This is a genomic window from Microbacterium resistens (assembly GCF_021172025.1).
Classification (GTDB): domain Bacteria; phylum Actinomycetota; class Actinomycetes; order Actinomycetales; family Microbacteriaceae; genus Microbacterium; species Microbacterium resistens.
Genome location: NZ_CP082781.1, coordinates 2,316,526 through 2,373,013 on the forward strand (window position 1 = coordinate 2,316,526; position 56,488 = coordinate 2,373,013).

At 72.6% G+C, this 56,488-nt stretch carries 50 protein-coding genes (1 of these 50 cut by a window edge); 17 read left to right on the forward strand and 33 right to left on the reverse strand.

All coding sequences use genetic code 11. The features are described 5' to 3' along the window. Nucleotides 1-120: 120 nt before the first annotated feature. The 19 genes from K8F61_RS11060 to K8F61_RS11150 form a co-directional block, all read right to left on the reverse strand. The gene (locus K8F61_RS11060) at nt 121-1,542 is read right to left on the reverse strand and encodes a serine hydrolase domain-containing protein (RefSeq protein WP_231819146.1); all 1,422 of its coding nucleotides are present in this window, start codon (nt 1,540-1,542) and stop codon (nt 121-123) included. A gap of 116 nt (nt 1,543-1,658) precedes the next feature. Continuing rightward, entirely contained in the window at nt 1,659-2,036 is a 378-nt protein-coding gene (locus K8F61_RS11065) for a RidA family protein (RefSeq protein WP_231819147.1), read from the reverse strand. Nucleotides 2,037-2,121: 85 nt separating this feature from the next. Further along, on the reverse strand, nt 2,122-3,225 hold the full coding sequence (locus K8F61_RS11070) for an alanine racemase (protein WP_231819148.1): 1,104 nt from the start codon (nt 3,223-3,225) through the stop codon (nt 2,122-2,124). Then, on the reverse strand, nt 3,222-4,232 hold the full coding sequence (locus K8F61_RS11075) for an ABC transporter ATP-binding protein (RefSeq protein ID WP_231819149.1): 1,011 nt from the start codon (nt 4,230-4,232) through the stop codon (nt 3,222-3,224). Before K8F61_RS11075 ends, K8F61_RS11070 begins: the two co-directional genes overlap by 4 nt. Next, nucleotides 4,229-5,233 (reverse strand): ABC transporter ATP-binding protein, encoded by a 1,005-nt coding sequence (locus tag K8F61_RS11080; protein ID WP_231819150.1) that lies wholly within the window; start codon nt 5,231-5,233, stop codon nt 4,229-4,231. Before K8F61_RS11080 ends, K8F61_RS11075 begins: the two co-directional genes overlap by 4 nt. Then, a complete protein-coding gene (locus K8F61_RS11085) occupies nt 5,230-6,114 on the reverse strand; it encodes an ABC transporter permease (protein ID WP_231819151.1) in 885 nt (294 codons plus the stop codon). The genes K8F61_RS11080 and K8F61_RS11085 overlap by 4 nt, the downstream gene beginning before the upstream one ends. After that, nucleotides 6,111-7,070, reverse strand: coding sequence for an ABC transporter permease (locus K8F61_RS11090; RefSeq protein WP_231819152.1), 960 nt, complete (start codon nt 7,068-7,070; stop codon nt 6,111-6,113). The genes K8F61_RS11085 and K8F61_RS11090 overlap by 4 nt, the downstream gene beginning before the upstream one ends. Nucleotides 7,071-7,088: 18 nt before the next feature. Further along, the gene (locus tag K8F61_RS11095; RefSeq protein WP_231819153.1) at nt 7,089-8,705 is read right to left on the reverse strand and encodes an ABC transporter substrate-binding protein; all 1,617 of its coding nucleotides are present in this window, start codon (nt 8,703-8,705) and stop codon (nt 7,089-7,091) included. Between the two features lie 73 nt (nt 8,706-8,778). Beyond that, the gene (locus K8F61_RS11100) at nt 8,779-9,639 is read right to left on the reverse strand and encodes a fumarylacetoacetate hydrolase family protein (RefSeq protein ID WP_231819154.1); all 861 of its coding nucleotides are present in this window, start codon (nt 9,637-9,639) and stop codon (nt 8,779-8,781) included. Beyond that, complete coding sequence (locus K8F61_RS11105) at nt 9,636-10,607, reverse strand: Gfo/Idh/MocA family oxidoreductase (protein ID WP_231819155.1); 972 nt, start codon at nt 10,605-10,607, stop codon at nt 9,636-9,638. The genes K8F61_RS11100 and K8F61_RS11105 overlap by 4 nt, the downstream gene beginning before the upstream one ends. Further along, nucleotides 10,604-11,620, reverse strand: coding sequence for a Gfo/Idh/MocA family protein (locus K8F61_RS11110; protein ID WP_231819156.1), 1,017 nt, complete (start codon nt 11,618-11,620; stop codon nt 10,604-10,606). Before K8F61_RS11110 ends, K8F61_RS11105 begins: the two co-directional genes overlap by 4 nt. Beyond that, a complete protein-coding gene (locus tag K8F61_RS11115) occupies nt 11,617-13,161 on the reverse strand; it encodes an N-acyl-D-amino-acid deacylase family protein (RefSeq protein ID WP_231819157.1) in 1,545 nt (514 codons plus the stop codon). The genes K8F61_RS11110 and K8F61_RS11115 overlap by 4 nt, the downstream gene beginning before the upstream one ends. After that, nucleotides 13,162-14,490, reverse strand: coding sequence for an aspartate aminotransferase family protein (locus tag K8F61_RS11120; protein WP_231819158.1), 1,329 nt, complete (start codon nt 14,488-14,490; stop codon nt 13,162-13,164). 5 nt (nt 14,491-14,495) lie between these two features. Then, nucleotides 14,496-15,338 (reverse strand): amidohydrolase family protein, encoded by an 843-nt coding sequence (locus tag K8F61_RS11125; protein ID WP_231819159.1) that lies wholly within the window; start codon nt 15,336-15,338, stop codon nt 14,496-14,498. Then, a complete protein-coding gene (locus tag K8F61_RS11130) occupies nt 15,335-16,141 on the reverse strand; it encodes an IclR family transcriptional regulator (protein ID WP_231819160.1) in 807 nt (268 codons plus the stop codon). The genes K8F61_RS11125 and K8F61_RS11130 overlap by 4 nt, the downstream gene beginning before the upstream one ends. Nucleotides 16,142-16,256: 115 nt before the next feature. Next, nucleotides 16,257-17,960 (reverse strand): sialidase family protein, encoded by a 1,704-nt coding sequence (locus K8F61_RS11135; RefSeq protein WP_231819161.1) that lies wholly within the window; start codon nt 17,958-17,960, stop codon nt 16,257-16,259. 200 nt (nt 17,961-18,160) lie between these two features. Further along, complete coding sequence (locus tag K8F61_RS11140; RefSeq protein WP_067244043.1) at nt 18,161-19,144, reverse strand: diacylglycerol/lipid kinase family protein; 984 nt, start codon at nt 19,142-19,144, stop codon at nt 18,161-18,163. Nucleotides 19,145-19,309: 165 nt separating this feature from the next. Beyond that, on the reverse strand, nt 19,310-20,143 hold the full coding sequence (locus K8F61_RS11145) for an aldo/keto reductase (protein ID WP_231819162.1): 834 nt from the start codon (nt 20,141-20,143) through the stop codon (nt 19,310-19,312). A gap of 37 nt (nt 20,144-20,180) precedes the next feature. Next, on the reverse strand, nt 20,181-21,371 hold the full coding sequence (locus K8F61_RS11150) for an MFS transporter (RefSeq protein ID WP_231819163.1): 1,191 nt from the start codon (nt 21,369-21,371) through the stop codon (nt 20,181-20,183). 161 nt (nt 21,372-21,532) lie between these two features. Between K8F61_RS11150 and K8F61_RS11155 the strand changes: the two genes are divergently transcribed. Beyond that, entirely contained in the window at nt 21,533-21,979 is a 447-nt protein-coding gene (locus tag K8F61_RS11155; RefSeq protein WP_231819164.1) for a MarR family winged helix-turn-helix transcriptional regulator, read from the forward strand. A gap of 33 nt (nt 21,980-22,012) precedes the next feature. Here the strand turns inward: K8F61_RS11155 and K8F61_RS11160 are convergent, their stop codons facing one another. The 3 genes from K8F61_RS11160 to K8F61_RS11170 form a co-directional block, all read right to left on the reverse strand. Beyond that, entirely contained in the window at nt 22,013-22,453 is a 441-nt protein-coding gene (locus K8F61_RS11160) for an SRPBCC family protein (protein ID WP_231819165.1), read from the reverse strand. Between the two features lie 47 nt (nt 22,454-22,500). Then, nucleotides 22,501-22,782 (reverse strand): hypothetical protein, encoded by a 282-nt coding sequence (locus K8F61_RS11165; protein WP_231819166.1) that lies wholly within the window; start codon nt 22,780-22,782, stop codon nt 22,501-22,503. 203 nt (nt 22,783-22,985) lie between these two features. Beyond that, nucleotides 22,986-23,972: a LacI family DNA-binding transcriptional regulator gene (locus K8F61_RS11170; RefSeq protein ID WP_067249834.1), complete on the reverse strand. Its 987-nt coding sequence runs from the start codon at nt 23,970-23,972 to the stop codon at nt 22,986-22,988. 74 nt (nt 23,973-24,046) lie between these two features. Here K8F61_RS11170 and K8F61_RS11175 point away from each other — a divergent pair, with 74 nt between their 5' ends. The 3 genes from K8F61_RS11175 to K8F61_RS11185 all read left to right on the forward strand — a co-directional run bounded on the left by K8F61_RS11175 (nt 24,047) and on the right by K8F61_RS11185 (nt 27,536). Continuing rightward, a complete protein-coding gene (locus K8F61_RS11175) occupies nt 24,047-25,090 on the forward strand; it encodes an alpha/beta hydrolase (RefSeq protein ID WP_231819167.1) in 1,044 nt (347 codons plus the stop codon). Next, nucleotides 25,087-26,106, forward strand: a complete 1,020-nt coding sequence (locus K8F61_RS11180; RefSeq protein ID WP_231819168.1) for an alpha/beta hydrolase fold domain-containing protein — start codon at nt 25,087-25,089, stop codon at nt 26,104-26,106. Before K8F61_RS11175 ends, K8F61_RS11180 begins: the two co-directional genes overlap by 4 nt. A 137-nt stretch (nt 26,107-26,243) precedes the next feature. After that, nucleotides 26,244-27,536, forward strand: coding sequence for an MFS transporter (locus tag K8F61_RS11185; protein WP_231819169.1), 1,293 nt, complete (start codon nt 26,244-26,246; stop codon nt 27,534-27,536). A gap of 38 nt (nt 27,537-27,574) precedes the next feature. Here K8F61_RS11185 and K8F61_RS11190 read toward each other — a convergent pair whose 3' ends face one another. Beyond that, nucleotides 27,575-27,763: a hypothetical protein gene (locus K8F61_RS11190; protein ID WP_067249848.1), complete on the reverse strand. Its 189-nt coding sequence runs from the start codon at nt 27,761-27,763 to the stop codon at nt 27,575-27,577. A 78-nt stretch (nt 27,764-27,841) separates the two neighbouring features. Beyond that, a complete protein-coding gene (locus tag K8F61_RS11195; protein ID WP_067249851.1) occupies nt 27,842-28,270 on the reverse strand; it encodes a cupin domain-containing protein in 429 nt (142 codons plus the stop codon). 349 nt (nt 28,271-28,619) lie between these two features. On the opposite strand from K8F61_RS11195, the gene K8F61_RS11200 reads away from it, so the two are divergent. From K8F61_RS11200 to K8F61_RS11220, 5 genes are all read left to right on the forward strand, one after another. After that, on the forward strand, nt 28,620-29,783 hold the full coding sequence (locus K8F61_RS11200) for a polysaccharide deacetylase family protein (protein WP_231819170.1): 1,164 nt from the start codon (nt 28,620-28,622) through the stop codon (nt 29,781-29,783). Nucleotides 29,784-30,075: 292 nt separating this feature from the next. After that, complete coding sequence (locus K8F61_RS11205) at nt 30,076-31,629, forward strand: sugar transferase (protein WP_231819171.1); 1,554 nt, start codon at nt 30,076-30,078, stop codon at nt 31,627-31,629. Between the two features lie 39 nt (nt 31,630-31,668). Further along, a complete protein-coding gene (locus K8F61_RS11210) occupies nt 31,669-32,901 on the forward strand; it encodes a DUF1972 domain-containing protein (RefSeq protein ID WP_231819172.1) in 1,233 nt (410 codons plus the stop codon). Next, on the forward strand, nt 32,898-34,094 hold the full coding sequence (locus tag K8F61_RS11215; RefSeq protein ID WP_231819173.1) for a glycosyltransferase: 1,197 nt from the start codon (nt 32,898-32,900) through the stop codon (nt 34,092-34,094). Before K8F61_RS11210 ends, K8F61_RS11215 begins: the two co-directional genes overlap by 4 nt. Continuing rightward, nucleotides 34,091-34,945, forward strand: coding sequence for an O-fucosyltransferase family protein (locus K8F61_RS11220; RefSeq protein ID WP_231819174.1), 855 nt, complete (start codon nt 34,091-34,093; stop codon nt 34,943-34,945). Before K8F61_RS11215 ends, K8F61_RS11220 begins: the two co-directional genes overlap by 4 nt. Before the next feature lie 59 nt (nt 34,946-35,004). On the opposite strand, the gene K8F61_RS11225 is transcribed toward K8F61_RS11220, so the two are convergent. Then, nucleotides 35,005-36,360, reverse strand: a complete 1,356-nt coding sequence (locus K8F61_RS11225; RefSeq protein WP_067249435.1) for a tyrosine-protein kinase domain-containing protein — start codon at nt 36,358-36,360, stop codon at nt 35,005-35,007. A gap of 170 nt (nt 36,361-36,530) precedes the next feature. Between K8F61_RS11225 and K8F61_RS11230 the strand changes: the two genes are divergently transcribed. Continuing rightward, on the forward strand, nt 36,531-37,838 hold the full coding sequence (locus K8F61_RS11230) for a lipopolysaccharide biosynthesis protein (RefSeq protein ID WP_231819175.1): 1,308 nt from the start codon (nt 36,531-36,533) through the stop codon (nt 37,836-37,838). A gap of 30 nt (nt 37,839-37,868) precedes the next feature. Here the strand turns inward: K8F61_RS11230 and K8F61_RS11235 are convergent, their stop codons facing one another. The 7 genes from K8F61_RS11235 to K8F61_RS11265 form a co-directional block, all read right to left on the reverse strand. Further along, nucleotides 37,869-39,152 carry a hypothetical protein gene (locus K8F61_RS11235; RefSeq protein WP_231819176.1) on the reverse strand — a complete coding sequence of 428 codons (1,284 nt, stop codon included), beginning with the start codon at nt 39,150-39,152 and terminating at the stop codon, nt 37,869-37,871. A gap of 116 nt (nt 39,153-39,268) precedes the next feature. Further along, nucleotides 39,269-44,203: a PKD domain-containing protein gene (locus K8F61_RS11240; RefSeq protein ID WP_231819177.1), complete on the reverse strand. Its 4,935-nt coding sequence runs from the start codon at nt 44,201-44,203 to the stop codon at nt 39,269-39,271. Between the two features lies 1 nt (nt 44,204). After that, nucleotides 44,205-44,798 carry a hypothetical protein gene (locus tag K8F61_RS11245; RefSeq protein ID WP_231819178.1) on the reverse strand — a complete coding sequence of 198 codons (594 nt, stop codon included), beginning with the start codon at nt 44,796-44,798 and terminating at the stop codon, nt 44,205-44,207. Between the two features lie 104 nt (nt 44,799-44,902). Beyond that, nucleotides 44,903-45,520, reverse strand: coding sequence for an arsenate reductase/protein-tyrosine-phosphatase family protein (locus tag K8F61_RS11250; RefSeq protein ID WP_231819179.1), 618 nt, complete (start codon nt 45,518-45,520; stop codon nt 44,903-44,905). Further along, a complete protein-coding gene (locus K8F61_RS11255) occupies nt 45,517-46,437 on the reverse strand; it encodes a glycosyltransferase family 2 protein (RefSeq protein ID WP_219085361.1) in 921 nt (306 codons plus the stop codon). Before K8F61_RS11255 ends, K8F61_RS11250 begins: the two co-directional genes overlap by 4 nt. Then, a complete protein-coding gene (locus K8F61_RS11260; protein WP_231819180.1) occupies nt 46,434-47,609 on the reverse strand; it encodes a glycosyltransferase in 1,176 nt (391 codons plus the stop codon). The genes K8F61_RS11255 and K8F61_RS11260 overlap by 4 nt, the downstream gene beginning before the upstream one ends. 1 nt (nt 47,610) lies before the next feature. Next, nucleotides 47,611-48,345 (reverse strand): CDP-alcohol phosphatidyltransferase family protein, encoded by a 735-nt coding sequence (locus tag K8F61_RS11265; protein ID WP_067250655.1) that lies wholly within the window; start codon nt 48,343-48,345, stop codon nt 47,611-47,613. 185 nt (nt 48,346-48,530) lie between these two features. Here K8F61_RS11265 and K8F61_RS11270 point away from each other — a divergent pair, with 185 nt between their 5' ends. The 4 genes from K8F61_RS11270 (at nt 48,531) to K8F61_RS11285 (ending at nt 52,499) form a co-directional block, all read left to right on the forward strand. Next, entirely contained in the window at nt 48,531-49,553 is a 1,023-nt protein-coding gene (locus K8F61_RS11270) for a glycosyltransferase (RefSeq protein ID WP_231819181.1), read from the forward strand. Then, nucleotides 49,550-50,497 (forward strand): glycosyltransferase, encoded by a 948-nt coding sequence (locus K8F61_RS11275; RefSeq protein WP_231819182.1) that lies wholly within the window; start codon nt 49,550-49,552, stop codon nt 50,495-50,497. The genes K8F61_RS11270 and K8F61_RS11275 overlap by 4 nt, the downstream gene beginning before the upstream one ends. A 2-nt stretch (nt 50,498-50,499) precedes the next feature. Beyond that, the gene (locus K8F61_RS11280) at nt 50,500-51,828 is read left to right on the forward strand and encodes a phenylacetate--CoA ligase family protein (protein WP_231819183.1); all 1,329 of its coding nucleotides are present in this window, start codon (nt 50,500-50,502) and stop codon (nt 51,826-51,828) included. Nucleotides 51,829-51,899: 71 nt separating this feature from the next. Next, nucleotides 51,900-52,499 (forward strand): putative glycolipid-binding domain-containing protein, encoded by a 600-nt coding sequence (locus tag K8F61_RS11285; protein ID WP_231819184.1) that lies wholly within the window; start codon nt 51,900-51,902, stop codon nt 52,497-52,499. Nucleotides 52,500-52,520: 21 nt separating this feature from the next. Here the strand turns inward: K8F61_RS11285 and K8F61_RS11290 are convergent, their stop codons facing one another. Further along, on the reverse strand, nt 52,521-53,717 hold the full coding sequence (locus K8F61_RS11290; protein WP_231819185.1) for a glycosyltransferase: 1,197 nt from the start codon (nt 53,715-53,717) through the stop codon (nt 52,521-52,523). A gap of 199 nt (nt 53,718-53,916) precedes the next feature. Here K8F61_RS11290 and K8F61_RS11295 point away from each other — a divergent pair, with 199 nt between their 5' ends. From K8F61_RS11295 to K8F61_RS11305, 3 genes are all read left to right on the forward strand, one after another. Further along, on the forward strand, nt 53,917-54,360 hold the full coding sequence (locus K8F61_RS11295; RefSeq protein ID WP_067250608.1) for an FAD synthase family protein: 444 nt from the start codon (nt 53,917-53,919) through the stop codon (nt 54,358-54,360). Between the two features lie 49 nt (nt 54,361-54,409). Then, nucleotides 54,410-54,673 carry a glutaredoxin family protein gene (locus tag K8F61_RS11300; RefSeq protein ID WP_067250605.1) on the forward strand — a complete coding sequence of 88 codons (264 nt, stop codon included), beginning with the start codon at nt 54,410-54,412 and terminating at the stop codon, nt 54,671-54,673. 122 nt (nt 54,674-54,795) lie between these two features. After that, on the forward strand, nt 54,796-56,488 hold the 5' portion of the coding sequence (locus K8F61_RS11305) for an aldehyde dehydrogenase family protein (protein WP_231819186.1). Its footprint extends 53 nt past the window's final position; the window shows 1,693 of its 1,746 coding nt (coding positions 1-1,693); its start codon is at nt 54,796-54,798; its stop codon lies off the right edge, out of view.

Here is a 56,488-nt window from a genome sequence, read left to right on the forward strand (position 1 = left end):
CCCCCATTGCCGACGTCGGATTCCGCGAATATCCCCATACTGCACAATTAGCGCAAAGGTGTCACCAGTACTGCGTAAATCGCTCACTTCTCTGAGTGTTTCAACCGTCGCGAGGCGAGGTCAGCGAGCGAGCATCGTCGCGACGGCGTCGCCGAAGGCCGGCGGCCGCCGCAGCCGGTTCCCCGTGACCGTGATCGCCTCGACCACGCCGGCGGCGTCCCGGTGCAGCAGGACCGGCTCTCCCGCACCGCCGAACCCGTCCTCGGCCTCGGCCCGGAGCACGCCGTCCCGCTCCCGGAGGACGACGGCCTGGCCCGCAGGATCCGCCGCGGCATCGTCGAGCTGCAGCACGACGCCGGGAAGGCAGACGAGGTTCGTGTCGCCCCAGAGCGACAGGTAACGCCCCGCGGCGTCCGGGAACGGGACGGCCGCGTCCGCGTCCGCGACCTCGGCGGCGGCTTTGTCGAGCAGCGCGATGATCCCCGCGGCGATGCCGGACGCGGGCCCGTCGATGCGGTTCGTGAGCACGCTCACGGTGAGGCCGGTCTTCGGATCCGTCCACGTCTGCGTGATGTGGCCGGGAAAGCCGCCCGAGTGGCCGATGACACGGCGCGTCCCGATCTTCCGGATCATGACGCCCAGCCCGTACCACCGCGTGGACCCGCCGGTCGCGATGCACGACTCCTCCCGCTGCATGAGCCGCTTCGCGTCGTCGTCGAGGAAGCGCCCGGAGCCGAGCGCGTGTCCCGCCATCCACGCGGAGATCGTCTCCGCGTTGGACCAGAACCCGGTGGCCGCCGCCTCCGCCCGGGCGGAGGCGGGCGGGATCACGGGCACGACGGCGGATCCCGGCAGTCCGCGCTCGGTCATCGGGATCCCGTGCCCGGACGCGATCGGCGCCTCCTCGCCGTTCCCGAGGTCCGGACCGATCCGCACCGGCTCGGCCATGGCGTCGCCCAGCTCCGCGATCAGCGTGCGCATCGCCTCCGCGTACGGACGTTCCTCGACCGCCTCGATGACGAGCCCCAGCAGCGAATAGCCGAGGTTCGAGTAGTGGAAGTGCACGTTCGCCGGGAAGACGCCATCCCTGCCCAGCTCGGCGAGGAGCTCGTCGCGGTCGGGGAACTCCCGCTCGCGCTGCCAGAACCCCGCCTCCCTCCCGTCCCTGGCGGCGCCGGCCTGGTGGCCGAGCAGACTCCGCAGCGTCGTCGCGCCGATCGGCGCCTCGGCGAGCTCCGGGACGTGCTGCGCCACCGGATCGTCCAGGCGGAGCCGCCCGTCCCGGAGCAGCCGCAGGACGGCCGTGGCCGTGAAGGTCTTCGAATGCGAGGCGATCCGGAAGGCGTGCGCCGTCGTCAGCGGCTCCTCCGTCTCCGCGTCGGCGAGCCCGACGGCGCGCGAGAACAGCAGCTCCTCCCCCTGCCGGACCGCCACCTGGATTCCGGGGACGCCGTGCGAGCGACGCTGCTGGTCGATCCAGTCGACGAGGAACCCCTCCAGGTACGGGACGAGCGCGGGGACGTCGGAGGGCGCGAGCGGCATTCCCCCATTCTGCCGCCCGTCACACCGAGACCCCCTCTCCCCGCCGAAACCCCCTCGGAAACACGTATCTGAGAGGGGGTTTCGGCGGGGAAGGGGGGTTTCAAGCGCCGCAGGGGTCAGGACTCACCGGTGACCTCGACCACGGCGTCGATCTCGATGTCGAACCCGCGCAGCGCCGCCTCGATCGTCGTGCGCGCCGGGTAGGGCTCGGACAGGTACTCCGCGGCGATGACGTTGAACTCCGCGAAGTCGTCGAGACTCCGCAGGTACACACCGATCCGCACCGCTCGGTGCAGCGACGATCCGGCGGCTCGAGCGACCGTCTCGAGGTTCTCGAACGTCTGTCGCACCTGATCCGCGAACGTCTCCCCGGTCCGGCGCCCCTGATCGTCGAACGGGCCCTGTCCCGCGAGGAACGCCAGGCCTCCGGCGATCGTTCCCTGCGAGTACGGGCCCGCGGGCGGCGGGGCCTGGTCGGTGCTGACCTTCTGCATGATGCTCTCTCCTGTCGTTCTCTTCTGTTGCTGCCGTTCTCCTGCACGGCGGCAGCGCTCCTGCGTGCCCTCGGTGCGCCCGGGATCAGTGCCGCGCGCGGATCCGCCAGACCTCTTCGACGACGCCGTCGGCGACCACCGCCGCCTCGGCGTGCATGTTCATCAGACCGCACGCATGATTCGGGCGGATGTGGACGACATCACCGACACGGGGGTTCGCCGCGCCCCGGAGGAAGCCGTGCTCCTCGTGGCCGGTGACGACGACGCCCCCTCCCTCGGAGACCACGGTGCCGATACGCCCGTCGCCGTGCGTGCTGCCGTCGCTGCTCATCGCCTTGATGCCCGCGTCGATGATCGCCCACTCCGACGGCTGGGTGCTGAGGACGCGGCTGCGCACCGACACGGCCACGTCTGCGGGATCGACGGTGCCGATCCGGACCTGGTTCTCGTCCCCGAGGACGTAGGTGCCGGGACGCGCCTCGGTGACGCCGGGAACAGTCGGCGCCGATCGTGCGCCCGGCGTCGAACCCACCGAGACGCTGCGGACCTCGATCCCGTCGGCCCGGATCGCCTCGGCCGTCTCGACGAGCAGTCGTCCCGCGGCGAGCCCGGTCAACCGGCGCCGCTGCGCATCCGCGCCGACGCCCTGGACATGGCCCTCGTGCGTCCACACCCCCTCGACATCGACCCCCGGGAGCGCCGCCAGCGCGCGGGCGGCGTCCACGGCGCCCTCGGGGGCGACGCCGGTGCGGTGCAGCCCGGTATCCACGTCCAGACGCACCGGGATGCGGAACCCGGCTCGGTGCGCACGGTCTGCGAGCTCACGGACGGCCTCCACGGAGTCCGTCCCGACGATGACCTCCGTGCTCCGGCAGGCCGACAGCACGGCGTCGACCCGTTCCCGTCCGACCGGCGGATAGGCCCAGAACACGGAGGGGCTCACGCCGTCCGCGAGGGCGAGCATCTCGGCTGCCGTGGCTGTCGTGAGGCCGACGGCTCCCGCGTCGAGCTGGCGCCGAGCGGCCTCGACCGCCTTCGTCGTCTTCCAGTGCGGCCGGAGGGAGACCCCGCACGCGCGCGCATGCGCGGCCATGGCCGCGATGTTCCGGTCCAGGATCGACCGATCGATCACGACGACGGGCGTGGGCAGGTCGGCGACATCCATCCCCACCGCGATCCGCCCGGTCATGCGGGGGCCTCGATGCGCGCGGCCGGCCCTGCCAGCACGTCGAGCGGATGGAAGCATGCGACGGACCGAGAGCCGTCACCGACCGGTGTCAGCTCCGGGCGGCGTTCGGCGCACAGCGCATCAGCCCGCCAGCAGCGGGTCCGGAAGCGACAGCCCGACGGCGGGCTCAGAGGCGAGGGGACGTCGCCGCTGAGCACGATGCGCTCACGGCGCTCGTCCGGCCCGGCGGGCGGGGTCGCCGACGCCAGGGCAGCGGTGTACGGATGCGCGGGCGCGGTCAGGACCTCCGAGGTCACGCCCTCCTCCACGACGACGCCGAGGTACATGACGGCCACCCGGTCCGTCACATGCCGGATCACCTCCAGGTCGTGGGAGATCATCATGAAGCCCAGCGACCGCTCCGCGCGCAGATCCATCAGCAGGTTCAGGATCTGCGCCTGGATCGAGACGTCCAACGCGGAGACCGGCTCGTCCAGGATCAGCAGGTCCGGATCGAGCGCCAGACCGCGGGCGATCCCGACGCGCTGACGTTGACCTCCCGAGAACTCGTGCGGGTAGCGGTGCAGTGCCCCGGCACCGAGGCCGACCTGCTCGAGGAGCGCCACGACACGGTCGCGCGAACGCGACCCCCGCCACTCGCCGAAGGCGCGCAGGGGCTCGGCCACGATCTCCTGGATCGTCATACGCGGGTTGAGCGATGACTGCGGATCCTGGAAGACGAACTGGATGCGCCGCCGAAGCTGCCTGCGCCGGGACCGCGAGGCGGTGACCAGGTCCTCACCCCGGAACAGCACGCGTCCGGACGTCGGTCTGCCCAGCTGCGCGATGGTCTTCCCCGTGGTGGTCTTCCCGCATCCGGACTCCCCGATCACCCCCAATGCCTCGTCCTCACCCACACGGAGGGAGACGCCGTCCACGGCCCGGACGACCCGCCCTCGCCCGACGGGGAAGCGGACGACGAGATCCTGCACGTCGAGGATCGAAGAAACGCCGATCGGATCGCTCATCGTCCCTCCTCCTTCCGGTCGCGGTAGTGACAGGCGCTGAGACGTCCGTCGGCGCTGGGCGCCAGCGCGGTGGGCTCGTCCCGACAGCGGTCCGATTTGAAGGGCGCGGTGCACCGCGGAGCGAACGGGCACCCGGTCGGCAGGGCGTCGAGAGAGGGCGGCTGCCCCGGGATCGCCGCCAGCCGACGCCCGGGCTCCACCAGGCCGGGTCTGCTCCGGATGAGAGCACGGGCGTAGGGGTGTCGGCTGTCGTGGAACAGCTCCGCGGTCGTGGCCGACTCCATCATCTGGCCGGCGTACATCACGAGCACCCGATCGGCGTACTGCGCGATGACGCCGAGATCGTGGGTGATGAGCATGATCGCGACCCCGAGCTCGGAGCGCGCCCGGGCCAGGACCTCGAGCACCTGCGCCTGGATCGTCGCATCCAGGGCGGTCGTCGGCTCGTCCGCGATCAGCAGCTCGGGATCGTTCACGAGGGCCATCGCGATGACGGCCCGCTGTCGCATGCCGCCGGACCACTGGTGCGGGTACTGGTCCATCCTGCGACGCACGTCGGGCACGCCCACCAGGTCGAGCACCTCGGCGGCGCGCGTCCGTGCCTCGGAACGGCGCGCCCGCGGATGGTGGATCCGGTACGCCTCCTCGATCTGCCGCCCCACCCGCACCACGGGGTCGAGGGTCGTCATCGGGTCCTGGAAGACCATCCCGATCCTCCGGCCCCGCACGCGGCGCAGGACCCGGTCGGGGGCCGAGGCGAGATCCTCGCCGCCGAAGGACACGGTTCCCGCCGTGATCCGCACAGACGGCGGCAGAAGCCCGAGAATCGACAGCGCGGTCATGCTCTTGCCGGATCCGCTCTCGCCCACCACCCCGACCATCTCGCCGGGGCGGATGGAGAGGGCGACGTCACGCAGGATGCTCTGCACCTCGCCGCGGCGCGGGATCCCCGCGTACAGGCCATCGATCTCGAGGAGCGGTGCCGTGGTCTTCTGGGTCATCGGTTCCTCCGCGGGTCGATGGCGTCACGGATGCCGTCGCCGACTGCCATGGCGGACAGGACGGTGAGCGCGATCATGATGCCCGGCGGCAGCCACAGCCAGGGCATCCCGGCGAGCACCGCGAGGGACTGCGCCTCGGTGAGCATGTTTCCCCAGCTCGCCTGGGGCGGGCGGACCCCGGCCCCGAGGAAGGACAGGGCCGACTCGAGCAGCACCGCCTCCGACACGAGCAGGGTCGCCGCGACGGTGACCGGCGGCAACACCGCGGGGAGCAGATGGCGGAGCATGATGAAGCCGTTGCCCGAACCGGACACTCGCGCCGCCTGGACGAACTCCTGCTCCTTCACGCTCAGGACGACGCCGCGCGCGATGCGCGCCGACGACGGCCACGAGAGCCCGGCGATCACGGCGACGAGCATCGGCACGCTCGGCCCGATGATCCCGGCGACCACGATGACCACCAGGACCGGGGGGACCGACAGCATGATGTCCACGACGCGGCTGATGACGGCGTCGGCCACGCCGCCGAACCATCCCGCCACGACCCCGGCGAGCGCCCCGACGCACACCGCGATCGCGGCCGAGAGGAAGCCGACCATCAGCGAGACCTGACCGCCGGCGAGGAGACGGGCGAGAACGTCGCGCCCGGTCGAATCCGTGCCGAGCGGGTGCGCGCCGCCCGGTGCGGAGCGCACCCCGGCGAGGTCGATGGCATCCGGGTCCACGGGATACAGCAATGGCGCGGCGAGGGTGCCGACCACGATCACCGCCAGCACGGCGGCACCGGTGAGGGCCACGGGGTTCCGGAGGTAGCGTCGGAGGGCGAGGCGCCCGGGCGAGCGCTCCGGCTTGGGCAGGAGCACGGCGACGGTGTCGGTCATCGCGACGTCCTCACTCTCGGGTCGACGACCGAGTACAGCAGGTCGGCGACGAAGTTGCACAGCAGCACCAGCACGGCGACGTAGAGGCCGAAGCCGATCACGACCGGATAGTCGCGGGTGGTGAGGGCGGTCACCGCGAGCTGCCCCATCCCCGGCCAGGAGAAGACCTGTTCCAGCACGACGGCGCCGGCGAGGAACACGGGGATGTACAGCGCGAGGACCGTGACGAGCGAGACGAGGCTGTTGCGGAACGCGTGCACCAGGGTGCGCGCGGGACCGGCGCCCTTGGCGACGACGGCGCGGACGTAGTCCTTGCCGAGCTCCTCGAGCATCCCGCTTCGCACATAGCGGATGAACGGCGCTGCGACGGCCAGGGACAGCAGCCCGACGGGGAGGACCATGTGCAACAGGAGGTCCGGCAGATCCGTCCTCCCCGAGGCGTGCATGCCCGACGACGGCAGGACCCGCAACTGCACCGAGAACACGTAGATCGCCAGCATCGCGAGGAAGAAGCTCGGGATCGCGATCGCGAGAACGCTCACGCCGGTGATGCCGTAGTCGGCGACGGTGTCGCGGCGGACCGCGGCCAGGATGCCGAGGGGGACGGCGATGAGCAGACCCACGACCAGCGCCGTCCCGGTCAGCAGGAGCGTCGGGCCGAGCCGGCCGAGCAGCAGCTGCCCGACCGGCTGGCCGTTCGCGTAGGAGTACCCGAGGTCGCCCCGCAACAGGGCGCCGAACCAGGCGACGAACTGCACCGGCAGCGGCTGGTCCAGGCCGAGGCGCTCGCGCATGGCCTCGATGAACGCCTCCCGATCGGCGCCGCCCGCGTCCGGCGGGATCATCATGTCGACCGGATCGCCCGGGGCCAGCCTCACCAGGAGGAAGAGCCCGATCGCGATCAGGATGAAGACCAGAACGCTGGACGAGAGCCGGACCAGGAGGGTCCTCAGCATCGTGCACTCCTCATATCGCTATCCCGAGACGGTCCAGTCGGCGGCGTTCCAGAACCCGTTGGTGAAGTCGCCGTGGGGCTCGAAGCCCTTCAGCCGCTCGCTGGTGGCCCAGATCGTGTTGGGCACGTTGATCCACACGTACGGGACGAGCTCGTTGTCGCGCCGCGCGGCGTCCCGGTAGATGTCGGCACGCGCGTCCTGATCCGCCACACGCTGACCGGCGGCCATCTGCGCGTCCAGCTCCGCATCGCAGAACAAGGCCGTGTTGGCCCCGACCGGGAAACGCTGTTCGCACGCGACGATCGGGAAGCTGCTGGCCGGGTCGGGGGTGTAGACGCCACCGCCGAACAGCGCCAGGTCGTAGCTGCCGTCCGTGTAGCTGGCGGTGAGCGCGCCCGCGTCCACCTGGTTGGCGACCGCCTTGATCCCGACCGCCTTGAGGTTCTCGATGATGACGTTCACCATCTGATCCCGATCGCGCTGTCCGGGCACCCACGAGATCTTCACCTCCTGGGACAGGTCGAAGCCCGCCTCCGCCAGGAGCCGCTTCGCCGTGTCGGGCTCGTAGGCGTATTCCTCCAGGTCGTCCGGCAGGGCCCACGGCGTCATGATGTCGCTGTTGATCAGCGTCGCCTCGCCGCCCAGGACGCCGTCGACGATGCCCTGCCGGTCGATCGCGTGCACGAGCGCCTGTCGCACCCGGGCGTCGGCGAACTGCGGCTTGCTGAAGTTCACCGCCATCCGCGTGAACCCGGCCGAGGGCTTGGACGTCACGGTGACGCCGGGGAGGGCCTTGACCGCGTCCAGGTCGAGCGCGGACACCTGGACGAGATCGATCTCCCCGGTGCCCAGCTGCGCCGTGGCCACGTCGCTGGTCAGCATCTTGAGGTAGAGATGGTCGATCCCGACCTCGCTGCGATAGTTCTCGTTCGCGTCCAGCTCGATGTCCTGGTCGACGTTGAACGCCTTCATGACGTAGGGCCCCATGCCGACGGTCGGCTGCGTGAACCAGGGATCCTCCAGGAGCGTGGCCGGGTCCTTCTCTCCGAGGACGTGCTCGGGGAGGATGAACATCACCGACCCGTACCCGATCAGGGAGAGGAACCCCGCATTGGGCTCCGTCAGCTGGAACACGACGGTGTTCTCATCGGGCGCGGTCAGCCCGGACAGCGTCTGCGCCGAGCCGTCCTGCATCGCGCCGTAGCCCTCGACCCCGGACAGCCGTGCACCCCAGGCGCCTCCGGCCTTCGGGTTCGCGGCGAGGTTGTAGGTGAACAGGACGTCCTCCGCGGTGAATGGCTCGCCGTCGCTCCAGGTCAGGCCGGTACGCAGATGGAACGTGAAGGTCTTCGCGTCCTCGGACACGTCCCAGCTCTCGGCCAGGCGAGGCTCGAACGAGAAGTCGGGATCGGTGGTGAAGAGGTTGTCGAAGATGAGGGACATCGTCAGCTGCTCGGCGCCCTGGGCGGGCTTGAGCGGGTTGAAGCTGACGGGCTTCTGGTAGAGGTAGACGTTCGCGGAGGTCTCGGCGTCGCCTCCCCCTCCCCCCTCCTCGGGCGCGGTCGCCGTGCAGCCGGCGAGCATCGCCCCGGCCAGGCAGAGCGCCGCCAGGCCGGAGAGCAACTTCTTGCGCATGAGAACTCCCTTGTTCGCTTGTTGGTTCGTTCGGGTGTGTCGTGATGTCGTGGCGGCCTCGGGTCGCCGTGCGTCAGCGATCCTCGCTGCTCGGGGCGACGATGCGTGTCGTCAGCGCCCCGAGGCCCTGGATCTCGGCGACCACGACGTCGCCGGGATGCAGGAACGTCCCGGTGGTGGCCCCGACACCGGCAGGCGTCCCGGTGAGGATGACGTCTCCGGGGCGGAGCGTCATCAGCCGCGACGAGAACGCGACGAGCTCCGCCACGGAATGGATCATGTCGGCGGTGGTTCCCGACTGCCGGACCTGGCCGTTGACCGTCAGTCCGACCGTCAGCCGCTGCGGGTCCGGGACCTCGTCGGCGGTGACGAGATAGGGTCCGAGCGGGGCCGAGCCGTCCAGCCACTTGCCCTCGAGCCAGTCGAAGAACCCGGTCCACGCCTCGCCGTCACGCGGGCCCTCCAGCGCGAGACTCCGGGCCGAGAGGTCGTTGCTCGTCGCGTACCCGAAGACGTGGCCGAGCGCGTCCTCCTCGCGGACCTCTCGAGCCGTGCGGCCGATCACGACGGCGAGCTCCGCCTCCCAGTCGAGCTCCGTCGTGATCGAGGGCAGGACCACCTCGGCCCCGTCTCCCACGACGCTGGTGTCCGGTTTCAGGAACAGGCGCGGAGACGCCGTGCGGACATCGCGCGGCCGGGCGCCGCTCTCTGTCACGTGCTCCTGGTAGTTCGCCGCCACGGCGATGACCTTGCCGGGCGACCGCAGCGGGGGCAGGATCCTCACGTCCTGCAGCGCGACGCGCCGACCGTTCGGCGTCGTCGGATCCCCCGCGACGATCCCGGCGAGGTCGCCGGTCCCGATCAGGGCGATCTCCTCGCCGTCCACGACGCCGTGCACCACGACGCCCTCGTACTCACAGGTGATCAGTCTCATCGTTCTCTCCTCACGTCCTCGGCGCCGGCGACCACCGCTTCCCGGCGCTCGGCGGAAGCCGCCACGGCATCGAGGGTCTGCGCCAGCGCGAGCCATGACGCCGGGCTCTCTCCCGGTCGCCGTCCCATCGCCATCTCACGGAGCTGGCACAGACGCGCCGTGACGGAGTCCGCGCCGTAGCCGACGGCCCGGGTCCCCTCCGCCGTGCGCAGAGTCAGGGCGGGACCCGTCAGATCCACATCCAGGTGCCCGTGGCTGCCCACGATCCGCGTCCGGGCGAGGAGCGTCCCCGCCCCCGAGGACGTGCGCGAGACGTGGACCGAGACGACGACGTCTCGATCCGTCTGACCGAGGAACGTCACGCGGTCGTCGGCGAGGTCCGCGGTGCCGATCCGGATCGTCGTCGGACCGGTGAGGCGCTGGACGAGGTCCACGGCGTGGACGCCGATGTTTCGCAGGTCGCCCTCCGGGCTCGCCCCGTCGCCGGCGGCGACGACCAGGTCGACCATGACGGCACGAAGCAGCCCCGGCTCACCGTCCCGGACGGCCGCGGCGACACGTGTGAACGACGGATGGGCGGCGAAGTGGTGGCCGGACAGCAGCAGTGCGCCGGTTCCGTCGAGCTGGTGCTCGAGATCCGCGGTCGGATCCAGCGTCGGCTTGTCGACGAGGACAGCGGTGCCGCTCGAGACCTCGGCGAGGAGCTGTGCCCGACGCCGCCCGCGCAGGCAGGCGACGACCGCCTGGGCGGCGCCCACGGGCGCTGACTCCTCTCGGGAAAGCGGAACGTCCAGCGAGCGGGCCAGGCGCTCGGCGGCGTCCGCCGCGGGGGCGCTCTGATCCGGCGGCGACCAGACGGCCGTTGGCACGAGACCCGCAGCGGCCAGGCGCGGCGCCCACATCGCGGACTGATGATCCTGAAGGCCGGCGCCCGTCGTCCCCGCCATCAGTACGGTGGTACCGCTCATCGACGCACCTCCTCTCGGCGGACGAGCCGCCCTGTCTTCAGCGATTCCTCGGCCGCGGCGGCGACGCGCACGGCGTCCACCGCGTCCGCGACCGCCGGCACCGCGGGCGCCTCCCCGCGGATCGCCGCCGCGAAGGCGTCGATCTCAGCGACGAAGACATCCCCCGCGGCACCGTCGGGGGCCCACATCGCCAATCCCTCCTCGAGCCAGGCGCGGATCCCGTCCGCGTCCCAGGTACGGCGCAGGACGCCGTCGGTCCCCACCACGGTGAACTCCAGATAGGCCGCACGACGCGGTCGCTCGGCCCGGCTGACCTCGCACACCGCCGCTGCCCCGCCCGGGAACCCGAGCTCGATCACGAGGTAGTCGGAGATGTCGAGGGCACGGCTGGTGACCGCCTGTCCCGTCGCGAAGACGGTGTCCGGGCGCTCGCCGATCCACCACGACGCGAGATCCGTGAGGTGGACGCCGTTGTGCAGCGAATGCCCGCCGGACACGGCGGGGTCCAGCACCCACGCCTGCCAGCCGGGCCAGATCCAGCCTCCGTTCATCACGATCCGGACGAAGCGGGGCACCCCGACGGCTCCGGAGGCGACCGCCTCGTGCACGGCCCTCCCCTGCGCGGAGAACCGGTGGCTGTGGCCGACGGCGAGCACGAGACCGCGCTCCTCGGCCGTGCGGCCGAGCTCGTCCGCGCCCTCCGCCGTCATCGCCAACGGCTTCTCCATGAGGAGGTGGCGTCCCGCCCGGAGCACGGCGAGGCCGATGTCCTCGTGGGTGAGATTCGGGGTGCACACGATCACGGCCTCGACATCGTCCCGAGCCAGGACGGCGTCCAGCGTGTCCTCGACGGCGCAGTCCTCCTGCAGCGCGACCTGCCGGGCTCGTGCCCGGTCCATGTCCTGGACGCATGCGAGGCGCGCGCGGTCGGTCGCACGCAGCGCCGCCATGTGCGACGCCGCGATCCCGCCGACGCCGACGATCGCGATCCCGAGCACCGGCGTCTCGCTCATGAGGCCGTCTCCCTTCTGCGCACCCGACCGGGTCGCGCGGATGTGATCCCGTCCTCGTCCAGGACCGGGACGCCGTTCACCAGGACGCGACGCACGCCGACGGCCGCGCGCGCGGGCTCGGCGAACGTCGCCGAGGAGTCCAGCCCGTCCTCGGCGAAGACGACGACGTCGGCGGGCAGACCGGGCCTCAGCCCGCTGGGCACGCCCACCCGTTCCGCGGACGCGACGGACATGCGGCGCACCGCGGCGGAGAGCGGGACGCCCAGAGCCCGCATCCGCCGGAACGCCGCGGGGAAGGTGCCCCAGGAGCGCGGGTGCGCCGCCGACGAGGCGTGCGCGGCGGACAGCGCCGTGCCGTCGGAGCCGATCGTGACCCAGTCGGTGGTGAGCGCCAGGTCGACGTCGGGCCACGAGCCGCTCTCCACGGCGACGTCCACGAGTCCGCCGTCGGCGACGAGGAGCTCGGCGAGCCACTCCCACGGACGGGCCTGCTCCGCGGGTGTCCGCCCGACCGCCTCCGGGGTCGCGGCTGCCTTCATGACGAGGATCTGTCCCGGGTCCCATCCGGAGTCCCGGAGTCCCTCGGCGAGCGCCGGCGCACCGAGGGCGAGGACCGCGCGGGGGCCGGCGGCGCGGATGCGCGAGGGAAGGAGCTGCAGCAGCGTCGTGTGACCGGCGATGTAGGGGTAGCAGTCGGCGGACGCGTCCTGCACGTCGCGAAGCCGCTCCACCGCGGCGATCGCCTCTGCGAAGCGCCCGTCCGGGTGGGTCGCGCGCAGGTGCGAGATCTGCAGGCGGGCGCCGTCCGCCACGTCCGCGGCCTCGGCGAGGGACTCGGTGAGGGCCCGGGCGTCGTAGTCGCGGAGGTGGGCCGCCACGAGGCCGTCCGCGTCCGCGACGGCCTGCGCGACGGCCCGGAGCTCGTCACGTCCCGCGGACTCGCCCGGCGCGTACATGAGCCCCAGGCTCGCTCCGACGCACCCCGCCTCCAGCGCCCGGGTCACCTCCGCCGCGACGGCGACGATCTCGGCTTCTGACAGCTCTCCGACGCGCCCGGGGGCGGCGGCATGACGCGCGGATCCGTGACCCACGAGCGCGGCGACGTTCGTCGACGACGGCGCCTCGTCGAGCGCGTCCAGCCATTCCGCGACCGTCGACCAGGGACGCGGCGTCCCCGGTGTCACGTCGATCGTCGCGATGAGCGCAGCCAGACCCGCCGCGTCGCCGCCCGTGGGTGCGGCCGACATCCCGCAGTTGCCGACGACCTCCGTCGTGATGCCCTGGGTGACGCGGCTCTCGCCTCCGGGATAGGCGAGGCGGGTGAGGTCGGAGTGGCAGTGGATGTCGACGAAGCCCGGCGCCACCACAAGCCCCTCGGCATCGATGACGTCCGCGTCATACCCGTCGTGGGGGCGCGCCGCCAGCGGGACGACGGCGTCGATCCTCGTCCCTGCGATCAGCACGTCTCCGAGGAAGGGCTCGTCGCCCGATCCGTCCACGACGAGTCCCGAGAGGATCGCCGTCCTGGCCGAGGGGGTCATCTAGTCGCGACCTCCGCGTCCGAACTCGCCGTCGTGCTTCATCCCGGCCAGCACCTGCTCCGCCGCCTCCAGGGTGCGATCGATGTCGTCTTCCGAGTGGGCGAGGGAGATGTGGTTCCGTTTGAGCGCCATCGGGTACATCAGGAACCCCGCGTCCGTCATCCGGCGGTGGAACGTCGCGTACGCGTGATCGTCGTTGCGCATGAGATCCCGGTATCCGCGGACCTCCCCTTCCAGGAAGTACGTGACGAACACCGAGCCGATGCCGGTCACCACCGCGGGGATCCCGAGATCCGCGGTGATCGTGCGCATCCCGGACCGCATGCGGTCGCCGAGCGCGCGGACGTGATCGTAGAAGCCGACCTCCGGGTCCTTCAGAGTCTCGATCGTGGCGATCGCCGCCGCCATGGACGCGGCGTTGCCGTTGAAGGTGCCGGCGAGCATGACGGATCCGCCCGCCGGGGTGAAGTTGCCCATCGCCTCTCGCGAGCCGGCCATGCCGGCGACCGCGAAGCCGTTGCCCATCGCCTTGCCGAAGGTGGTGAGATCCGGGGTGATCCCGCACAGCTCCTGATACCCGCCCAGTGCATGCCGGAACCCGGTGATGACCTCGTCGAAGATCAGCAGGGCCCCGTTGTCGCGCGTGATCGCGCGCAGGCCCTCCAGGAACGACTGATCGGGGAGCAGGGCGCCGACGTTGTGCGGTACCGGTTCCAGGATCACCGCGGCGATCTGCTCCCCATGGAGGGCGAACAGCTCCCGCACCGAGTCCAGATCGTTGAACTCCGCGACGAGCGTGTGACTCAGTGCGTCGTCGAGGATGCCCGACGAGTTCGGGTCCCATCCGTACGCGCGCGAGGGCGCGGAGATCACGTTCCGCGCCACGGCGTCGAACGAGCCGTGGAAGCAGCCCTGGAACTTCACGATGTACGGGCGCCCGGTCGCGCCGCGCGCGAGACGGACGGCCTGGAGCACGGATTCGGATCCGCTCATCGTGGTGATCGTCATCTCCGCGGAGGGGATCGCGTCCACCACGAGCTCCGCCAGACGCAGTTCCAGCTCCGTGATGCCGAGCCCGACGAGACCGAGCCCCCGAGACGCCTCCGCGACGGCGGAGGCCACACGCTCGTCGCCGTGGCCGAGCAGGATGGCGCCGAACGCGGCGTGGTAGTCGACGTAGTCCTTGCCCTGCGCGTCGGTCACGGTGGCCCCGTGCGCGGAGGTGAAGACCCAGGGCGCGCCGATGGCTCTGGTCGCGGAGTTCACCCCTCCCGGGATGATCTGCTCCGCCCGCGCGGCCAGCGCCCTCGCGTCCGTGATCGTCGTCATCGTCGTCACCGGTCCTTCACCGTCAGTCCGAGCAGCGCGAGCGTGTCGCGATGCAGAATCGAGTCGATCGTGTCCTCATGCACGTGCGGCAGGTCCCCGGCGCGCATCGCGGCGACCGCGTTCAGCCGCTCGATGGCGTCTGCCGGCGTCCAGAGGGGGTAGTCGGAGCCGAAGAGCAGCTTGTCCACGGTCCCCCACTCCTGCGCGTGCACCAGGGCGAGGAACGCGTCCATCGGGCGCGACGGGACTCCCGACACGTCCGCGAACACCCTCTCGTTCTTGCGCAGCACCACGTTCGTGTCCCGCTGCCACGGATGGCCCATGTGCGCCATGACCTGGACGAGGTCCGGATGCCGGCGGGCCACCTCGTCCACGACGAGGGGCTGGCTCACGGCGAGGCTGCCGATCGGGCTCGGGGTGGCGCCCATGTGCCAGAGGACGACCATCCCGTGGCGGGTCATGCGCCGGTAGAAGTCGTCGAACTCGGGCGAGAGCGGGTCGAACAGCGCGAGGACCGGGTAGAGCTTCACGCCCTGGAGGCCGAGTTCGACCGCCTCGTCGAGCTGCTCGCGCCAGTCCGCGTCGGACGGGTCGATCGCCGCGAACCCGATGGTCGGCGTCCGCACCCGTGTGAGGAAGTCCGCGACGAACGAGCTCGGCGTCCGCACGCCTGCGCGACTGGCCGCCATCCCGAAGGTGACCGCCACGTCGACGCCCGTCATCGCCGCGTCGAACGACTCCGGCGTCACCACCGGGTAGGGCTCACCGTACGCCCCCTCCCAGTGGTCCTCGTGCTCGCTTCCCCAGTGCTCGGGGAGGTGGCAATGGGTGTGGATGTCGATGATCATTCGATCGCCAATCTGGTTCGGACGTTCTGCAGCGCCGCGCCGATCCGCGGCAGCCCCGCGATCTCCGCCGCAGCGTCGGTGAGCGCGGCACGGATGTGGTCCTCGTCCCGCTCCGTCAGCTCTCCGGCCGGGCCGGAGACGCTGAGCGAGACGGTGAGGTCATGCTCGGCGGGCACCAGTACGGCCATGCAGCGCACGCCGCGATTGCGCTCCTGGTCGTCGATGCTGACGCCGCGCTCCCGGATCCTGGCCAGCTCCTCGTCGAGCTGCGCGCGCGTCGTGATCGTCTGATCCGTGAAGCTCTCGAACGGCTCGCGGGTGGGGATGTGGTCGGCCACGCGATCGTCCTCGAGGACGGACAGCAGCATCTTCCCGAGGCCGGTGCAGTACGTGTGGTCGAGGAATCCGCCCGCGGCGATGCGGAGGGCGCGCGCGGGCTCCTCCACACCGAGATGGAGCACGGATCGCCCCTGGAGGACGCCGAGGTTCGAGGTGAACCCGAGCCCGTCGGCGAGCGCCTTCATCGTCGGAGCCGTGAGCTCGGACAGCTCGACCGCCGCGAGAGACTCAGTCAGGGCGTACACGCTGGGGCCGAGCGTGTACGCCGGAGGCTGGCCGGTCCGAGCGATGAAGCCCTCGCGCTCCATGACCGTGAGCAGTCTCAGCAGGGTCGGCTTCGGCAGGCCCGCGGCACGGGCGAGCTCGGCCAGCGGCAGAGGCTGCCCCTCCGCCCCGAGCACCCGCAGCACGGTCAGTCCCCGAGCGAGGCCCTGCGAGTGATAGGACGTGGAATTCTGTTCCATGTGGCGAGAATGACGTGGACCACCGTTCCATGTCAAGCACTTTTGTCCGGAGGTCTCCCCGCACGGCGCGACGCGACCCCGGGCTGCACCCGGGGCCGCGTCGTCCGGTGCGCGGTCAGTCCGCGTAGTGGGATCGTTCGGTGAAGACCGCCGAGAGCGTCCGCGCAGCGACGTCGTAGCTCATCGTGAGGAACTCCCCCGGACCGATCTCGACGTTCGACGGGTTGGCCTGGTCCCCGTTACCGGCGTCGTAGACCAGGATCGAGCGCGCCGCGCGCCCGTCCCACGGACCCGACGGGTCATCGATCACGATCCCCTCCGTCGGGCGCCCGGGACGAGCCGGATTGCCGTAGGTCAGCAGCACGCTTCCGTCGGCGAGCACGGTCTGCGAGTGCGACTCCGCCGGGATATCGGTGGCGACCGCCGGTGTCCAGGTGTGGCCGTCGTCGAAGGAACGGGACAGATAGGCCCGTACCGGGCTGGACGTCGTGCGGATCAGCGCCACGATCTCACCGCTCGGGAGGACCGACAGGTTCGGCTCCTGGAACGAGATGGAGCCGACCGCGAGCAGCGCCTCGCTCGCGGCGTCCCAGGTGATGCCGCCGTCCGTGCTCCGGACCACGGTCGCGCGCTGTCGTCCGTCGCCGGGGAGCGTGCCGTAGAGCGGGATCAGGAGATCCCCGTTCGCCGCCTCGACGATGGGGCCGTGGTTCGCCGCCCAGCCGAGCGGGTAGCCTCCGCTCACCGGCCCGCACGCGCAGCTCATCTGCGTCGAGACCTGCGTCGGGGCCGACCAGGTGACGCCGCCGTCGGTGGAACGCATCACGAACGTCCCATGCAGGATGCTCGGCGACGCCCACTGCGTGTAGAAGTAGGTCAGCAGCACGGTGCCGTCACTGAGCACGGCGAGCTTCGGGTCGCGCGGATCGTATGCAGGATCCGTGACGAGGGCCGGCGCCGACCACGTGGCGCCGTCGTCGGTGCTGCGCACGAGCTTGATCACGCCGTTGCTCCCGGCATGCGTCGGCGCCTCGTAGTACGACGCGAGGATGGTGCCGTCGCCGAGCCTCTCGGCCCCGGGGAAACGGATCGCCGTCCCCGCCGCCGCGGTGGCGGCGACGACCTCCCGGAACTCCGGGACGGACGGAGCCATGCCCATGTCGTCCACCAGGAGCGACAGCCCGGACGGCGCCGTGCCCTCCGAGGCGACCTGGAGCGCGCCGATGCTCGCCCCGGCCCCGGCCTTCACGGTCGTGGGGAAGCGGACGCGGTCGACCTCGATCGTGGCCTTGCTCGCCGTGGCGTCCAGTCGTACCTCGATCCACCGGGTCAGGGGGTCCACTCCGGGCGCAGTGCCCAGGGTCACCCAACTCGACCCGTTGTAGGCCTTGACCACGACGTCTCCGCCCGAGCGGGAGAGGAAGAAGCGCCAGACGCCGAGGGCGTCCGCAGACGACGCGCCGAGCGAGACGATCACGCCGGTGTCCATCTGGGTCGCCAGGAGGCGCATCGTCGCCGACTTCTCCGGCGAGGCCGGATCGGTGCAGACGATCCGCGTATGCACGGTCGCGCTCGCATCGACGAGGCGCACCGCGCGGTTCTGCGCCGGCGCGCCCGCGAGGGCGGCGGGTTGCACGCTCACGTCCCCGACGGTCGAGCAGCCGGTCGGCGCAGACCCGACCGGCTCGGCGTCGAAGGATCTCGTCACCCCTTCGAACGGCGCCGCCGCCGCCGGCGACGCGACGCTGAGACCCAGCGTCAGGGCGGCCGCCGCGAGCAGCGCCGCCGCGGAAAGCCGGGAACCTCGGTTCGGCATCATTGCCTCCTCCTCGAAGACCGGCCCGACGCCGGTCGGTGTTCGGACGCTAGGAAGCCGGCCCGTTCCATGTCAATTCATGGAACGGGTCCGTGGTCCGCCCGCGAAACCCCCTCGACGCGCCGAGACCCCCTCCCAGATACGTATCTGGGAGGGGGTCTCGGCGGGGGAAGGGGGTCTCGCGCCCGGCAGCGCGCCCGGCGTCAGCGGACGCGGATCGCGGCGGGCTGCACGGTGATCGCGATGCGCGTCACCTCGCCGATGTCGTCGCCGTCGATCTCGAACACGCGCGGCTCGTCCAGTTCCACGACCGCCGAGGTGAGCCGGCGGTGCACCATGCTGTCGCTGCTGGCCGCACGCTCCTCTCCCCCGGACAGCAGGCGCTTGAGCCCGTTGTCCCACACCATGGTGCGCAGCGTGTCCATCCACCCGGCGATGCCGTCGGCGTTCAGCGCCAGGAGGTCGAGCTGCCCGTCGGAGGGGTCTGCGTCGGGCAGGAGGGTGATGCCGCCCTGCAGGGTCCCGCAGTTGCCGACGATGAACGTGTGGGCCTTCTCCTCCACCGGATCCGCGTCGTCCATCGCCACGCGGAGATCGATGACCTCGCTCGCGGCCACCGCACGGCCGAGCGACTCCACGTACGCGAGCCAGCCGGCCTTGTCCTTGAGGTCGTCGTCGGTCTCCGTGATCATGTGCGCGTCGATCCCGAATCCGGCCATGACGGCGAAGGCGTAACGCCCCGACTCGCCCTCCGGCTCGGGGTCCTCCTCGGGCACCTCGCCCGGGGCGAAGACGACCTCGGCCCAGCCGACGTCGATCGCCTGCGCGTCGCCCGTCAGCGCACGGCCGAACGCGCCCGGCAGGTCGTTCAGGGGGACGCCGAGGTTGCGCGCGAGCAGGTTCCCGGTGCCGAGGGGGATCACGGCGAGGTCCGCCTCGGTCTCCGCGTCCGCCAGCTGCTCGGCCACCGCGCGCACCGTGCCGTCGCCGCCGGCCGCCGCCACCACGTCGGCTCCGGCGTCGAGCGCCGCTTGGGCCGCCGCGCGGCCGGGGTCGTCCTCCGCGGTCTCGTGCCAGCTGACCGAGACGCCCTCCGCACCGCCGAGTGCGGTCTCGAGGGCCGATTCCAGCGTCTCGCGATCGGTCTTCGACGGGTTCCAGACGATGCCGATGTGCTTCGTGGTCATGTGCGCGCCTCTCCTCGGAACGGGACGGTTCACCTCCCGCCCGCCCATTCTGCCCCGCCGTCCGCTCGGATCGCTCGCGGGAGCACGAGATATACCGGACGACCGCGGCGGTATGTACCGGACGACCGCGGCGGTATGTACCGGACGACGCGGCCGTGCGCCCGCTCAGCCCTCGAAGCGGTCCGGGTGCGGGCCCGTGCGTCCGTCGCGCTCGAGAGCGTCGATCGCCGCGAGCTCCTCGGCCGACAGGTCCCCGTCGAGCACGTCGAGGTTCTCCACGATGCGTGCGGGGGTGACCGACTTCGGGATCACCACGCGGCCCTGCTGAAGGTGCCACCGCAGCACCACCTGCGCCGGCGTCTTGCCGTGGCGTTCGGCGATCTCGACGATCGCGCGCTCACGGAGCACCGCCCCCTGGGCCAGCGGGCTCCACGCCTCCGTCACGATCCCGCGCGCCGTGTTCGCCGCGACGACCGCCCGGTTCTGCAGAGCGGGGTGCAGCTCGACCTGGTTCACGGCCGGCACGATCCCCGTCTCCGTGGCGATCCGGTCCAGGTGCGCGGGCTCGAAGTTCGACACGCCGATGGCACGCACCCGCCCGTCCGCGTACAGCCGCTCCAGCGCCCGCCACGTCTCCGGGTAGGTCCCCCGCGCCGGGGCCGGCCAGTGGATGAGGAACAGGTCGAGCCGGTCCAGCCCGAGACGATCGAGCGCCGCATCGTAGGCGCGGAGCGTCGCGTCGTAGCCGTGGTCGCTGATCCACACCTTGGAGGTGACGAACAGCTCGTCGCGGGGCAGCCCGGACGCGGCGAGCGCGCGGCCCACGCCGGCCTCGTTGCCGTAGACCGCGGCCGTGTCGATGCTGCGGTACCCGGCGGCGAGCGCGGTCTCGACCGCGGCGGCGGTCTCGTCGTCCGGCACCTGGAACACGCCGAATCCGAGCTGCGGCATCTCGACGCCGTTGTTCAGCGTGACGGTGGGAATGGTGAGGGTGGTCATGACGGTCTCCTTGTGAGAGTTCGGGGGGACGGGAGGATCAGTGCGCGGCCGCGGGGAGCGGACCGGTGGCGGCGGGGGCGACGACGCGGCGCGCCAGGACGGCGGCGATCGACATCAGGACGAGCGAGGACGCCGTGATGGCGGCGCCGATCCAGATCGGGGAGGTGTAGCCGAGACCGGCCGCGATGCCGACGCCGCCGGCCCAGGCGCCGAGGGCGTTCCCGACGTTGAAGGCGCCGATGTTCGCCCCGGAGGCGAGCGTGGGGGCGCCGCCGGCGTAGGTCATGATCCGGCTCTGCAGACCGGGGACGGTGCCGAAGCCGAACCCGCCCATGAGCACGAGGATCACGATGGTCGCCGGCTGCGAGCCGGCGAGGGCGCCGAACGCCGCGAGGACGACCACGAGGAGCGCGATGAACGCCAGGAGCGTGCCGTCGATCGACCGGTCGGCGAGGCGTCCGCCCACGGCGTTGCCCACGACCAGGCCGAGCCCGAACAGCACGAGCAGCCACGGAACGGCGGCGCTCGCGAATCCGGAGACCTCGGTCAGCGTGTACGCGATGTACGTGAAGGCGCCGAACATGCCGCCGTAGGCGAGGACGGTCACCCCGAGCGACAGCCAGACCTGCGCCGACCGGAAGGCCCTCAGCTCGCCGCGCAGGCTCACGGGCGCGGCCGGCTCGCGCGGCGCGGGCACGAGCAGCGCGATGCCGAGGAACGCGACGACGCCGATGGCGGCGATCGCCCAGAACGTGGAGCGCCACCCGAGCTGCTGGCCGAGGAACGTGCCGAACGGCACGCCCAGGACGTTGGCGGCGGTCAGCCCGGTGAACATGAGGGCGATCGCGCGCCCCTTCCTGGCCGGCTCGACGAGATCGGCCGCGACGACCGCGCCGATCCCGAAGAAGGCCCCGTGGCAGAGGGCCGCGATGATGCGCCCCGCCATCGCCAGACCGTAGTCCGGGGCGACGGCGGTGAGCGCGTTGCCGACGATGAACAGCACGACGAGCCCCAGGAGGACGGGCTTGCGCGGCAGCCGCGTCGTGGCGGCGGTGAGTCCCAGCGCACCGACCACGACGCTCAGCGCGTATCCCGAGATGAGCCAGCCCGCCGTCGCCTCGCTGACCGCGAAGTCGCGGGCGACGTCGGGCAGCAGCCCCATGATGACGAACTCCGTGAGTCCGATGCCGAACGCTCCGATGGCGAGCGCGACGAGTCCGAGTGGCATGTGATCGCTCCTGTGGACCCTGCGGAGGGGCCCTGCTAAAGTAGTTGCAGACGCGGGATATTGCGTCCGAGGAGCAATGATTGCACACGCAATTAATCGGCGCAAGCAACGACTTTTGACGGATCCCGCGGGCGGCCACGCCGAGGAGCACAGGAGGAGCCATGGGCATCGCAGACGACGCGGTCGAGATCCGCGCCCGGGGCTGGCGCACCCTCGCCGCGCTCCACAACCTCATCGACGCCGAACTGGAGCGCGCGCTGTCCGCCGTCTCCCTCTCGGTCGTCGAGTACACGGTGCTGGACGCGCTCAGCCGCCAGGACGGCTGGCACATGCGCATGCAGCAGCTCGCCCGGGCCGCCGCGCTGAGCCCGAGCGCGACCACCCGCCTCGTCACCCGGCTCGAGGATCGCGGCCTCCTCACCCGCATCCTCTGCGCGGACGACCGCCGCGGGATCTACACGGAGCTCACCCCGGCAGGACGAGCGCTCTACGACCGGGCACACCCGATCCACGACGACGCGCTCGAGCGCGTCCTCGGCGACGCGATCGAGCAGCCCGAGCTCGCCCCGGTCGTCCACGCGCTCCAGGCCGCCCCCGTCTCGGTCTGAGTCGGCCGGGCGGGAGCCGCCCGGCCGCCGCGCTCAGGCGATGCGTCCTGGCAGGCGGTCGAGCACGTCGTTCCAGCCGCGGACGTGGTCGTCGACGACCGGGCGACCCGGGGCGACGTGGACCACGGTCACCTCCGTGCGACTCGGCTCGACGACGTGCTCCGGGTCGTCCTCCGCATGGGCGCGGTCGTCGCTGAAGAGCACCAGGACGCGGTCCGGACGCTCGGCGCCGTCCCATTCCCAGGTGAACCCGAGTGAAGCGCCCGGAACCACTTCGGTGTAACGACCGGAGATCCCGGCCCCCGCGGACGGGGATCGGATCTCCCACGCGCGATCCGGGCGTGCGTCCAGACGGTAGACGGTGTCCGGCCACTGGGGCCACCACCACGTGCGCATCCGCGCCGGGACGATCCAGTCCGCGAACGCGGCGTCACGGTCCATCGCGACGACCCGGGAGACGACGAAGGAGGACATGCCTCCACCCTCTCCCCCGGTCCGGCCGACCGCAAGCGCCCCGGATGTCAGGCGGGACGGGAGAGGACGCGTCGACGGCGACCCCTCCGCCGCGGACGCGGCGCGGCGTCGCCGGCCAACGCCGCGCGGGCGGCGGCGAGCGTCGGGTAGGAGCCGATCCGGCGGCTGTGACGGTTGTGGACGATGTGCGCGTGCACGTCGACGGTGATGAAGCCGGCGAACTCGCCGGCGCGGGTCGCGACGAAGACGTCGTCGGCGGCCTGCTTCCAGGTCAGGGGCGCATCGGGGCTCGTCGGCTCCGGGCGCGCGTGGGCAGGGGTGATGGTCATGGTGAATGCTCTGTCGTTCGTCGGGCGCAGGTGTGCGCCCGGGATGGGGGGCCGGGGCTGACGAACGCGCATCGGTGCGGTTCATGCGTAAGCCGTGTCTCGGCCGTGTCCGCGCGGCGCCGAAGAGGGCGACGATCACGCGGAACACATCATTCTAGCAGACCCACCGCCCGACGAGCGAGCGTGGCGGGCCGGCGCCCGCGTCACGTCGTGGCGCGGACCACCAGCGACGGCGCCAGATCGACGCGCGAGATGCTCGCCCCCTCCCCGGCGATCGCGGCCAGGAGCAGGTCGATCGCGGCGCGCCCGGACTCCTCGAACGGCTGGCGGACGGTCGTCAGCCCCAGCCCCGCGGCCAGGTCTCCGTCGTCGTACCCGGCGAGGGCGACGTCCTCGGGGATGCGCCGACCCGACGCCCGGAGGACTCCATGCACCCGGACGGCGAGAGCGTCGTGATTGGCGACGACGGCCGTGGCGCCCGATGTCTCCACGGCGCGCACCACGCGCTCGAGACCGTCGTCCGGCGCGACCGCCACCTCGTCCAGCGCGAGGGACTCCGCGACGCCCTCGGCGCGGAGCATCCCGGCCGAGACGTAGTCCCGGGACAGCTGCGGCTCGTGGACGAAAAGCACGCGGTCGTGCCCCCGCTCGCGCAGGTGCTCGCCCAGCAGGCGTCCGCCCAGCAGGTCGTCCACGAGCACCCCGGGGAGGTCTCCGCCGCGCGGGCGCGCGCTGCGGACGTCGACGAGCACCACCGGCAGGCCCGCGGCGCGGCTCGCCCGCACGGCGGCCGGACTCAGCGGCACGCCCATCACGATCACCCCGTCCACGCCCGGGCGCGCCGGGAGGGCGTCCAGGAGCGGGGAGTCCGCAGCGGCGGCGGAGTCGAGGTCGTGGACCATGAGGTCGATCGTCGTGTCCCGCGCGCGGGCGAGCATGCCGGTGAGGCGGCGGTAGTACGACGGGTAGCTGGAGAACGGCGCCGCCACGGCGACCCGGAGCTGACCGGACTCGGAGCGGTGATCCGCGCGGCGGCGGTACCCGAGCTCGGCCGCCGCCGCGACCACCCGCTCCCGCGTGGCCGGGCTCACCCGGTGCGGAGCGTTCATCACGAGCGACACCGTGGAGATGCTCACCCCCGCCCTCTCGGCGACGGAGTAGATCGTCACGGCTCCCATGCGCGGTTTCATCCCGACTCCTGAAGTTCTTTCTCGAAGTTCTTCGATCCCGCACAATGCTCGCAGGACGAAGGAGCCCCCACAAGATGAGAACAGCACGACCCGTCGTCGATCCGTTCGTGACCGCCGTCGAGCGCCGGCTCGCGCCGCTGCGCCGCCCCGAGCCCAAGGATCCCGCCCGCCGGCGCCGGCAGGCCGCCGCCGAGGACATCGCGGCCAGCCGCGAGCTCGGGATCGCCCCGATCCCCGCCTACACGGAGGAGCACACCCTCCCGGTCGCCGGGCACCCGGACGTGCGCGTGCGGGTGTACTGGCCCTCCCCGGAGCGCGCCGAGGCCGTGACGGGACGGGGCACGGGGCTGCCGATCCTCGTGTACTGCTACGGCGGCGGGTTCACGATCGCCGGCATCGACTGGGTCGGCTGGGACGCGGGCTTCCGGCGGCGCGCCCGGGAGGCCGGCATCATCATCGTCGCCGTGGACTACGCCCACGCACCCGAGACCCGCTTCCCCGCACAGCCGGAGCAGTGCTGGACGGCGCTCGAGTGGGCGCACGCGCAGGCGAGCGACCTCGGCGGCGACCCCGCACGGATCGCGATCGGCGGAGCGTCCTCGGGCGGAAACCTCGCCGCGGCGGTGACCCTGATGAACCGCGACCGCGCGAACCGCCCGATCCGCCTCCAGCTCCTCGAGGCGCCGGCGCTCGACCTGACCATGGGCCACGCGGACATCCGCGGCCTGGACGCGAAGGTCCCGGGGATCATCGTCCGCAAGGTCGGCGCCCGTCTGGTGCGGCAGTACCTGGGCCGCTCCCGGAACGCCCCGCTCGATCCGTACGCCTCTCCACTGCGGGCGGCGTCGCACGCGGGGCTGCCGCCCGCCGTGATCTACACCTCGGAGCTGGATCCGCTCCGCGGCGACGGCGAGGCCTACGCACGCGCCCTGACCGCCGCCGGCGTGCCCGCCACGGCGGTCCGGTACATCGGCCAGACGCACACCTCGGGGGGCCTGCTGCGCCACGTCCCCGCGGCCGATCACCTGCACCGCGACATCATCACGACGCTGCGGACCCTGCACGACGATCCGGTCGCCTACCCGGATCCGAGGACGGGAGCGGGGAGGTCCCGATGACCGCCGTGCACGACCTGGACCTGCATCCGGCGATCCGCGCGTGGGGCGAACGCATCGCCGAGCACTCCTCGGCGTTCCCGGAGCTCGCCGGCCGAGCGGCAGCGCCCCGACGGGCGGCGGCCCTGCGGGTGTCCGACCTCGTCGCGGCCGAGTTCACCCTGCCCGCGCCGGACGACGTGGCGATCGACGAGGCCGCGATCGACGGGCCGGACGGGACGCTGCGCCTGCGCCGGTTCCGCCCGGCCGGGATCGCCGACCCCGCGCCGACCCAGCTCTTCCTCCACGGGGGCGGCTTCTTCGGCGGCACCGTCGACGAGATCCTCAACGACCGCCTCTGCGCGCGCCGGGCGCGCGACGCGCGCATCCAGATCGCCTCGCTGGAGTACCGGCTCGCCCCCGAGCACCGCTACCCCGCCGCGGCGGAGGACGCGATGGCGGCGCTCGCCGCGCTCGCCTTCGATCCGGCGCTCGGGGCGGACCCGGCGCGCCTCGGCGTCGGCGGCAACTCCGCCGGCGCCGCCATCGCGGCGAGCGCGGTCATCCTCCTCCGCGATCGGGCCCGGCGCGGCGAGACCGTCCCGCCCGTCCTGCACCAGGACCTCGAAGTGCTGCCCGCCGCCCTGCGCCTGGTCGGCTCTTCGGGAGAGCGATACGCCGACGGCTTCGGGCTCGACGACGCCGCCGAGCTCGTGGAGGTCTACGTCGGGCCCGGCGAGCCGCCGTACGCCGCCGCACCCCTGGACGTGCCGGACCTCACCGGTCTCCCGCCCGCGCTCCTCATGGTCGCGGAGTTCGATCCGCTCCGCGACAGCGGGATCCGCTACGGCGAGCGCCTCCGCGCCGCCGGGGTCCCCGCGACGGTCATCGTCGGCGAGGGCCACCTGCACGGGACGCCGGGCATCACCGCCGCGCTCCCGGCCGCGCGGGACTGGCAGGATCGCCACTCCCGTGCGCTGGCCGCCGCCTACGGGACCGCGCCGCACGAGGATTCCGAGCCCGCCGCCCCCGCCGGCTGAGCGCCTTCCGCGCCCGCCGGACCCGTACGCCGTCCGCCGCTCGCCCGTTCCCTACCCGCCCGTTCCGCACCCGCCTGTTCCCCCGTCCGCCCGTTCCGACACCCGCCCATTCCGACACCCGCCCGAAGGAGACGACGATGTCCCTCACCCCCGAGACCGCCCCGCCCACGCCGCCGCTCGCCGTGCAGCCCCGGGACCGCGACATCCCCGGCGGTCCTCAGCCCCGAGGCTTCCTCGCCCTGTTCGTCCTGGCCTGGTTCGGCATCAACCTGGCCCTCGGGACCATCTCGGGCGCGTCGATCCCCAAGTTCTTCGCGTTCCTGGACGACGGGACGAAGGGACTGAACCTGTCCGTCACGGCCGCGATCGGCGGCGTCGTGGTGATCCTCGCCACGCCCCTGTTCGGGCGCCTGAGCGACCGCACGATGTCCCGCCTCGGCAAGCGACGGCCGTGGATCCTCGGCGGCGCGGTCGCCGGAGCCGCCGGGTGCCTGGTCCTCGCCGCCTCCACCTCGCTGTGGACGATCGTCGCGGGCTGGGTCGTGGTCCAGGCCGGCTTCGGCGCCGCGAACGCCGCGGTGCACGCCCTTCTCGCCGACCAGATCCCCGCCCGCGTCCGAGCGCGCGTCGCGGCGGCGGCGAGCGCGTCCGGAGCCCTCGCCCTCATCCTCGGCGCCCTCGTGATCGCGGCGCTGCCCAACGACCGGCAGTGGACCTGGTTCCTCGTCCCGGGCCTGATCGGGGCCGTGCTGTGCGCGGGACTGTTCCTGGGGCTTCGCGACCTCGTCCGCACCGAGCGGCCCGCACCGTGGAGCTGGGCGGACCTCGTCTCCACCTACTGGCTCGACCCGCGCCGCCACCCTGACTTCTTCTGGGCCTGGGCCTGCCGGCTGCTGGTGACGATGTCGATCGTCTCCGTCTCGACGTACATGCTCTTCTTCATCATCGACCACCTCGGCATCCCCAAGGAGGAGGCCTCCGGGGTGCAGGCGGCGACGCTGATGATGTTCACCGTCGGGAACGTCCTGATGACGATCCTGTTCGGCTGGATCTCGGACCGCACGGGGCGACGCAAGCCCATCGTGTGGATCTCGTCCCTGCTGTCGGCGGTGGGCCTGGTCGTGGCGATCCTGGCACCGGACGTGACGATGTTCTACGTCGGGATCGTGATCGTCGGCGCCGCGCAGGGGGCCTACGTCTCGGTGGACATCGCCCTGATGACGGAGGTGCTGCCGACCTTCGACGACGCGGGCAAGGACCTCGGGATCGTGTCGCTGTCCTATCAGGTGCCGCAGCTGCTCGTGCCGATCGTGGCCGTCCCGCTGCTGGCGATCGGCGGCGGCGAGAACTACACCGCCCTCTTCATCGCCGCCATCGTGTTCGGCGTCCTGGGCGGTCTGGCGGTGCTGCCGATCCGCGGCGTCCGCTGAGCGCGCCGCGCACCGGTGCGGCTACGCGCGGGGCGTCGTCACTCCCAGGAACGGGAGCGCTTGGTGGCGCCGCCGCGCTCGCGCATCATCCAGGCCAGCGCGAGGCTCACGAGGAGGATGCCGCCGATGAAGGCGAGGCTCTCGAAGCCGGGGAAGTTCTGCGCGTTGCCGAGCAGCGCGAAGCCGCCGAGGAACAGCACGCCGAAGATGATGAAACTGCCGATCACGGGGGCACCTCCTGTTACCCCTCGATCCTAGCCGGTTCGCGCCGCCGGAATGTCCCGGCGGGTCATCGGCGGCCCGGTTCACCAGGGCATCGGACGGTCGGGACCGCGCTCGCTGTCGTCGGGGAACTCCGGCAGCTCCTCGCCGCCCGCACGGATGCAGAGCCAGCGCAGCTCACCGTCGCCGTCGGGGGCGCAGCGCCAGGTGCGCCAGACCCCCTGACCGACGCGGACGACCGTACCCGGGCCGACGTCCACGACCTCGTCGTCCAGACCCATCTGCCCGCGCCCCTGGAGGAAGACGTAGACCTCTTCAACGCGGTGGTGGACGTGCCAGTAGCCGGCCTCCTCGCCCGGTGCGAGCGCGTTGGCGGTCATGCCGATGTACTGCATGGTCAGCTCGTGATCGACGACCCGTCGGCCCTCGCGCGAGCTGTCGGGGCGGAAGCCGCCGAAGTGCTCACGCCACTGGTCGAGTCCGCCCATCTCCAGCACCTCGTACGCCGCCATGGCACCACGCTAGCAACCCGGTCGGCTCGCGTCGCGGTCAGCGGCTGAGCAGACGCGGGGCGGGGCCCTCGAGCCTCGCCACGGCGATCTTCACCTCGGTCATCTCGGTGCGCAGGCCCGTCAGGACCGTACCGATGATCTCCGGCGACACGAGCATCCCCCCCCCATCCTGCTCCGCTGCCGCGGCGCTCGCCACCCGCCGTAGAGAGATGCCGACGCCTCTCGGGTCGGGACGACGGCCTCGGCGGAGAACCGCGGGGATCGAGCATCGGTGCAGGACGAGGGGGGAGGGAGGGAAAACCCGTGGCCTCCCCGGGGCTCCCTACCGGCACGCCGTAATATCAGCGGCATGGCAGCGCCCGTTCCCCCGACCCGTCACTCCTCCCGGCGCCCGTCGCCGGCCGTGCTGAAACGGCGCCGGATCCTCGCCGCGGTCATCGCGCTGCTGGCCGTCGGCCTGGTCGTGGTGCTCGTCGTCACCGTCGTGCACGCGCTCTCCGGCCCGGGCGGGACCGCAGACCCGAAGCCGCAGGCCTCCGGCGGGGCGACGCCCGCGCCGACACCGGAATCGCCCGTGGAGGCGCTCCTGGCCACCACGGACGATCCGAACGCGTGCGCCGTCTCGTTCGAGGGCGACGGCATCGCGATCGACCCGATGCTGCAGACCCAGGGCGTGCTGTACACCGGCCTGCCGATCCCCACCCGCGAGGGCCTGGTCTTCGCCGGATGGTACGCCACCGCGGAGGACGCGGCCGCGTACACCCCGACGGCGCGCATCAACGGCTCCGAGCTCGCGGCGTGCACCGACCGGCGCCTCACCCTGCACGGTTCGTGGATGACGCCGGAGCAGAACGCCGAAGCGGCCACCGAGGTCCCGATCCTGATGTACCACCAGTTCACGACCCGCCCCGAGGGCGAGGACAACGCGCTGCGCGGGAACTACGCCTACATCGGCGACTTCGAGGCCCACATGGCCTACATCGCCGAGCAGCAGTTCTACCTGCCCACCTGGGACGAGCTGAACGCGTTCATCGACGGGACCGTCTACCTGCCGCCGAAGTCGGTCATCATCACCGATGACGACGCCGACCAGACGTGGCTGGACCTCGCGGTGCCCGTCGTGACCCAGCACCAGCTCCTCACCACCTCGTTCGTGATCACGGAGTACCGCACCGAGGGGTCGCCCTCCCCGTACGTGATCCAGCGCTCGCACACCCACGACATGCACGAGGCCGGCGACAACGGCGAAGGGCGGATGGTGAACTGGTCCGCCGATCAGATCGCCGCCGACCTGGAGCAGTCCGCCGCGATCCTCGGTGCCAAGGAGGTCGTCGCCTACCCGTTCGGCCACTACAACGACACGACGAAGCAGGGCGTGGCGCAGGCCGGCTTCCTCCTCGGCCGGACGATCGAGTGGGGGTACGTGACACCCGGCACGGACAAGCTCGCGCTGCCGGTGATCCGCATCAACTACGGAGACACGCTGGAGTCGCTCATCTCCGACATCGGCTGATCCCCTGTTTGCTCAATTCGGTGGAGAATCTTGTCATGATGCTTCCGGGAGCGACGATTTCGCGCTAATGTGAGCACAGCATCCGCACGTCCGACGGCGATGCGGGCACCGATGTGGGATCGGTGCCGACCACTCCCCCGATGTGGGATCGGGGGGAAAGCCGACGGACAGCCCGAGGGGTCGGGAGTGGGTGCGCATCCGCGAGCGCATTCGCCCGCGGTCTGGGGATAACTGGGGAAATCATGGCGCACTGGGGATTCTTGCGTTCATCAACGGCTCACGGAGCCTCGACATGACGTCGGTCGAGGACGCCGTGAGTCTGGTCGGTGTGGGGACACCGCCCGTCCGCCCCATGGCGGCGCCGTCCGTTCCGTCGACGCGCGCGAGGGCGGTCTCGCCCCGTGCCACGCCGACGCTCGAACGGCGCCGCCAATGGGAGCGGCTCTATCGTGTCCGGCTGCGTCTCACCGACGCCGCCGTGATCCTGGCCGCGGTGAGCGCGTCCGCGGCGGTCTCGCTGGGCGCCGTCCCGATCGTGCCGGCGGCGAGCACCGGCCGCGGCCTCACGGTCGCGATCGGCGCCGCGCTGGCCGGGCTCTGGTTCCTGATGCTCGCCGCCGCACGCACCCGCGCGGCGACGATCTTCGGTTCCGGGGCCACCGAGTACAAGCGGGTCGTGCACGCGGGCGCCATCGCGTTCGGCGTGCTCGCCACCGGCGCCGTGTTCGCCGATCCCGCCGTGCTGCGCGTGCCGCTGCTGGTCGCGATGCCCCTCGGCACCATCGGGCTCCTCGCGGGCCGATGGGGCTGGCGGCGCTGGCTCTCGGCGCAGCGCCGCCACGGCCGCTACGCCTCGCGCACCCTCGTGGTCGGCGACCGCGCCGAGGTCGAGTACGTCGTGCACACGCTCCAGACCGGCGCGGTGACCGGGTACAACGTCGTCGGCGCCACGCTGCTGGACGGCAACGCCCGCGCGATCACCGTCGGCGACGTGTCCCGCCCGGTCCTCGGCAACGTGACCTCCGTCGCCCAGGTCGCCCAGCAGCTCGGCGCCGACACGATCCTCGTCGCCAGCCGCCCGGAGGGCGACCCGGAGTTCATCAAGAGGCTGAGCTGGCAGCTGGAGGGCACCGCCGCGGAGCTCGTGCTCTCCAGTCGGCTGACGGACGTCGCCGGCCCTCGGATCTCCTTCGCCCCGGTCGAGGGCCTGCCGTTGATCCAGGTGCGCATCCCGAGCTACGAGGGCGGACAGCACCTCGCCAAGCGTGCGCTCGACGTCGTCGTCGCCGCGCTCGCGCTCATCCCGATCGCGATCGTGACGCCGCTGCTCGCGCTGCTCATCCGCCTGGACTCCCCGGGCCCGGTGTTCTTCCGGCAGGAGCGGGTCGGTCGCGACGGCCGGACGTTCCGGATGGTGAAGTTCCGCTCGATGAGCGTCGACGCCGAGGACCGGCTGGCCGACCTCCAGGCGCAGAACGAGGGCTCCGGCCTCCTCTTCAAGATCCGCGCCGACCCGCGGGTCACCCGCGTCGGCAAGTGGCTGCGCAAGCTCTCGCTGGACGAGCTGCCGCAGTTCTGGAACGTCCTGGTCGGCGACATGAGCGTCGTCGGGCCCCGCCCGCCGCTGCCGAGCGAGGTCACCGCCTACGACGGCACGGTCTCGCGCCGGCTGTACATCAAGCCCGGGATCACCGGCCTGTGGCAGGTCAGCGGACGCAGCGATCTGACGTGGGACGAGAGCGTGCGGCTGGACCTCCGCTATGTGGAGAACTGGTCGATCATGAACGATCTGCAGATCATGTGGCGCACCGCCCGAGTGATGCTGCAGCCGCACGGGGCGTACTAGCCGACACAACGGGCGACGTATCGATCTGGGGAGGTCAAGATGCGCAGGAACCTGAACATCGCGATGGTGGGGACGAGGGGCGTTCCGGCCGCCTACGGCGGCTTCGAGACGGCGGTCGAGGAGGTCGGCCGCCGGCTCGTCGAGCGCGGGCACCGCGTGTCCGTGTACACGCGCGGGTCGTCGACGCGGGAGCGGGAGCACCTCGGCATGCGGGTGATCCACCTTCCGGCCGTGCCGCAGAAGCAGTTGGAGACGCTCAGCCACACGGGGCTCTCCGCCGTGCACCTGGTGACGCGGCGCCGTCCCGACGCCGCATTCGTCTTCAACGCCGCCAACTCGCCGTTCCTGCCCCTGCTGCGGATGCGCGGCGTGCCCGCCGCGCTGCACATGGACGGGCTGGAATGGCGCCGGTCGAAGTGGGGCGCTCGGGGACGGGCGTACTACCGGTGGGCGGAGCAGTTCGGTGTCCGCACGGCGGACGCGCTCATCGCCGACGCCCCCGGGATCGCCGAGTACTACCGCGACCAGTTCGACGTCGACACCGCGCTCATCCGCTACGGAGCGCCGATCCTCGACGCACCGCCCGCGCGCGGCGTCGCGGAACTCGGGCTCGCCCCCGCCGGCTACCACCTGGTCGTGGCGCGCTTCGAGCCGGAGAACCACGTCCTCGAGATCGTCGACGGGTACCGGCGAAGCAGCGCGACGCTGCCCCTCGTGGTGGTCGGCTCGGCACCGTACAGCGCCGAGTACACGCAGCGGATCCAGGACATCGCCGACGCGGATCCGCGGATCCGGCTGCTCGGCGGCGTCTACGACCAGGAGCTGCTCGACGCCCTGTACGCCCACGCCCGCACCTACGCGCACGGTCATTCCGTCGGCGGGACCAACCCGTCGCTGCTGCGGGCGATGGGCGCGGGCACCGCGGTGATCGCCTACGACGTGGGCTTCAACCGCGAGGTGCTCGACGATGAGGGCTGGTTCTTCCGCACTCCGGCCGAGGCCGCCACCGCATTCGACGACGCCGAGGGGGACGACGCCCGCGTCGCCGCCTCGGCCGCGCGCGTGCAGCGTCGCGCCGCGACCGCCTTCCGCTGGGACGACGTCGCCGACGCCTACGAGGAGCTCGCCGCGCGGCTCGCCGCCGGAGAGTCGGTGCACCCCGCCGCCCGCCGTGCCCGCCGGCGCGCCGACGAGGCGGACGGCGACGCCTCCGCGCCGTCGCGTCCGACCGGCACCGGACGCGCCGCCGGCCCGGAGACGGTGGCGGCGTGAGCGCGCACCCGGCATCGGCGGGGGCGTCCGCCCCGCTCGTCCTGGTCGTGCATCCCGGCGCCGAGCTGTTCGGGTCCGACCGCATGCTCCTCGAGAGCGTCATCGGGCTGCGCGAACGGGGTTCGCGCACCGTCGTCGCTCTCCCGGAGAGCGGGCCGCTCGTCGACGAGCTGCGCGCGGCCGGCGCCGAGGTCGTGCTGATCCCCATGCTCGTGCTGCGCAAGGCTCTGCTGCGCCCCCGGAACTGGCCGACCCTCGCCCGCGACACGCTGCGCGGATGGGCGGCGGGATGGCGGCTGCTGCGCCGGCTGCGCCCGGAGGCCGTGTACGTCTCCACGCTCACCCTGCCGCAGTGGCCCCTGCTGTCGCGCCTGCGTCGGGCGCGGACCATCAGCCACATCCACGAGGCGGAGGCGTCGGCGAACCGGCTGGTGAACCGGGCGCTCTACGCGCCGCACCTGGTCTCCGATCGCGCGCTGGTCAACAGCCGCTTCGCGTGGGACACGATCGCCGCCTCGCTGGCGCCCCTCGCCCGCCGCGCGGCCGTGGTCTACAACGGCGTCGCCTCGCCCGCCGAACCGGCACCGCCGCGGGCGCGGCTCGACGGACCTCTGCGCGTCCTGTACGTCGGCCGACTCTCGCCGCGGAAGGGCCCGGACCTCCTGATCTCTGCGGCCGCGCAGCTCTCCGAAGCCGGTCGCGCCGTGGATGTGACCCTCCTCGGATCGGTGTTCACCGGGTACGAGTGGTTCGATCGGGAGCTGCGGGACCAGGCCTCGGCCGAGGCCGTCCCCGTGGACTTCGCCGGGTTCCATCCGGATGTCTGGCCGTTCCTGGCCGCCGCCGACGTGCTCGTCGTCCCTTCGCGGACGGACGAGCCCTTCGGCAACACGGCGGTCGAGGGCATCCTGGCTCTGCGCCCGGTCATCGCCAGTGACGGCAGCGGCTTGCGCGAGGCCGCAGGCGGGTACGACACCGCCCGGCTCGTGGAGCCGGACGACGCGACGGCGATCGCCGAGGCGCTGACGGAGATCGCCGAGGACTGGCCCTCCGTCGTGGCGGGCACCGCCGACAGCCGTGCCGAGGCGCTCCGACGCCATGCTCCCGAGTCGTATCGCCGGGCGGTCGCGGCGGCCGTCCTCGGCGACGTCGCCGCCCTCTCGCCGGCCACCGCCCGAGGAGGCCGGCCATGAGCGCCACCCGGCTCGTGGTCGCCTACAACGGTGCGGACGCCGGGCTCGGCAACCGACTGCGGGTGACCCTCGGTGCCGCGCGCTACGCGCGGTTCCTCGACGCCCGCTTCGGCTACGTCTGGCCGCGCGGCCCGCTGTTCGAGCCCGCCTTCACCGACCTCTGGGAGTGGCGCGAGGGGATGCGCGTCTCGCGCGCGGCCTCCCGCGCCGTGGGCCTGCTCAGCGGTTACGTGGGCAACCGCCTGACGGAGGCGCCGCGTCGCGCCGTGCTCCAGATCCGGACCGGTGCAGAGCTGGTCCTCCCGCCCGAGGCCGGATCGTGGACCGACGACCTGCGAGCGCTGCGTCCCGTCGACGAGATCGCGCGGACCGTGCACCGGCTGCACGGCGGACTCGCGTCCGCCCCCTACGTGGGCGTGCAGCTGCGCGTGCACCGGGTGTCCCACCGGGAGACGACCCAGACGTCGCCGGTCTCCTGGTTCACCGAGCGCATGCACGCGATCCTCGCCGAGCGACCCGGCACCCGCTTCTACCTCTCCTGCGACGTCCCGGAGGTGAAGAGGACGCTCCTGCAGCAGTTCCCCACCGCCGTGGCTCACGAGGTCGACGCGCCGTACAACTCCACCGCCGCGGTGCGCGCCGCGATCGTGGACCTCTACCTGCTGGCGGCCTCGTCGCGCCTGCTCGGCCCGCACCACTCGAGCTTCATCGAGATGGCGCAGTTCCTGGGCGATCTGAGAGTGCCGACCGACAAGCCGACGGAGCCGGCGGCGGACACCCGCGCCTGGTGGACGCTGCCGCCCGCGACGGATCCGTTGCGGCCCGCCGACCGGGCACCGCGCGCCGCGTGAGCCGCCGCGGCACACCCGCGATCATGCGGCCGACGCCCCCGGCCGGCGGCGCGAGCCGCTCAGTCCGTGTAGTAGCTCTGGCGTCCGCGTTCGAGGCGAACCTTGTTCAGCACCACCCCGACGATGCGCGCGCCCGCCGCCTCGAGCGAGCGCAGCGTCGCCGCGAGCTGTGCCCGGCGGGTCCGCGACGCGTCGACCACGACGATGACGCCGTCCGCGAGCGGGGCCAGGAGGTTGGTGTCCGCGACGGTCAGGACCGGCGGAGAATCGATGATGACGACATCGTGCTCGGCGGCGGCGTCCGAGAGCATCGTCTCGAAGGCGCGCGAGGTGAGGATGGTCGCCGCGTTGGGCGGGACGTCGCCCGACAGCAGCAGGTCCGGACGGGACTCGTCGCCCTCGACCACCGCTTCCTCGAGGGTGAGGGTTCCGCGGACCACATCCGTGAGCCCGGCCGCGGACTCGAGACCGAAGATCTCCGCCGCGCGGGGTCGGCGCAGGTCCGCGTCGACCAGCAGCGCATCCTCGCCGAGCTCGGCGAGCGTCGCGGCCAGGTTGGCCGAGAACGTCGACTTGCCCTCGCCGGGCGTCGCGGAGGTGACGAGGAGACGACGGGTGCCGCCGTCCAGGCTCGCGAAGGCGAGCGCCGACTGCACACGCCGGAAGTCCTCGGCGACATGGCCCTTCGGCTCGCGGACGACGATGAGTCCCGTCTCGCCGCCCCGGACGCGGGTGACCGTGCCCAGCAGCGGCGCGTCGGTCACGGCGGCGAGCGAGCGCTCGTTGCGCACCCGCGTGTCCGCGACGGCGACCGCGAAGGCCGCCAGGATGCCGACGACCAGCCCGAGAACGGCCGCGAGGACGGTGTCACGCGGCTTGTTCGGCGAGGACTGGAAGGCGGGCACGACGGCCTCGTCGATGATCGATGCGGTGATCGTCGGGGCACCCTCCGGGCCCTTCGGCGCCACGTCCCGCACCACGTCGGACAGCTCCTGCGACACGGCGTTGGCGACCTCGGCGGCCTCCTTCGGATCCGGCGACGACGCCTTCACCTCGAGGATGGCGGTGTCCTGCGGGATGGTGATCGCGAGCGTCCGTGCGAGCTCGCGCGGCGTCGCATCCAGCCCGAGGTCGTCGATGACGGCGCCGAGGACGCGGGACGAGCTCGCGATCTGCGCGAAGGACAGCATCTGCCCCTGGGTGTAGGTGGAGCCCTGGTTCAGGTCCGACGCGCTGTTGCCCTGGTTCAGGGCGAAGAAGAGCGTCGCGCGGGACTCGAACTGCGGCGTCGTCGTCGCGGACACCGCGAACCCGGCGACACCGCCGAGGATCGTCAGCCCGACGATCAGATACCAGAACTTGGTCAGCGCACCGACGACGCTCCCCAGCGTCCAGGCCGAGTTCTCCGACTTCACCGAAAGCCTCCGTTGCCGTCAGTCTCTCCCCCGGAGGAGCTGTGCTCCCCGCGCCCCCATGACGCGCTGACGGACCTCCGCACGATTCTACCGTCTGACCCGGCGATAGAATGTCCTTCGGCGTCGGATCGGGCGCCGGATGCCGTGGGGCGCGGCCTGTGGGGAGGGTCGTGAACGCACTCTGGTCGACAGCAGCGCGCGTGGTCACCCTGGTGGTCTCGCTGATCTGCGGCGTGCTCTCGGCCCGCCTCGTCATCACCGAGGCGGGGGTGGAGCACTACGCCTTCCTCTCCCTGCTCGTCGCGATCCCCGGGCTCATCACCTTCAGCGACCTGGGCACCGGCGCGGCGATCGTCAACGCGCTCGCGGAGAGCGACGATCCCCGCTCCGACGAGCTGCTGCGACGGAAGACCCGCAGCGTGATGCGGATCATGGCGGGAACCGCGGGAGTGCTGGCCACGCTGAACCTCGTGCTCCTGCTCACCGACGGATGGAGCGTCCTGCTCGGGGGAGGCGCCGAGGGGATCGAGAACGCCAGCCTGGCGGCCTTCTGCTGCACGGCGGTGCTCTGCCTGACGATCTGCCTGGGGATCTGGCAGCGCGTGCTCCTGGGGCTCGGGCGCAACCCGATCATCATCCTCCTCCAGGGGTTGATCTCCCCGGTCTCGCTCCTCATCGTGTGGCTGCTCCTGGGCACGGGGTTCGACGGGGTGCGGCCGTTCCTCGCGATCGGGTCCTTCGCGGCGACACTGCTCGTGGCGGTCCTCGGGTTCCTCGTCGCCGTCCGGCTGACCGGGCCCCTCCTGCCGGAGTCCCTGCGCGCCCTCCCGTTCCCCCGCCGCCACCCCGGGGCGAGGGTGATGGACGTCGGCTGGCCGATGCTCGCGCAGATGCTCACCGGTCCTCTCGCGATGACCGCGCCCCGGTACATCCTCGCCTTCTCCGCGTCCTCGCTCGCGATCGCCCAGTACGGCGTCGCGGGGCAGGTGTTCTTCGCGCTGCAGTCGCTGGTCTCCGCGACGGGGGTCGCCCTCTGGCCGCGTTTCGCCGCGCAGCGCAGGGCGGGACGCATCCGCGGCGGACCCTTCCTGTTCGGGGCGGTCTTCGGCGCGCTGCTCGCGATCGCGACCCTGATGATCCTCCTCGTCGGCCCCTGGCTGTTCGGGCTCATCGCCGACGACCACGTGCCGATCACGGCCGGGATCATCCTGTCCTTCGGCACCATGGTGACGCTGCAGGCGGTGCTCTATCCGCTCGGGATGTTCATGATGGACGCACCGGGCCTCCGCTTCCAGGTGCTCCCGTCGCTGCTCATGGCGGTCAGCACGGTGGGACTCACCTTCGCCCTCGTGCCGCTCCTGAGCGTGTGCGCCCCGCCGCTCGCCAACGCGGCGAGCGTGCTGCTGTTCCAGATCATCCCGTACGGGGTCTACATCCGCCGGCACCGCGCGCGGCTCTACGGGGCTCCCGCGGCGTGACCCGCCCGCCGGCGGCGGATCCTGCGGGGCTCAGCGCGCGGAACGGGTGAGCAGGGGCGCGTCGAGCGCACCACGCTCCCGGCCGAACAGGTCCGCCCCGTCGCCGCCGGATGCGCGCAGGTCGCGCCACGCGACCGCGAGGCCGACGAGGAACCACAGGTACATCCCGAACTGCGTGATCAGTGCCACGGCGAACATGGTCGGCAGCTGCGCCGCCACGGCGACCGCCGCGGGGGTCGCCGTCCGGCGCCGGAGCACCATGACGGCGACGAGCACCAGGGCCGCCATGAGGGCGAGCGAGGGCAGCCAGCCGAACCGCAGGGCGAAGACGAGGAAGGCGTTGTCCACCGAGTTGGCGTAGCTGCCGAGATAGTCGCCGCCGACGGTGAGCCCCGTCCAATCCCCGGCCGTCCCCAGCAGCTGCACCTGCGAGATGAGCGCGAACAGGCCGCCCCGGTAGTCCGCGCTGCCCCCGGCCTCGTCCCCGGCGTCGAGGAACACGCTGCCGATGAACGGGACGACGGCGACCGCGGCCGCGAGGCCGCCGCCGATCACCCACCACCGCAGCCGCGCGGGGATCCCCGGCAGGAGCACGAGGCCGAGCGCCACGGTCAGCACCAGGGTGATGATCCCGATCCGGCTGAACGTCATCACCGTGGCGCTCGCCACGGCGGCCAGCGCGAGCAGGCGCACGACGACCGGCCAGGGCACGACGAGGAGGAAGGCGGAGGTCATCGCCATGGCCGCCCCGAAGGCGATCGAGTGCCCCCATGCCCCCTCCACGCGCAGCAGGCCGCCGCGGATCTGCAGGGGGCCCCACTCGGCGTACAGCGACTCGCTGAGCGGCGGGAGCTCCGAGAACACGTTGGTCCCGGTCGCGAACTCGATCACCGCCAGGACCGCGGCGACCGTCGCGGCCGCCGCAAGGACCCGCACGACGAAGTCCGCGGACACGCGGGCGAGGACCAGCCGGCCCCAGACATACGGCAGGACCCATTCGAGCAGGGCGATGACGGTGGCGGAGAGCGTCGCGCCCTTCATGGCGAACAGCGCGACGATCAGGGTGACGAACACGGCCATCACCGCGTCCACGGGGTGCAGCCGGATGTCACTGAGCCCCGCGACCACCGCGAGGAGCGTGATCGCCGTGACCACGGACCAGAAGAAGCCCACGTTCGCGCCGACCCAGACCGGGAGGAAGAACAGCGCCAGGGCCCAGGCGATCACCGTCGCCCGGGGGGCGGCGCGGAACAGCAGGAGCGCGAGCACGGCGGAGCAGGCGCCGACGGCGGCCAGGACGAGATTCCCGCCCATCACCCCGCGGCCCCCTCTGCATGCTCCGGCACCCTGGCGTGCTCCAGCCCCGTGCGCTCCGACATCAGCCCGAGCCTATCCGCCGCACGGCCGACGGGCCGCGGCGGCGGCGAGGCTCACCCGAGATCCGTGACCCGGAGGTTGTCCACCGTGATCAGCGAGGGGGTCGTGGCCGCTCCGGAGCGGTTGGTGTGCACGCCGACGGTCCCGGCGGCGTCCAGGCCTGCGGCGTCCGTCGCGGTGGCCTGCCAGCCCGCCGGCTCCTCCATGCCTGCTCGCCAGACCTTGGCGGAGACGGTGGTCGAGGCGCCACCGGTCACCTGCACCTTGAGCGAGAACACGTCGCCGGCGGCGCGGGTCAGCCCAGGGACGCGCTGGGCGGTCAGCACCGTGGATCCCCTCTGGACGACGACCCACACGCTGGCGTCAGTGTGCAGCCACAGGCGGACCGTGTAGTTGTCCGTGGCGCTGGCGCGGGCGACGAGCCCGGCGTATCCGGAGCCGGTGCCCGGCGCCGCGTCGCTGCCGATGTCCGCCGTCAGCTCCACGTCGTGCAGAGAGACGCCGTTCAGCATGAGGTTGCGCGTGTCGCCGGGGGCGAGGGAGACCTTTCCGACGCCGTCCGCCACCGAGGCCGCGGCGGCGGAGCCGTAGAGCACGCTCCAGGCGCCGCCCAGGTCGGCGGTCCCCCACCCGGTCGGCGTCGTCCGGCCGAAGTCGTCGGACGCGATCGGGCTCCCCGCCGGGTCCGGGTCGTCGCCGGAGACCGTGACCTCCTGCGTCGTGGTCCCCGTCGCTCCCTTGTCGTCGGTCACCGTCAGCGTCACCGTGTAGGTGCCCGCCGCCGCGTAGGCGTGCGTCGCCGTCGCTCCGGCATCCGCGGGGGTGCCGTCGCCCCAGTCCCAGGCGTACGCGGCGACGGTGCCGTCCGCGTCGGTGGACCCGGAGCCGTCGACGGTCGCCGTGAGCCCCGCCGCCGTCGCCGTGAAGGCCGCGACGGGCGGCTGGTTGCCCGGCGGCTCCTCGGCCGCGGCGACCGTGACGGCCTGGGCGGCCGTGGCGGTCGCGCCCTTGTCGTCCGTGACCGTCAGCGTGACCGTGTAGGTCCCCGCCGCCGCGTAGTCGTGCGTGGCGGAAGCGCCGGAGCCGTCCGGGGATCCGTCGCCCCAGTTCCAGGCGAAGGACGCGATCGACCCGTCGGGATCGGTGGATCCCGAACCGTCCGCCGCCACCGTGAGCCCCGTCGCGGTCGCCGTCATCGCGGCGACGGGCGGCTGGTTCGGCGCCGGCGTGGTGTCGACCACGCGGAGCCCGTCAAAGGAGAACGCGCCGGTCGTCGTGGCGGCGCCACCGCGGGACGCGTGCAGGCTGATCCACCCGGCCTGCTGCAGCGCCGCGGTGGAGTCGGTCGCGGTGATCTGCCATGATCCCGGCTCCGCCGCGCCGTCCTTCCAGGTCTTCGCCGAGATCGTCGTCGGCGAAGTCCCGGAGACCTCCACCCGGAGGCGGAAGACGTCCCCCGCGGCCCACGGGGTGCCGAGCGCCTTCGTGGCGAGGATCGTGCCGCTGCGCTGGATCACCAGCCACAGCGTGCCGTCGGAGCGCTGCCAGACCCGCGTCAGGTAGTCGGCGTTCGCGGACTGGCGAGCGGCCACCCCGACGTACGATCCGCCCGTGGAGGGCGCCTGGTCGAGCGAGTAGGACACGTCGATCACGGCGTTGGTGAGCGGCGTCGACGCCAGCGCCATGTTGCGCGTCTGCCCCGCAGGCAGGGTCAGCACGCCGCGTCCGCCCGAGACCGAGCCGTTCGCCGCCGACCCGTACATGGCCGAGTACGTCCCGCCCACCTCGGCGGCTCCCCATCCCGAGGGGACCGAGCGCTCGAAGTCGTCGCGGACGGCGAAGACGCGATCCTCGACCGTGACGTCCCGTGTCTTCGTCGCCGAGGCGCCGATCGAGTCCGTGACGGTCAGCGTCACGGTGTACGCACCGGGTGCGGCGTAGGCATGCTGGGCGGTGACGCCCTCGGACGTCTCCCCGTCGCCCCAGTCCCACGCGAACTCGAGCGTCGCGCCGTCCGAGGCGGAGGAGCCGGAGGCGTCCGCGGACACGGTCAGCGCCTCCGCGGCGAGCGCGAACGAGGCGACCGGATCGGCGTGCGTCACGGTGACCGGGACGGCCTTCGTGGCCACCCCGCCGCGGTCGTCCGTGACGGTCAGGGTGACGGTGTAGTCGCCCGGCGCCGCGTAGGCGTGCGTCGCCGTCGCGCCGGTGCCGTGCGCGGTGCCGTCGCCCCAGTCCCAGTCGTAGCCGGCGATCTGGCCGTCGGTGTCGGTCGATCCGGTCCCGTCGGCGGCGACGGTGAGCCCCGTGGCGGACACGGTCGCCGACGCGGTCGGCGGCACGTTCGGCGCCTTGGCGACGACCTTCTGCGACACCGTCCCGGTGAGCCCGCGCTGGTCCGTGACCGTGAGCGTCACGGTGTACTCCCCCGGCGCGGCGTACGTGTGCGTCGCCGTGGCGCCGGTGCCGTTCGCCGTGCCGTCGCCCCACGTCCACGAGTAGGAGGTGATCGGCGAGCCGTCCCCGGGCTGCGACGCCGACGCGTCGACGCTCAGCCCGAGATCCTGTGCCGTGGGCGTGAAGGCCGCCGTCGGCGCCGTCATGGCGAGCCCGGTCGCCCGGTGGGTCGAGACCTGCGAGGCGGTCAGGGCGGTGGCGTACACCGCGACCTCGTCGACGGTGCCGGCGAAGTACGCCGAGCTCGGGGCATTCGGCCAGCTCGACAGGGTGTCGCCCCCGATCCGCCAGTACCCCGAGTACACGTCACCGGTGGTCACCGCGGCGTTCTGTGCGACGAGCTGACCGTCCACGTAGAGCGCCATACCCGCCGCGCTCTGTGAGGCCACGAGGTGATGCCATGCGTTGTCGTTGTAGGACGCGGTCGAGCTGATGGTCGCCGTGCTGCCCGGGTAGACGCCGAACGTGAGGCGGCCGTTGTTCTGCATGTACACGTGGCGGTCGTACTGGGAGGACGAGGACGTCCGGGAGTTGCCGAACCCGATGAGCTTGCCGCCCCGGGTCGTGTTCGTCTTGAACCACAGCTCCACGGAGAAGTCGTTGTCCGCGGTCCGCGCGTTCGTGCTGCTGACACGGCCGCTGGAGGTCCCGCTCAGCTTGGTCGCGCGCTCGCCGGTGACACCCGCCACCGCGCCGGGCGAGGTGCTCGTCGCACCCGTGCCGAACAGCGGCGGGTTCGTCCCCGCCCAGTCCTTGGTGTCGTTCCCGAGCGGGTAGTACAGCTCGGCGCCGTCGTTGAGGACCATGTCCGCGTAGGGCGACGAGACGCCGGCCCCCGCCGCCGCGGTGGTGCTCGAGCTGGTGACCGCGTTGCCGTCCCCGTCGACCGCGCGCACGGTGTAGGTGTAGCTCGCCCCGGCCGTGAGGCCGGCGTCGTCGAGCGACACGCTCCCGGTCATCCACCACCCCGACGGCACGGTCTTGCGCGCCACCGGCTCGGCGACGCCCTCACGCAGGAGCTCGTAGGTGAGGTCCCGGTCATCGCGGTCCCAGTTCAGCGGGACGGTCACCCGGGTGCGTCCCGGGCCGCTGGTCGCTCCGGTCGCGGTCCACGAGGAGCCCGACAGCCGCGGGCCCTGCTTCGCGCCGGTCGCCGGCTTCGTGGAGAAGCGCACGATGCCCTGGAAGCGCTGGTTGTTCACACTCGTGAACTCGCCCGCGACCGAGATGTAGTCCCCGGAACCGGTGATCGACAGGCCGGCCTGGCCGAGCCCCGACGCGGTGCCCACGGTGAAGTCGGGGTACCAGGCGTAGGCCGACGGCGACGGGGTCCCGCTCCAGTCGGCGTAGGTGCTTCCCGCCGTCGCGCTGCGGGTCAGCGTGCCGCGCGCGTCGGTCGTGTAGGCCTCGATGTAGCGGTAGGCGCGGGGGTTCTGCTCCGGCCACAGGTTCACCGTCTCGCACGCGTGCGTGTGCGAGGTGGCGTAGACGGTCTTTCCCGTCGAGTACACGCCGTAGTGGTCGCCGTGGCAGTCCGAGACCCACCGGACCGACCCGGTGCCCGCGTTGGCGGCGAAGACGCCCTCGAGGTTCCCGACGTCCGCGCTCGCGTACACCCAGCCGGTGCCGTAGACGGCGCTGTCGTCCGTGGCCAGCGTGAAGATCCCGGCCTTGCCGGCGGACGTCCCCGAGGAGACGCCGTTCTTCACCGTCTTCGGCGCCAGCCAGCCGGTGTCGATGCCTCCGGTCGTCGGGTCCAGCGCGACGAGTCCGCGCTGGGTCACGCCGTTGACGGTGCCGAAGCGCCCGGCGGCGACGATGTGCGCCCCGCCCGGCTCGACGACGATCGCATCGGCCTGGAGATCGGTGGTGGGCGCCCAGGACCGCAGAGCCCCGTTCGAGGAGGCGAACGCGGCGAGGTTCTTGCGGGCCACGCCGTTGGCCTGGGTGAAGGATCCCGCGACGTAGACCGAGTCCGCCGTGACCGCGATGCCGAAGACGCCGGTGCCGCCGACGGCGGGCGAGAAGCCGGGCACGAGCTCGCCGGTGCGGGCGTCGAGCGCCGCCAGCCCCCAGCGCGCCTGTCCGTTGACCTGGTTGAAGGAGCCCCCGATGTAGATCCGGCTCCCGTCCGGCGATGCCGCGACCGCCTTCACCACCCCGTTGACCTGCGGCGCGAAGGGCAGCAGGTCGCCGGTGGTGATGTCGTACGCGAGGACGTTGGCCCGCGGGGTCAGCTGCGTGCCGGGGTCCGCCTGGGGCGCCCGCGCGTTCGAGAAGCTGCCCACCGCGTAGACCATGTTCCCGATCGTCGCCTGCGCCCAGACGTAGCCGGAGTCGATCTGCACGGTCGGCTGCGGATCGGCCGTCGCCACGTCGCCGTTGCGCTGCTCGAACGGCGCCTTGGTCGTCGGGACGGGCTCGATCGCGGAGGCGGCCGTCGGTGCGGAGGCCAGGGCGCCCAGCGCGAGGGCGGCGGCCACGAGGCCGCCGAGGGCGGTGCGGAGGCCGGGACGGCGGGTGTTCGCCATGTCAGGAGACCTTTCCGGTGAAGACGGCGACCGGTTCACCGGCGGCGTAGTTGACGGAGACGACGACGTCGCGACCCGCGGCGTCGTCGAGCATGAACACGTACGAGGCGGTCTTGGCGTCGCCCGGCGCGATGGCGCCGGCGAACGGATCGGGCTCGCCCGCCGAGGTGCCGATCCCGAGCGCGCCGTCCGCGGCGACGACGGAGACGACGGCGGACTCGACGTTCTGGTCCTCGGTGGAGTCGTTGGTGGCGGTGACGGTGACCCGCACCGCCGATCCGGAGACCTCGCCGGGCGTCTCGGCCGTGACCTCGATGGCCTCGACCGTGTCGATGCGCAGGGTGACCCCGGTGTCGAACGCGATCGGCTGGTCCAGCGGAGCCTCCTGCGTCGGCAGCGGCGCCGGCTCCAGCGGCCCGTCCGTCGGCGTCGGATCCGCGCCCGGCGGAAGGATGGACGAGGCGCTCGGCGACGGTTCGGCCGAGGCCGACGGCGTCGCGCCGGCGCCCGAGACGGGCGCCGCGAAGCAGCCCGCGAGCGCGGGCACGGCGAGCGCGGTGATGATGATGGCGATCGACGCCGACGACGAGCGCACGGCTCGACGCGTGCACCTTTGACGGTCCACGAGAGTCCCCAGTTTTCTGTTCCCCAGTAAGCGGCCCCCACGACCGCTGTCCGGAGCTTACCGCACGAAAGCCCTTAAGGCGATACCGATATGTCGATCAGGAGCCCGGCGATCCGGCCGGAAGTCTCGACGACGTCCTGGACGGTCTGCTCGTGCGCCGTCCCGCCGAGGACATGTCCGTCCCGGATGTCGAGAGGATCCGTGTCGCGACGACGCAGGAAGGAGCGGCGCGCTCCCGGCAGGGGACGCAGTCCGCGGCGCGCATCGAGGGCCTCGGCGAGCGCCGCCACGGCATCCCTGCCCTCTCCCCGCGGGAGGGTCATCCCGTCGGCGAGCCACAGCGCCTCGCGCACGGTGAACACCCGTCGGCGCGCGGCGGGCGACAGGGACACCGCGCCCGCCCGCACGGCGCGGGACGCCGTCAGCACCAGGGCGGCGGCATCGAGGTCGGCCGCGTCCACGGGACGGGAGCGGTGGGCCGAAGTCCGGTCGGCCCAGTCCTGGTCGGTCTCGACGCGGCGCACGCGGCCGCACACGGCGTGCCCGCCCTCCGCGCGGACCCCCGCGCTGGCGACCTCGACGTCGGCGAGCGCCTCGTGCGCGCCGAGGCGACGGGCGATCACGAGCTCCGCGAGCGGCGAACGGCACACGTTCGCCTCACACAGCAGGAGGAGATCCGCCCGCCCCGTCACGCCGGCGCCTTCCGCGCCGGGGGCGGAGTGCGCAGCAGACGCCGGCCGTCCCGGACGCCGCGCAGCAGGGCGCGCCACGGCGCGACCGACGTCACGAGCTGCCGGCGTCCGCCCTGGAGCAGCACCCCGTAGCCGACCCGCATCGCCGAGCGCCGCCAGCGCGCTCCGGTCGCGGCGTCCAGATGCTTGCGGGCGTAGAGCAGGCGGTTGCGGATGTTGAAGTAGTAGTACGTCGACGACTTCGCGCGACCGCGACGCTCCTCGTCATGGGTGCCGCCCTCGTCGTGGACGACCTCGGCACCGGACATCCGCAGCTCGCCGCCCGCGTCGAGGACGCGGTGCGAGAGGTCGATGTCCTCCCAGTAGAGGAAGTACTCCTCGTCGAAGCCGCCGACACGGCGCCACAGCTCCGCCGCGATGGCGAAGCACGCCCCCGTCGCCCAGGGTCGCGACGGCCGCCCGGCGTTCACCGCCCGCGCGCGTGCGCCCGCCGTCGTGCCGTCGTCGAGATACAGGTCCGCCCCGTCGAACCAGCTGCGACCCGAGCTCGTGCGGATGCGGGGGGAGACCAGCGCCTCCGTCCCGGCCGCCTCCCGCACCAGCCGTTCGAGGTCCTCCCGGGCGATGCGGGCGTCGGGGTTGAGCGGCACGAGGACTTCGGCACCGGCGGCGAGCGCGTGGGCGGCGCCGGCGTTGGTCCCGCCGCCGTAGCCGCGGTTCTCGTCCAGCGGGACGACGTCGGCGCCGAGCCGTCGCGCGGCCTCCTCGACGCGTCGTCTCTCCTCGGCCGAGCTGAAGCAGTCGACGATCACCAGGCGGCCCTCCGGAGGGAGATCCAGCGCGGCGGCGTTGGCCTCGAGGAGGGCGGCGGAGGCGAAGTTCACGGTCACGACCGCGAATCGCGGCAGCGCGCTCATGCCCGGACCGCCCGTCGCCCGGCGACCGCGTACGCGTCGGCCAGAGCGGTCGCCGCGGCATCCCACCCGAGCCGGTCGCGATCCTCCAGGCACGCCGCGCGCATCCGGGCCCGCAGTGCCGGATCGCGATGCAGGAGGTCGAGCTGCGCCGTGAGCGTCGCCGCGTCGCCCGCCTCGTGCAGCAGCGCGTGCACGCCGTCGGTCGCGAACGCCCCGGCCTGCCGCGACACGAGCGGGATGCAGCCGGCGGCCTGCGCCTCGTAGGTCACGATGGCGCTGCCCTCCTCCACGGACGGCAGCAGCAGCACGTCGGCGTCGGCGAGGAGCGCCGACGGGTCCTCGACGAACCCCGCCTCCACGACGCCCCTGGCCGCTCGCAGGTCCGCCAGCCGCTCGCGATAGCCGTCCATCCACCGGCCGGCGATCGCGAGGGTCCCGTCCTCGGACGCGGCGCTGTCGGCCCAGGCGCGCAGCGCGTGATGCACGCCCTTTCGCGGCTCGACCGCCCCGAGGAAGACCGCCCGCAACGGACGGTCCTCCCGATCGCGGGGCGGGACGGGTCCGGGATCGCACCCGTAGCGGTGACGCACGACCCGGTCGGGCGCGAACCCGCGGTCGAGGAAGGACTCGGCGACGGCGTCCGACGGGGCGAGGATCGCGTCCGCCAGCTCCCATTCGCGCTCCTCGGCGGCGAGATGCGCGGGGTCGCGGCGGTGCGAGTTCCCGGCCGGGATCTCGAGACCGAGCCGCCGGGCCTCCTGCTCGACGACGTCGTAGGCGTGACCGGTGTGCGTGTTCGGAGCCTCCCGCACGACGGTCGTCCCGCGCTCCCGCGCCGCCTGCATGGTCCGGATGCCGGACAGCGGCCACGCGTGCAGCACGTCGAGCGGGGCGTCCCGGTGCAGGCGCCCGAGCCAGCGCGCGGCGCGCCGATCGTGGATCGCGGCGCGCGCCCCCGTCGCCCGGAGGAGCCGCGCGGGGATCCGCCGTCCCGCGAGACGGAGGGTCTCGTGGACCGTCACCCGGGGGTCGAGCCCCGCCCCCGCCGCGACGAGGGGAGCGGCGACGAACACCTCGTGGCCGAGCGCGGCCAGCCCCTCGGCCTGGCGCTGCGCCGTGCGGCCGACCCCGACGCGGCCGAGCGCGTAGGGGAAGGAGAGGAGGACGCGCACGTCAGGCCCCGTCGCCGTCGAGCGCGCGGATCTCCCGGAACCACCGCACGGCGGCGAGCATGAGGAACGCGCCGGAGGCCGCCGCGAGCGCCGTGTAGGCGACGAGGAAGCCCGTCGTCCACCCCCACAGCACGAAGACCAGGCAGACGACCCCGAAGTCGGTGGGCAGGAGCAGCATCGACCGGCCGAGCGTCCCGCCGCCGCGCCGATGCGTGGACGCGACGCCCTTCTTGCCCTTGAGCAGATCGTTCAGCAGCATGCCGAAGAACGTCACGACGGCGATCACGCTGTAGGCCAGCGGGACCAGCGCCCACGGCGTGCCGCCGACGGGCGTGCGCAGCCAGAGGGCCACGAGGACCACCAGATGCAGGGCGGCGATCTTCACCGCGTCGACGAAGTGGTCCAGCCATTCGCCGGACAGCGATCCGCCGCCGCGGAGACGCGCGAGCTGCCCGTCGGCGGAGTCCCACGCATAGCCGAGCACGAGCAGGACGGCGACGAGGAGCCCGGTCCACACCGTCGCCGGAAGCGCGATGAGCAGGACCAGCGCGGCAGCGGTGTTCAGCGCGCTGATGCCGGTGACGGCGTTCGGCGTCCAGCCCGCCCGGAACGCGAACGCGGCGAGCGCCCGCCCCAGGCGGCGGTTGACGTACACGGAGTACGCCGGTGCCCCGCGCGCGTGCCCCTTCTGCGCGGAGGCGAGTCGTCGATAGGCGACGGCAAGCGAATCGGTCATCGTGGCTCCCCAGTCCAGATCCCTGCGCACCGCTCCCCAGTGGCGCGCTCTGTGCAGATCCTAGGGCTTCGGGGCCCGGACCGCGAGTCCGGGTGCCGCCTCGTCGTCGCGCGGAGCCCCGCGTGCTGGCAGACTGTCCGGTTATGGGGAACGGTTCTGGGGATTCCGCGCGCCCGATTCGCGCCATGCAGTCGTTCGGCGCGCCGCGGCCGACGAGCAACCCGTACATCCACATGCTGGATGCGGCGCTGGCGCGCACGCCGGGCGTGGAGCATCTGCGCTTCGACCGCCGGCGCGCCCTCCTCGGCCGGATCGACGTGCTCCAGTTCCACTGGCCGGAGACGCTGTTCGGGACGGCGACGGGCGTGAAGCGCCTCGCCCGCCGCGCATACGCCGCCGCCCTCGGCGCACGCCTCGCGCTCGGCCGGGTCGCGGTCGTGCGCACCGTCCACAACGTGGAGCTCCCGCAGGACGTGTCCGGGTGGGAGCGGCGGTACCTGGAGTGGATCGAGCGGCGCACGGACCACCGCATCGTGCTCAACGAGCAGACGGCTCTCCCGGACGATCTGCCGCGCACCCTCATCCCGCACGGCCACTACCGCGACTGGTTCGCCGACGTGGCGCCGGTCGAGCCCGCGCCGCGCACGCTGGGCTTCGTCGGGCTCGTGCGGCGCTACAAGGGGGTGGAGACCCTCATCGACGCGTTCTCCGCGACCGCGGAGGAGGCACCCGACCTCCGGCTGAGCGTGGCCGGAAACCCGTCCAGCCCCGAGTTGGCGGCGGAGGTGCGGCGGCGGGCGGAGGCGGATCCGCGCATCCGCCTGGATCTGCGCTACCTCACCGAGCCCGACTTCGCCCGCGCCGTCATGGCCAGCGCGGGGATCGTGCTGCCCTACCGGTTCATGCACAATTCCGGCACGGTGCTGGCGGCGCTGTCCCTGGGCCGACCGGTGCTGGTGCCGCGGACCGAGGTCAACCTCGCGCTGTCGGCGGAGGTCGGCCCGGGATGGATCACCGTCTTCGACGACGAGCTGACGGCGGACGACCTCCTGGCCTTCGCGGACCGGGTCCGCACGCCGCCCGCCGAGGCGCCCGACCTCGGCGCCCGCGGCTGGGAGGCGGCCGGGGCCGCGCATCGGGAGGCGTTCCAGCGCGCCGTCCGCGCCCGCGGCGTGCGCGGACGTCGCGCCCCGCGGAGGACCCGATGACGAATCCGCCGCCGATCCTCCTGGCGATCCCGACGTACCGACGGACGGAGCTCCTGCCTCCGCTGATCGAGGTCCTGCGCGCCGAGGGCGGGACCGTGGCGCACCCCACGAGGATCCTCGTGGTCGACAACGACCCGGACCGCTCCGCGGAGCCCGCCGCCGAGGCGGCCGGCGTCGCGTACCTCGCCGAGGCCCGCCCGGGCATCGCCGCCGCCCGGCAGGCGGCCCTCGACGCCGCGGCGGCGGACGAGCTGGTCGTGATGATCGACGACGACGTGATGCCCGAGCCGGGATGGCTCGCCGGGCTGGTCGACGTGTGGACCACGGTCCGCCCCACCGCCGTGGTCGGCTTCGTCCGTTACGTGTGGCCGGAGGGCACCGATCCGTGGATCGCCGCCGGCGGGTTCCTGCGCCGGAACCGTCCGCCCAGCGGGACGCTCCTGTCGTCGCTGTCGACGGGGAGCGTGCTGTTCGACGCGGCGGAGATGCGTCGCCTCGGCGTCGCGTTCGACCGCGCCCTGGGCCTCGTCGGCGGCGAGGACATGCTGCTCGGGCGCGATCTGCTCGCCCGCGGGGGTACGATCGCCGCCGCCTCCGACTCCGTCGCGCGCGACGAGATCCCGGAGAACCGGGCGACCCGGGCCTTCGTCCGCCGCCGGACGATCTCCCAGGGCCAGGCGCGCACGGCGATCCTCACGCGGGACGGCTCGGTCCTGCGCCGGCTCGCCGCCCGGACGCTGGCGCTCGGCGGCGGTGTCGTGCGGCTGGCGGCGTTCGGCACCGGCGCCGCGGTCGCGGCTCTGCGCCGGGACGTCGCCGCGAACGCGGTCCTGCGCCGCCGCACCTGGTTCGCCCAGGGGCGCATCCTCGGCGCCGTCGGCCGCATCACCCCCGAGTACGCGCGGCCCGTCCCGGCCGCGCGCGACCCCCGAGAGGAGGCGTAGCCATGTCGCTGAAGAGCGTGATGTTCGATCTCAAGGCCGCCACCGTCCGCCGCCGCGTCGGGCGGTTCCAGCGCGAGCTCCTGGCCCACGAGCGCATGGGCGTCGAGGAGCTCGCCGCCCTCCAGGACCAGCGCGCCGCCCGGCTGGCGGCGTTCGCGATGGACGCCTCTCCGTTCTACCGGCGCGTCTACGGCGAGCGCGGCGTGGACCCGCGGGCACTCGTCGACCGCGAGGCGTGGCAGGAGCTCCCGATCCTCGATCGCGCGACCGTGAAGGAGCATGGCGCCGAGTTCCCGACGCCGGAGGCCGTCGGCGCGAACGTGCGCCCCGCGGTGACCGGAGGGAGCACGGGCGAGCCGCTGCGGACGATGCACGACGCCCGGGTCCCCTCGCTGGCGCTGAGCTGGCGGATGTACTCGTGGTGGGGCATCCGGCCGTACGACGACCTCGCACGGATCGGGCGATGGAGCTTCGGCCGCCTCGACACCCTCAAGAACGACGTGTCCTGGTGGCCGACCCGTCAGCGCTACCTCGACGCGGGCCTGATCTCCGCCGAGACGATGACGGCCTTCCACCGCGAGCTCACCCGCGTGCGCCCCCGCCTGTTCGAGGGCTACGTGGGCGCCATGCTGGAGTTCGCCGACTTCCTGGAGAGCCGGGGGCTGACGATCCCTCCCCCCGTCGCGATCGCGACGACCGCCGCGCCCCTCACCGCCCCGGTGCGCGCGCGCCTCGAGTCGGTGTTCGGCGCGCCCGTGTACGACGAGTACCGCGGCTCGGAGTTCGGCTGGATGGCCGGCGAGTGCGAACGGCGCGACGGCCTGCACGTCTTCAGCGACGTCCGGCGGATCGAGGTCGTCGACGCGGACGGTCGCCCGGCCGCGCCGGGCGAGCTCGGGGACCTCGTCATCACGGACCTCGCCAACCGGGTCTTCCCGATGATCCGCTACCGCACCGGGGACCGCGGCATCCTCCGCGCCGAGCCGTGCGCGTGCGGCCGGGCCCTGCCGCTCATGGAGCAGCCGCAGGGCAGGACGACCGACCTCATCCGCCTGCCCAGCGGCGCGGTGCTCGCGCACCGGCTGATGGGGATGTTCGGCGAGCACCCCGAGGCGGTGCGGCTGTTCCAGATCCACCAGCAGGCCGACTACTCGATCGTCGTCCGCGTCGTCCTGGGCGACGGGGCCGACGCCCGGTCGCAGGTGGAGTCGGCGGTCGCCGCGCTCCGCGACAGGATCGCGGACGAGGTGCCGGTCCGGACCGAGGTCGTGGATGCGCTCCCCTACACCGGGGGCAAGACGAAGTACGTCATCAGCGACGTCCCGAGCTGATCCCTCCGCCCGTCCCCGTCGTCGATCCCCGTCTCCGCGCGGATGTCCGTGGCCGGTGGCACGCTGGCGGCATGAGCGACGGCGACCGCTATCAGTGGCAGGGGATCGACGACCCCGACCGGACCGATCTCGCCCACGTCCGCTTCTCCGGCGACGCGATGCGGGCGCACGGGACGTCGATCACCCGCGCGTACGCGACCTCGTGGTCGCTGGACGTCGGGCCGGGTTGGATCACCCGGTCCCTGGAGGTCGATGCCCACGGCGCCGGCTGGAGACGGTCGCTGCGTCTGACCCGCGACGCCGATGGCGCGTGGTCCGCGGAGGCGGACGCGCGGGGAGAGGCCGACCTCGCACCGCCCGGTCTCGCCGACCCGGAAGCCGTCCGGGGAGCGGTGGACTGCGACCTGGGCCTGTGCCCGCTGACCAACACCATGCCGATCCGGCGGCTGGACCTGCTCCACCGGTCCGCCGAGGACGCACCGCTCGTGATGGCGTGGGTGGAGGTGCCGTCCCTCCGGGTGATCCGCAGCGAGCAGCTCTACGGCTCCTTCGGGGACGGCAGGATCCGCTACGCGAGCGCCAACCGGGACTTCGCGGCGGAGCTGACGGCGGATCGGGACGCGGTGGTCGTCGACTACCCGCAGCTCGCCCGCCGCGTTGCTCCGCGCTGACCGGCCGGAGCGCCGGACGCGCTACAGCTCGCCCGGCCGCATCGCCTCCGCGTCGATCGCGCGGATGATGCGCTGCGCCGCGGTGTCGACGGGCGGCTCCTCGGCGCCCTTCCCGCGGCGCCCCCCGCGCAGGCGGCGAGGGGCGTAGACCACGAGCGAGTGGAACAGGAACCGGGCGAAGAAGGCCACGCCGAGCGAGATCGCCGCGGCGAGGATGCTCGAGAGGTGCCAGGTCTCCACCATGAACGCCAGCACGGGTATCCGGAGGGCCGCCTCGACGTTGTTGAACGCGAACGACTGGGCGAAGCGGACCGGCAGCCGGGAGGCGTCGTCGCGCATGTCGGCGAACACGAAGCGCTCCTGCAGCACGAAGTTGCCGATGATGGTCGCCTCGGCGGCGATGATCGCCGCCCAGACGTACTCCATGCCGAGCGAGGTCAGCGCCCACATGATGGCGAGGTTCGCGACCGCGCCGAGGGCGCCGATCAGCGCGAACAGGGACATCTTCCCGAAGCGCAGCCGGGTCAGGTGGGCGAGGAAGGTCGTCCCCTGGCGGAAGGTCGCCTTGGAGGTGCCGTTGACCCGCTCGCCGAACGCCATCGGCACCTCGGCGACGCGCACCTCCGAGCGCACGAGGATCTCCAGCAGGATCTTGAAGCCGTTCGGGCGCAGCGCCGCGGGATCGATCCGCCGGCGGTCCACCAGGAAGAACCCGGTCATCGGATCCGAGCTGCGTGCGAGGCGGATCGGGAACATCGCCTTCGTGAGGAGCGTCGCGGCGCGCGAGGTGGCGTAGCGCATCGTCGTGCCGAGTCCGGCGTGGTCGCCGCCCCCGATGTAGCGGGAGGCCGCGACGACGTCGGCGCCTCCGTCGAGGTGCCGCGCGAGCAGGTCGGGGATCAGCTCCGGCGGATGCTGCAGGTCCCCGTCCATGACCACGCAGAGGTCGTGCTCGGCGGCGCGGATCCCCTCGACGACGGCCCCGCCGAGTCCTCCGGCGGCCCGCTCCCGATGGATCACCCGGACCGGGATCGGCGCGGTCACCGACACGGCGCGGATCACCTCCGGGGTGTCGTCGGTGCTGTCGTCGACGAAGAGGATCTCGCCGTCCTGTCCGTCCAGGGCGTCTGCGACACGGGAGACCAGCGCGGCGACGTTGTCGCGCTCGTTGAAGGTGGGGACGACGACGGTGACGGCCGTCGGCGACGTGTCGTCCATGCCTGTCCCCCTCCCCAGCGCCGACTTCCATCGTCGCACGTCGAGCGGCCCCCTGCCTGCGTGCCCGCCCAGCCGCCGCTCGTGGAGTTCCGGCGACGGACGCGCTAGGATCGGCGGATACGGCTGTGGGAGCCGTCGGGCGGATGGGGATCCGCCCTTACTGGGGAGTCCTTTCGAGGACGCGACATCTGGGGACGTCATGGGGACGCGTATCGGCTATGCCGCGGGAGCATTCGACCTGTTCCACGTGGGCCATCTCAACCTGCTCCGCCACGCGAGGCAGCAGTGCGACCGACTCGTCGCGGGGGTGGTGAGCGACGAGATGCTGCGGCAGGTCAAGGGGATCGAACCGGTGATCCCGACGGCAGAGCGGGCGGAGATCGTCCGCCACATCTCCTTCGTGGATGACGTCTATGTGGAGACGGCCCCGGACAAGATGGACGCCTGGCGGGACGTGCGCTTCACGCACTTCTTCAAGGGCGACGACTGGCGGGGCACGGAGAAGGGCCTGACGCTGGAGCGGGAGTTCGCCGAGGTGGGCGTCGAGGTCGTGTACTTCCCGTACACCGCGCACACCTCCAGCACCGCGCTGCGGCGTGCACTGGACGCCATCACCTCCGGCGCGATGGCCGCCGCCCGCTGACCCGCCCGCCGCGGAGCCGCCTCCGGATTTCGGCCGTACGCTGGGTGATATGAGCACTCCTGCCTCCGACACCATCACCATGTTCGGCGCCGAGTGGTGCGGCGACTGCCGCCGCACCAAGAAGCAGCTCGACGAGCTGGGCGTCGCCTACACCTACGTCGACCTGGAGGCGGACCCCGCCGCCGCGGACGTGGCCAAGGAGATCTCCGGCCGCACGAACATCCCGGTCGTGGTGTACCCGGACGCCAGCCACCACGTCGAGCCGTCCAACGCCGACGTCGAGGCGAAGCTGCGCGAGCTCTCCCTCATCTGAGACCCGGGACCTTCCGCCGGGCCCGGACCCCTGAGGCGGATCGGTGACGGAACCGACGCGACCGGACCGTCCTCCGGTCACGACGGTCGTAGGGTGGAGACACCGCGCCGAAGGAGGCTCCGATGCCCGCATCCCCCGCCCTCGCCGAAGACCGGCGTGCGCCGATCGACGCGGCCGTCGCCGCCCTCGCCGACGGCGCCCGCGCCTGGGCCGCCCTGACGGTCGGCCAGCGCGCGACCGTCCTCCGCGGCGTCCGCCGTACGGTGGCGGACACCGCGCGGACTTGGGCGCAGACGGCGGCCGCCTCCAAGCAGCTGCCGCCCGGGCATCCCCTCCGCGGCGAGGAGTGGCTGAGCGGCCCCTACGGCGTGCTCGGCGCCCTCGACGCCTACCTGTCGACCCTGGAGCGGATCGCCGACGGGCGCAACCCGCTCGACGGCGTCCGGATCGATCGCGGACCCGGCGGACGGACCCGCGTGCACGCGTTCCCGCTGACCGGGATCGACCGCTTCCTCCTGTCCGGCTTCTCCGGCGAGGTCTGGCTCACCCCGGGCACCACCCCCGGCGACGCCCGCGCGCGGGCCGGTCTCGCCCAGCGCGCCGCCGCCGAGGGCGACGGGGGCGTCGGGCTGGTGCTCGGCGCCGGGAACATCACCTCGATCCCCGTCCTCGACGTGCTGTACGAGCTGCTCGCACACAACCGGACCGTGCTGCTCAAGGTCAACCCCACCCAGGACGCGCTCGTGCCCGTGTTCGAGCGGGCCCTCGCCCCGCTCATCGCGCCCGGCTTCCTCCGCATCGTCCGCGGCGGCGCGGACGTCGGGACCTACCTCACGGCCCACGCCGGCTTCGCGCACGTCCACATCACCGGGTCCGCGCCGACCTTCGACGCGATCGTGTGGGGCCCCTCGTCCGGTCAGGGCGCCGCCGCGACCAAGCGCCGCCGCACGCAGGACAAGCCGCGGCTCACGACGCCGATCACGGCCGAGCTGGGCGGGGTCTCCCCGATCATCGTCGTCCCCGGGTCCTGGAGCGCCGATGACCTCCGCTTCCACGCGGAGCACATCGCCACGATGCGCCTGCAGAACGCCGGGCACAACTGCATCGCCGGGCAGGTCGTGATCCTGTCCTCCGACTGGTCCCAGGCCGATCAGTTCCGCGCCGAGCTGCGCCGCGCCTACGCCAATGCCCCCGAGCGCCCGATCTGGTATCCCCGCTCGGAAGAGCGGATGCAGCAGGCCGCCGACGCGTATCCCGACGCGCTCGTGCTGGCCGACCGCGTGCTCGTCGAGCTCGGCCCGGAGGACGATGCGGCCGCGCTGGAGCAGACCGAGTACTTCGCCCCGGTCCTCGGCGTCGTCTCGATCCCCGGCACCGGACAGGAGTTCCTGGACGCGGCGGTCGCCCACGCGAACGAACGGCTCCAGGGGACGCTCGGCGCGAACGTGCTCATCGACCCGGCCTCCGAGCAGGCGCTCGGGGCGGGCTTCGAACGCGCGATCGCCGACCTCCGCTACGGCGACATCGCGATCAACGCCTGGACGGCGTTCGCCTTCCTCACCCCCACCATGACCTGGGGCGCGTACCCGGGCGGCACGATCCAGGACGTCGGCAGCGGCATCGGGGTGGTGCACAACGCGCTGCTCCTCGCGGACGTGGAGCGCTCCGTCGTGCGCGGACCGTTCCGCCCGTTCCCGCGCTCGGCGTCCGTCGTGACGGACGGCGGACGGTTCAGCATCCTCCCGAAGCCCCCGTGGTTCGTGTCGTCCCGCACCGGCGCGGAGGTCAGCGAGGGACTCACCCGCTTCCGCGCCC

Coding starts and splice junctions, on each gene's coding strand:
- K8F61_RS11060 (WP_231819146.1), bottom strand. CDS start 1,542: ATGCCGCTCGCGCCCTCCGACGTCCCCGCGCTCGTCCCGTACCTGGAG.
- K8F61_RS11065 (WP_231819147.1), bottom strand. CDS start 2,036: ATGCAGAAGGTCAGCACCGACCAGGCCCCGCCGCCCGCGGGCCCGTAC.
- K8F61_RS11070 (WP_231819148.1), bottom strand. CDS start 3,225: ATGACCGGGCGGATCGCGGTGGGGATGGATGTCGCCGACCTGCCCACG.
- K8F61_RS11075 (WP_231819149.1), bottom strand. CDS start 4,232: ATGAGCGATCCGATCGGCGTTTCTTCGATCCTCGACGTGCAGGATCTC.
- K8F61_RS11080 (WP_231819150.1), bottom strand. CDS start 5,233: ATGACCCAGAAGACCACGGCACCGCTCCTCGAGATCGATGGCCTGTAC.
- K8F61_RS11085 (WP_231819151.1), bottom strand. CDS start 6,114: ATGACCGACACCGTCGCCGTGCTCCTGCCCAAGCCGGAGCGCTCGCCC.
- K8F61_RS11090 (WP_231819152.1), bottom strand. CDS start 7,070: ATGCTGAGGACCCTCCTGGTCCGGCTCTCGTCCAGCGTTCTGGTCTTC.
- K8F61_RS11095 (WP_231819153.1), bottom strand. CDS start 8,705: ATGCGCAAGAAGTTGCTCTCCGGCCTGGCGGCGCTCTGCCTGGCCGGG.
- K8F61_RS11100 (WP_231819154.1), bottom strand. CDS start 9,639: ATGAGACTGATCACCTGTGAGTACGAGGGCGTCGTGGTGCACGGCGTC.
- K8F61_RS11105 (WP_231819155.1), bottom strand. CDS start 10,607: ATGAGCGGTACCACCGTACTGATGGCGGGGACGACGGGCGCCGGCCTT.
- K8F61_RS11110 (WP_231819156.1), bottom strand. CDS start 11,620: ATGAGCGAGACGCCGGTGCTCGGGATCGCGATCGTCGGCGTCGGCGGG.
- K8F61_RS11115 (WP_231819157.1), bottom strand. CDS start 13,161: ATGACCCCCTCGGCCAGGACGGCGATCCTCTCGGGACTCGTCGTGGAC.
- K8F61_RS11120 (WP_231819158.1), bottom strand. CDS start 14,490: ATGACGACGATCACGGACGCGAGGGCGCTGGCCGCGCGGGCGGAGCAG.
- K8F61_RS11125 (WP_231819159.1), bottom strand. CDS start 15,338: ATGATCATCGACATCCACACCCATTGCCACCTCCCCGAGCACTGGGGA.
- K8F61_RS11130 (WP_231819160.1), bottom strand. CDS start 16,141: ATGGAACAGAATTCCACGTCCTATCACTCGCAGGGCCTCGCTCGGGGA.
- K8F61_RS11135 (WP_231819161.1), bottom strand. CDS start 17,960: ATGATGCCGAACCGAGGTTCCCGGCTTTCCGCGGCGGCGCTGCTCGCG.
- K8F61_RS11140 (WP_067244043.1), bottom strand. CDS start 19,144: ATGACCACGAAGCACATCGGCATCGTCTGGAACCCGTCGAAGACCGAT.
- K8F61_RS11145 (WP_231819162.1), bottom strand. CDS start 20,143: ATGACCACCCTCACCATTCCCACCGTCACGCTGAACAACGGCGTCGAG.
- K8F61_RS11150 (WP_231819163.1), bottom strand. CDS start 21,371: ATGCCACTCGGACTCGTCGCGCTCGCCATCGGAGCGTTCGGCATCGGA.
- K8F61_RS11155 (WP_231819164.1), top strand. CDS start 21,533: ATGGGCATCGCAGACGACGCGGTCGAGATCCGCGCCCGGGGCTGGCGC.
- K8F61_RS11160 (WP_231819165.1), bottom strand. CDS start 22,453: ATGTCCTCCTTCGTCGTCTCCCGGGTCGTCGCGATGGACCGTGACGCC.
- K8F61_RS11165 (WP_231819166.1), bottom strand. CDS start 22,782: ATGACCATCACCCCTGCCCACGCGCGCCCGGAGCCGACGAGCCCCGAT.
- K8F61_RS11170 (WP_067249834.1), bottom strand. CDS start 23,972: ATGAAACCGCGCATGGGAGCCGTGACGATCTACTCCGTCGCCGAGAGG.
- K8F61_RS11175 (WP_231819167.1), top strand. CDS start 24,047: ATGAGAACAGCACGACCCGTCGTCGATCCGTTCGTGACCGCCGTCGAG.
- K8F61_RS11180 (WP_231819168.1), top strand. CDS start 25,087: ATGACCGCCGTGCACGACCTGGACCTGCATCCGGCGATCCGCGCGTGG.
- K8F61_RS11185 (WP_231819169.1), top strand. CDS start 26,244: ATGTCCCTCACCCCCGAGACCGCCCCGCCCACGCCGCCGCTCGCCGTG.
- K8F61_RS11195 (WP_067249851.1), bottom strand. CDS start 28,270: ATGGCGGCGTACGAGGTGCTGGAGATGGGCGGACTCGACCAGTGGCGT.
- K8F61_RS11200 (WP_231819170.1), top strand. CDS start 28,620: ATGGCAGCGCCCGTTCCCCCGACCCGTCACTCCTCCCGGCGCCCGTCG.
- K8F61_RS11205 (WP_231819171.1), top strand. CDS start 30,076: ATGACGTCGGTCGAGGACGCCGTGAGTCTGGTCGGTGTGGGGACACCG.
- K8F61_RS11210 (WP_231819172.1), top strand. CDS start 31,669: ATGCGCAGGAACCTGAACATCGCGATGGTGGGGACGAGGGGCGTTCCG.
- K8F61_RS11220 (WP_231819174.1), top strand. CDS start 34,091: ATGAGCGCCACCCGGCTCGTGGTCGCCTACAACGGTGCGGACGCCGGG.
- K8F61_RS11235 (WP_231819176.1), bottom strand. CDS start 39,152: ATGGGCGGGAATCTCGTCCTGGCCGCCGTCGGCGCCTGCTCCGCCGTG.
- K8F61_RS11240 (WP_231819177.1), bottom strand. CDS start 44,203: ATGGCGAACACCCGCCGTCCCGGCCTCCGCACCGCCCTCGGCGGCCTC.
- K8F61_RS11255 (WP_219085361.1), bottom strand. CDS start 46,437: ATGAGCGCGCTGCCGCGATTCGCGGTCGTGACCGTGAACTTCGCCTCC.
- K8F61_RS11265 (WP_067250655.1), bottom strand. CDS start 48,345: ATGACCGATTCGCTTGCCGTCGCCTATCGACGACTCGCCTCCGCGCAG.
- K8F61_RS11270 (WP_231819181.1), top strand. CDS start 48,531: ATGCAGTCGTTCGGCGCGCCGCGGCCGACGAGCAACCCGTACATCCAC.
- K8F61_RS11275 (WP_231819182.1), top strand. CDS start 49,550: ATGACGAATCCGCCGCCGATCCTCCTGGCGATCCCGACGTACCGACGG.
- K8F61_RS11280 (WP_231819183.1), top strand. CDS start 50,500: ATGTCGCTGAAGAGCGTGATGTTCGATCTCAAGGCCGCCACCGTCCGC.
- K8F61_RS11285 (WP_231819184.1), top strand. CDS start 51,900: ATGAGCGACGGCGACCGCTATCAGTGGCAGGGGATCGACGACCCCGAC.
- K8F61_RS11290 (WP_231819185.1), bottom strand. CDS start 53,717: ATGGACGACACGTCGCCGACGGCCGTCACCGTCGTCGTCCCCACCTTC.
- K8F61_RS11295 (WP_067250608.1), top strand. CDS start 53,917: ATGGGGACGCGTATCGGCTATGCCGCGGGAGCATTCGACCTGTTCCAC.
- K8F61_RS11300 (WP_067250605.1), top strand. CDS start 54,410: ATGAGCACTCCTGCCTCCGACACCATCACCATGTTCGGCGCCGAGTGG.